This is a genomic window from Vibrio sp. WZ-1 (assembly GCF_052037695.1).
Taxonomy (GTDB): Bacteria; Pseudomonadota; Gammaproteobacteria; order Enterobacterales; family Vibrionaceae; genus Vibrio.
The window spans coordinates 288,358-346,028 of record NZ_JBQEQR010000085.1 but is presented as its reverse complement, the minus strand read 5'-3'; the positions used below and the strand labels follow the sequence as shown (position 1 = coordinate 346,028).

Here is a 57,671-nt window from a genome sequence, read left to right as displayed (position 1 = left end):
GCCAGTAAACGCTATCACGACGCAGATGGAAAACGAGGCATACAACCCCACTTTAGGGTCGAGTCCCGCAATAATAGAGAATGCGATAGCTTCTGGAATGAGTGCCAGTGCTACAACAACTCCTGATAAACAATCTCCTTTAACATTGTTGAACCAAGTATCTTTTGTAAATTTAAACATAAATCTCTCATAAACGTATTGCCTTAATTGGTGCATTGCGCACGGTGAAGGGAGTGATGCAAACGCATCTGAGAGATCGTTCTAGGGCGGACTAATGAGCAAAAAGCACCTTCCTTAATCGTCAATTAAAAAGTCATGGTTTCCTCGAAATGAGTTTCCTCGATATGAGACAGTCAAAAAACAAGACCGGCCTCATCAGAGGTGTGCTTTATATCACTTCAAAAATGTAATTTGTAATAAATTCTTACAAAAGTAGGTAAATCCACCTACAAACAACAATAAAAAAGCGCCTCCCAAAGGAAGCGCTTATGCATCATTAACACTTTGTTATATCGAAGTTTATTTTCATTTAAGCATCAGAATGACTGCTGAGAATAAGACTCCCCGTCAAAACCACTCAATTGCTCATACGCTTTAGACAGAATTGCAATCCCGATGATGGTGACTACAAAGCTCAGTAGACTCATTAAGAAAGGCAGTTGCAAAAACGCCAATGGCGACATCGCCAATCCAAACAGAAGCGGCACCAAAATAACCACGCTCATCATGTACCAAGTATGGCCTTTGGTCAGATTCCATGCATAAGGGAAAGAGACACCTTTACCAATAGCAATCGCTGGAAACACAAGTACCAGCCGACAGCAAATAACACCTAACACCAGCAACGCGATAGCGGCAAGTGCTACATTAATCATGGCGAAAAGCGCCGCAACCGCGACAACTGCGATTGTCATTGCCAAGTAGTGGCCAATAAACCACATTTCGATCTTTCCAAAGGTGAAACGTCCCCACTGAGGTACCGATTGAGGGCCTTTCAAAATGATGCTGTGTACGTTGATAGCCACAATGGCAGACAGTAATGCCATCAAAATTTGCACTAAGACAGTAGCACCGTCACCCTCTGATGCGCTCAAGAGGAGATCAAGAATGACTGAGAGAATAATAGGAAGCACGGTTGCTTTAGCAATCGCTTGTTTATGAGTACTCAGGGAAGAAAAAGCACTTTTAACGGTATCGACAAACATAGTTAGGTTCTAGCCAAGATAAGGTTTATTCTGCTTGCTGATGTTATCTTCCAGATGTCAATTGAGCAAACCTTTCCCAAAATATCATTGGGTTACAATGATTATTTAGACCCAAACAGCTTCGTTTGTCGATGCCAAAATCGATGAGTTTAGATCAGGTGTCCAACCTTACGAATCAGCACCGCAAGACTTTCTGCCTCAAGTTTTTTCATCACATTAGATCGGTGTACTTCAATCGTTCTCAAAGACACGCACAATAAGTCCGCCATCTCTTGGTTTTTCATCCCTTTTACCACCAAGCCTAGCACTTCTTTTTCACGCTTAGTGAGGTTTTGTAAGATCAACTTTGCGCCCAACTTTTCACCATTTTTGAGTGACTGGGCCATCGCATCATCCACCGCCATCACAAGGGCGTTACCATCGACTGGTTTTTGGAAGAAATCGAGTGCGCCATCTTTTAGCGCATCCACCGCCATTGGAATGTCACCATGTCCAGTCAGGTAAATCACGCTAATTGGACTGAGTTTCTCGTTCATCATTTGGTGAACATCTTGCCCGCGCATGTCTGGCATGCGGCTATCAAGCAAAACACAACCAGGTGCAGACAAATTGACCTCATTGAGAAAATCTATCCCGCTAGAGAAAGTCTCAACCTCATAGCCATAACTCTCTAACATAAACGCCATGGACTCTAATACTGACTCTTCATCATCAACGATATAAAGCGAACAAAGGTTACGACTCATGACAAGCCTCCTGATACGGTAAAACGATGGTCACCTGACACCCTGTTGGATCAATTGACCTAAATTGAATACTACCTTGGTGGGCATCAAGCACATCACGACAAATGGCCAAACCTAAGCCCAGTCCATTTTCTTTGGTGGTGTAGAAGGCTTGATCTAATGGTGTCTCTTGCTCTTCGATACCAATGCCATTGTCCATCACATCGATAATCACCATCTCATCGCAAAAGCTAACGTGGAGATCCACATACAAGTCTTTGCGCTTCGGCACATGGCTCAAACAGGCGTCTTTTGCGTTGTTCAGAACATTGAGAATGACTTGCTGCAAACCAGTGGCGTCAGCAAAGACTTTTTGTGGCTCGCCAGAGTAAAGCACGCCCAATTGAATTCGGTGACGTTGAAACTCGTAATCGACCAGCTTCATCGCTTCTTCAATTAACGAAGCTAAATCCACCCAGCTCTTTTCAATTGGCGTTTTGTTTATCAAGCTACGAAGGCGCTGAATAATGTCACTTGCAGAAGTGACCTGCTGTTGAATTTTATCAAGGATCGGTGCCATCTCTTCGGCCGTAGTACCACGCTCCATGCGCATTTTTGCCCCTTGGCTGTAGTTCTTAATCGCCGCCAGCGGCTGATTGATTTCATGCGCAATGCTACTGCCAAGTTCGCCAACAATGGTGATACGCTGTGCATGCTCGAGCATGGAGCTCTTGCGGCGTAAGTCGTTCATTGTTGTTTTTAATTTTTCGCGACTACGTTGGAATTTCCACTCCAGCCAGAAGTGATACCCTGTCAATAGCAATAACGTCAGTAAAGACGCCATTGCAATCGCTTGATTCTTATGCAGCCATTCTTGCGCCTTTAGTCCCCAAGATTTTTGCAGCGGATGCATGTCTAAGTGCTTGTAAACTTTATCTACATTGATGCTCGGTGCAGGCAGCATCCAACCGACATTGTTTGCAGCAACCGCTGCCGGGTGGTCTTCTGGCATTGCGAATAGGGTTTGTGCCACCATCTGACCAACATCGACTGGTGCGCGTTCCGTCATCGCCATCGTCCAGTTCGGGTACAGTGGCGTACTCACCGCACAAACTGAATCTGCAGGACGCTTCTCATTCAATACACGTAGGTTATGCAGTTGAATACGCCCCTCTTTCGCCATGTTCTCCAAAGTACAAGCAGGAACGATCGCCACATCGAGATCGTTCTCGATCACATCCAAAATCAGCTGATCCGTCGGTGGGCCAGTAAAGTGGATCTTTTCAAAGAATGATGATTTGAAGTAGCCCAGTTTATCGAGCTCGTAACGCAGCGCGAGAAACCCACCAAACGCTTTTTCCGATACCGCCGCAACATTGGCTTTATTGATGTCTTTCAGTGTTTTAAAAGGCGATTCTTCACGTACAACCACCACCGAGGCAATCGACTTATTTGGTAAATCACTGTAAGCAGTTTTCTGCGTTGCCAACCAGTTGATTGGGTACTCGCGAGCAAGTTTGGTCGCCTGCCCTGGACTGGTCAGAATGAAGTCGAGCCAACCGTGTAAAAATGCATCTTCAAGCTGGTCGAAATCGTAAGTATGTAGGTTGAATTGATAGCCAGGATTCTGAGTCTCCAGCCAATCCAAAGTCGGTTGCCATGCTTCTCGCGCATGTGCGTGTCCACGCAGCGCTAAAACACCCACATCGTAGTCTGTTCTCTGTACTTTTTGGTCATTAGCAAAAGCAAAAGAGGTGAAGAAAAAAGAGAGAGCAAAAATGAAAAGAATAAACTTTTGAGAATAATTATCAATCACTTACAAAATACTACCAAAATACGGCTGTGGCGCATTTTACCACCATTCCCCCCTGCTACTTTGTTGCTTTAGATCAATCCCACATCATTATTGTGGGAAACCACAATATCGCCATTTAAACGATTTCCTCAGAATGCCTTACCCATAAAGGGGTAGAGCGCATTTTCACCTGTTTTAAATCATGAACACCCAAAATGAATAAAAAACGTTCATGCCTGTACTCCCCCTTCAAAAGCATTCTATCTGTCGAACCATCGAAGGTTCGGCAGCAAAACTTTAAATTAATATATGGAAGCAACTCATGAAAAAATCGACGATTGCGTTGGGTGTGTTCGCCGCTGTTACAGCGGTTGGCTACTCAGCTTACAATACGATGTTTTCGGCTGAGGCTGTGACTGTGGATGCAGCTGCTCAAGAGCAGAAGTTCACACAGTACGCTCACCCAGAACACTTCATTTCTGCACAACAACTGAAGTCGCTGATGGACGGTGACAAAGACGTGGTTGTGATCGGTGCGCTAAATCCTATCAAACCAGATAGCCCTATTTCTGGCTCTTACACTATGTGGCGTAACGATTACTCAGCAGCTGAAGACGCCTACGACTTCGGTGGTATGAGCAACAGCACAGAAGAGATGGAAACGATTCTAGGCAGCTTCGGCGCGACAGCAGACAGCACAATCGTGGTTTATGCAGCGGGCTCTCACCACGATGCAGCTCGCCTTTACTGGCAAATCCATAATCTTGGCCACCAAGACGTTCGTTACCTTGACGGTGGCTTGAACGCTTGGATGGGCGCTGGTTACCCGACTGGCTCTGCAAACCAAAGTGTGGCAGCAGTTGAATACAACGCACCTAACGCACAACAAGATAACAATGCCCTAGCCACGCTAGACATGGTTATTGCTGCGCAAAACAACCCTGATTGGGTGATCCTAGATACTCGCGGCAACGACGAGTTCAACGGTGAGGTTGCGGTTTCTGGCGCGTACGGCCCTGGCACAATCCCAAGCAGTGTTCACATTAACTGGACTAAAGCGCTGAACGAAGACACAACGCTGAAATCAGCAGAAGAACTGCAAGCCCTTTACGGCGACATCATCAAAGGCAAAAAAGTCATCGCTTACTGCCAATCTGGTGTTCGCTCTGCCCACACCACCATGATTCTTACTGAAGTCCTCGGTGCAGAAGGCGTCTACAACTACGACGGCTCATGGATCGAGTACAGCCAGGCTCACTACGAGCAAAAGAATCCTGAAGTGAACGTTATCAACGGCAAGAGCTAATCAACACGGAACCGCAGTGAATGAACAATGTAATTTTTAGCCAAAAGCTATTCGACACCGCTCAAACGATTGTCGATGGTTGTATGGGTGATACCGATCCGGCATGTCAAACCGCATGTCCAATGCACACGGACGTAAAACAGTACGTTCGCATGGCAGGCGAAGGGAATTTCCAAGGCGCTTTGGATCTGATCCGCAGCAAATTATTCCTTCCTCAAACTCTTGGTCGTATTTGTGCCCACCCTTGTGAAGCGTCTTGTCGTCGCAACACAGAGTTCGGCCAACCAATCAGCGTAGCGGGCATCAAACGTTTCGTCGCAGAGAAAATGGATAACCAAGATCACTGGGATCTCAACATTGCCCCTCTAACGCACAAACACATTGCGATCGTAGGTGCTGGCCCTGCTGGTGCTCAAGCAGCGATCGAACTTCGTCGTCAAGGCCACGAAGTAACGATTTACGAAAAGCTAGACGTATACGGCGGCATGATGCGTGTGGGTATCCCTGAATACCGTCTACCACGCGATGTTATCGATTTCGAATACAGCTACCTAGCGATGCTGGGGATCAAAACTCAGTTTGGCGTTGAAATCGGCAAAGACATCAGCTTCGAAGCACTACGTAATGAACACGATGCAGTGGTGCTTGCACATGGTGCGCACGTAGGTTCAATCATTCCGCTACCGGGTCACGACAATGATGGCGTGTTCTCTGCGGTTGAATACTTAAAAGAGATTTCTGAAACTCGCCAATTCCCACGTGCAGGTAAACGCGTGATGGTTATCGGTGGTGGTGACGTTGCAATGGACTGTGCACGCTCTTCATGGCGTATTGGTGCAAGCGACGTTTACCAATGCTCACTTGAGAGCCTTGAAAACCTGCCTGCAAGCCAAGTCGAAATCGACGAGTCACTAGAAGAAGGCGTCGAGTTCAACGCAGGTTGGGGCCCAGTCGCTATTGAACATGAGAACGGCAAAGTTACAGGCATTACGCTCAAGAAAGTACTGTCTATCTTCGACGAGCAAGGTAATTTTGCTCCTCAATACAGCGAAGAAAGCAAAACCATCTCTGTGGATACGGTTGTTTTCGCTACGGGCCAAATCGTGGCAGACATTACTGACGGTGCACTAGAACAAACTCGCGGCGGTCGTTACGTTGTCGACAAACAGACACTAGCATCAAGTCTAGAAGACGTATTCGTAGCCGGCGACGCATGTGGCGGTAACATCGTGATTGAAGCGATGGCATTGGGTCGTAAAGCAGCAATGAGTGTTGAGCGCTTCCTAACGGCTCGTCCACTGACTGAAGATCGCGATTTCGAGCAAGAATACAACTACGCATCTCGTCTAGACGTACCACTACCAAAAGGTACGGTAGATACCCCTCGCCTACACGGTGAATTACGTGACGCTGAAGAGCGTAAGCAAGATTTTGCCCAAGTGGATTTAGGCTTTACTGAAGCTCAAATCAAACTAGAAGCCTCTCGCTGTCTGCAATGTAGCTGCAAGCTATGTATGACCGAGTGCATCATGATGAATGACTTCAGCGATTGTCCGAAGACCATCTTCTCTGAGTTTGTGAATAACAAGTCGATGGACCCACTGATGGCTTACTCATGCAACGCGTGTGACCAATGTACCATCGTGTGTCCGAAAGACTTCCCGATGAAGGAAATGTTCCTAGGCGCACGTGCTGACTTTGTTAAGGCAAACAACGGTGAATCTCCAATGCCGGGTCATAAAGCGATCAACATGCACCAGAAGCTGGGCTTCTCAAAAATCTTCACTATGGCAAAACGAGCGGTATCGACAAAATGAGTAATAAAGTATTTATGCCAGGATGCAGCTTGCCATCCTACTCACCAGAAGGCGTAGCGGCAATCGCAAGCTACCTAAAAGAAGTATTCCCTGAGATGGGCGCAGTGCAGAAGTGCTGTGGCAAACCGACCGCGGCTATCGGTCAAACAGAGAAGTTCAAAGAGCGCTACGGCCAGCTTCAAGCTGACTTTGACAAGCTGGACGCACAAGAAGTCATCGTGGCATGTCAAAGCTGCTACGGCATGATCAAGAAATCTGGTGGCACACAAAAGCCAGTTTCATTATGGAAACTGCTTCCTGAAATTGGTCTGCCAGAAGCATTACGCGGCAAAGCAAAAAACAGTGATGTGGTATTCACCATTCACGACTCTTGTTCAACTCGCTACGAGAAAGAACTGCAAGACGGCATCCGTTGGATCTTAAATGAACTTGGTTACAAAACCTCTGAGCCAGAACACACACGCGAAAACACGCGCTGCTGTGGCTTCGGCGGCATGGTTGTGCCAGCAAACCCAGACGTGGCCACGCGCGTAATCAAGCGCCGTGTTGAAGAGTTCGAGACAGACTGCGTCGTAGTTTATTGCTCAGCTTGCCGTGCATCCATGATGGGTGTTGGCACGAAATCTTGGCACATTCTGGATCTGATGTTCGGCCCAGTGATCATGCAAGGTGATCAGCCACCAGTCAACGTACTCGCTAGCCCTGTGAAAGCTTGGTTCAACCGCTACAAATCAAAAGCGGGTCTGATCAAGTGTATGTCTGTGTAGCTATCTCTGTTTAATTATTAGGTTTAAGTGAAGTTGAACTTATGAAATTCGTAAAAATTGCTCTTATCGTCGCTGTTGTAGCTATTGCTCTGTTCGCGGCAAAACAAACTGGCATTCTTGAAATCATCACTGACATCAAGAGTCTACAAGATTGGATCGCAAGCTTTGGTGTGTGGGGTTACGCCGTATTCGTAGCAGCATTCGTGTTTGCGTGTGTTTTCCTACTTCCGGGCAGTGCGTTCACCATTGTGGCAGGTATCGTATTTGGTCCTATCAAAGGTGGCGTATTGGCGCTGTTTTCCGCAACGCTTGGCGCAGTGGCAGCATTCATCGTGGCACGCTTCCTATTGCGTAACACCATCATGAAGAAGTTTGGCGACAACCCAATCTTCAAAAAAATCGATGACGGTGTAGCAGCAAATGGTACAAGCTTCTTGATCCTGACTCGTCTTGTGCCTGTGTTCCCATTCAGCCTACAAAACTACGCTTACGGCCTAACCAGCCTAAACCTAGGTACTTACGCTCTGGTTTCGCTACTAACAATGGCACCAGGTGCATTCATCTTCGCTTACATGGCGGGTGATATTGCGACAAACGGCGTGTCTGCGATGCTGCTAGTGAAATTTGCAGTGGCAGGCCTTGTGTTGTTTGGCATGTCTCTGATTCCAAAATACATCGCGAAGAAAAAAGGCATCAACATGGAAGAATTAGCGAAGTAATCCGGTCTATCCATTATTGACGCCAAAAGAGTGCGACTTATCGAGAGTTGCGCTCTTTTCATTGCTACTAATTTGCTCACACTTTGCCCTTCAATTGGTGACTTTTAAGGCCAAAAACTGACGTGGATTGGTATGACCTCACAAGGCGAGTAATTCTCTGAATCTATTATCAAATTCGCGTTGATAATAAAGCGAGATAGATTACTATCCACCTGAGGGAACGGAGCTTCCAGCGTGGTTTATACCCTTATATTTAGTGCTGAAAACAAATGATTTTCATCGCACGGGTATACAGAGCTCCAAAATGAAAACAAAGATAAGAAACACGGATTACGTATGAAAAAGCTACTTAGCACCATTGGCATTTTAGCCACCACTTTTGCCACCTCCTCTTTCGCCGCTGCTCATTCAGAAGAATGGCAAAAAATAGAACAGCAAGCCGACGGTCAAACCGTTTATTTTCATGCTTGGGGTGGCAGCCAAGAAATTAACCGCTACATCCAATGGGCAGGCAAAGAGCTTAAATCTCGCTATAACGTGACGCTTAACCACGTCAAAGTCACTGATATTTCTGAAACCACCACTCGTCTTATTGCAGAGAAAGCTGCAGGCAAAAACAGCGGTGGCAGTGTTGATATGGTTTGGATTAACGGTGAAAACTTTAAATCAATGAAAGACAACCAACTGCTGTTTGGCCCTTTTGTTGACGGTCTACCAAGTTGGCAATATGTCGACAAAACACTACCGGTAGATATCGATTTCTCTGAACCAACAGATGGTCTAGAAGCACCTTGGGGTGTCGGCCAACTGGTCTTTATCTACGATGAAAAAACGCTAAACAACCCGCCAAGCTCGTACGCAGAAATGCTGAACTACGCAAAAGCGTTTCCAAATCGTCTGACTTACCCTCGCCCACCAGAGTTTCATGGCACCAGCTTCATCAAATCTCTGCTAATCGAGCTGAGTCATAACGACGCTGCACTGCAAAAGCCAGTGACAGGCGATTCATTTAAAACCGTCACACAACCACTATGGGCTTACTTAGATGAATTTCACAAAGTCGCATGGCGCGGTGGTAAGCAGTTCCCGGGTGGTACCGCGGAAACCGTGCAACTGCTGGATGACGGTCAAATTGACTTAGCCATCACCTTCAACCCGAACGCGGTTTACTCAGCACAATCAAGCGGCAACCTTGCAGAGAGCACCAAAGCGTATGCGATGGATGCTGGCGCGCTGTCTAACATTCACTTCCTAGCAGTTCCTTGGAACGCAAATGCCCGTGCAGGCGCACAAGTTGCTATAAACTTTTTATTAAGCCCTGAAGCGCAATCTCGCAAAGGTGATATCAATATCTGGGGAGATCCTTCTGTGCTAAGCAGCCAATACCTAACGGGCACGGCTAAAAATACTCAACAATTCAAATCTATCGCAGAGCCACATCCAAGCTGGCAAGCTGCACTAGAAAGAGAATGGTTGAAACGCTACGGGAATTAATAAGCATCCATGTTAAGAGCGCTGTATCTAGTTATTATCGCAGTTTGTATATTGCCAACCATTCCGGGGTTGCTCGGAGTGGTGGTTTCTGCGCTCGGCTATGTTCCTCCTATCGGTTTACATCACTTCTCACTGGATGGCTTTAGTGCCGTCTTCAATTGGGAAGGCGTGTGGACTTCCATTGGCCTGACTTTCTATTCCGCCATTTTCAGCAGTTACCTTGCTTGCTTAATGACGTTTGCGATTCTGCAAGCTTCTTGGGGCAGTAAATTCTGGCGTAAGATTGAAGTCAGCCTTTCCCCACTTCTCGCTATGCCACACGTGGCGTTTGCTATTGGTTTTGCTTTCCTATTTGCGCCAACGGGCATGGGTGTTCGCGTACTCAACCAAATGTTTGGTTACGATCCAAATGCCCAAACAGTGAATGACTTAGCACTACTGATCAAAGACCCATACGCACTAGGTTTGATCATCATGCTTGCCATTAAAGAAGTGCCGTTTTTATTGTTGATGAGCATTCCTATTCTTCAGCAATTAAAAGTCGAAAAGATTGAAAAAGTCAGCCATTCGATGGGTTACAGCTCAGCACAAGCTTGGTGGAAATGCGTTTTCCCACAATGGTTAGCAAAGCTGCGCTTCCCAATGTTGGCTGTTCTGGCTTACAGCTTGTCGGTTGTTGATGTGGCGCTAATTATTGGCCCAACCAACCCTCCTACATTTGCTGTGTTGGTATGGCAGTGGTTTAACGATCCTGACTTATCCCTGCTACCAAGAGCGGCGGCAGGTGCAGTGATGTTGTTTGCCATTGCGAGCCTTTTGATTGGTTTTGCACGACTCGTCGAATGGAGCATTACCAAAGGCTTCAAACGCTGGCAATACTCCGGCCGTAGCGGCTTCCGCTTACCGGGTAAAACCTTGTTCTCTATGATTGCCTTGCTAGCACTGTTAATGGTGCCACTTATGGTGGTCTGGAGCTTCGCTCAACGTTGGCGATTCCCAGATTTATTACCAAGCCGTTACAGCTTACGTTTTTGGGAATACGAGTGGCAAAGCATTCTCGGCACGCTCGAGCAAAGCATGTTGATTGCGGTGATCAGTGCGTCTATTGCCCTTGTACTGGCGCTGATTGCTCATGAATACCGATTACGTTACCGCTGGCAGGTGCCGGGATACATCATTGCCGTACCAATGTTGATCCCCCAGCTATCTGTGTTGTTTGGTATGCAAGTCGTCACGCTGTACCTCGACAGCAACGCGTACTTCTTCTGGGTATGTTGGGCTCACGTGTTCTTTGCGTTCCCGTTTGTTTATCTGTCCTTGGATGGCCCTTGGCGCAGCTTCGACAATGGGTTAACTCGTGTTGCCCTAAGCCTTGGTAAATCACCGATGCAGGCTTGGCTAAAAGTCAAACTGCCGATTCTTCTGCCTGCAATTGCCTTTGCTTGGGCAGTGGGAATTAGTGTGAGCTTGGCTCAATACCTACCAACACTAGTGCTGGGGGCCGGTCGCATCAGCACAATAACAACAGAAGCGGTAGCCCTCTCAAGTGGCTTCGACCGTCGTGTCACCGCGATTTACGCAATTTGGCAAGCGCTCTTGCCGTTAATGTTCTTCTCTTTTGCGATTCTACTTAGTCGTTTACACGTCAAGTATCGCCGGTTGTCTATTAAAGGTTTACTACCGAATGAGTCTTTGTCTCGAAAACCTCGCCATCCGTAAAACCAATGGCGACACACTTTTCTCTGCGTTCAACATGACCGTAAAGAAAGGTGAAATTGTTACCCTGATGGGTCCAAGCGGCTGTGGCAAATCCACCTTGTTGGATGCCATTGCTGGTCACCTGTCTTCCGAGTTCGACTATTCAGGCTCAATCACGCTCGATAACGAAAAGCTGGATGCTTTGCCTGCGCATAAGCGCCAGGTGGGTATTCTGTTCCAAGACGATTTGCTCTTTCCACATCTCACCGTGTGGGAAAACCTTGCTTTTGCACTACCCAATTCAATCAAAGGGACTGAACGCAAAGAGCGCGCCATGCAGGCTTTGAAGCACATCTCGTTAACCAAACTCGCGGAATCTTTCCCAGACCAAATATCAGGCGGTCAGCGCGCACGTATTGCCCTCACTCGCATGTTGTTAGCGAAACCGAAAGTTGCCCTACTTGATGAGCCCTACAGCAAGCTGGACAAAGATCTACGTGTACAGTTTCGTAACTGGGTCGTGGAGCAGCTTCAACAAGCCAATATTCCTGCTTTAATGGTGACTCACGATGAGGATGATATTCCTGAGGGCAGTCGCTGCCTGAACTGGCCTTGGGAGACTAGCCATGCTTGATAGCCTAAGTATCAAAATCATAAAGTGGCCACTAACACAAAGCGCAAAACTGATTGATAAATGTGGCGTGACAGCTAACCAAACCACCTTGTTTGGCTTCGCCCTTGGCTGCTTTGCGCTTCCTGCCTTGGTAGCAGAGCAATACACGCTTGCATTAGCGTTTATTCTGCTAAACCGAATTTGTGATGGATTGGATGGTGCTTTAGCGAGGATTCAAGGCATCACCGATGCCGGAGGCTTCCTTGATATTAGCCTAGACTTCTTGTTCTATTCTCTGATTCCCTTTGGCTTTGTACTAGCAAACCCAGGACAAAACGCTGTCGCGGGCGCATTCTTGATCTTCTCGTTTATTGGAACAGGAAGCAGCTTCTTAGCTTTCGCGATCATGGCAGGTAAACGCGGTATCGATAACCCTGTCTACAAGCACAAATCTCTATACTACATGAGCGGCCTGACAGAAGGCACAGAGACCATTGGTTGTTTCGTATTGTTCTGTTTGTTCCCACAACATTTTGCCGTGATTGCATACATCTTTGGGGCGGCGTGTTGGTTTACTACCTTTACGCGTATTTACTCTGGGTTTCATACACTCAAAGATAGCTAACACCGCACAAAATATTCATTTTTTGAGGAAGAACGCCACTAAATCATTGTTTCCTAAAGCATCAAAGCACATGCAAAATAGAGGTATATACTCTTTGGGTGGAGAAACCATTCGGAGGCTATATGAAAAAATACTTCAAGCTAGGCATGTTACTCACTATTTCTTGTGCGATCTTGCTTGGCGGCTGTACCTCACCTAACCCGTACGGAGATGCATACGGCTCGTCCGATACTCGTAAAGTTCAGCAGGTTTACTACGGAACGGTAGAAAAAGTTGAGCCAGTAACCATTGATGCCTCTACCCAAGCCAACGCCATCGGCACAATTGCAGGTGCTGCCGTGGGTGGTATTCTGGGGTCGAAAGTTGGGGGAGGCTCTGGATCAGATATCGCAGCCATTGGTGGTGGTTTGTTAGGTGGTTATGCCGGTAGTAAAGCCGCCGAAGCAACCGCGAAAAGAAATGGTGTGAACCTGACCATTCGCCTAGAGGATGGAAAGATCATATCTGTCGTTCAAGAAGCAAATCCAAACATGATTTTCCAGCCAGGACAAGCCGTCCAAATCAACATGTCTGGTAATGACGCAAGGGTTGTTCCTCGCTGATTTGAACACTATTCGTCCGTTCCATTGGTTTGCATTTATTAATTCAAGATTGCTAATCCACGCGAGCACTCATTACTTACTCATAGGCTTACGCATTTTTTGAATCAAGTTTGATCGTAGTCAATGGAACATCAATCTCTCGCACCTTTCGATGTTCAAATGACATCAAATTGCTAGCATGAGCCCATTCAAGATAACTCTGGACTTGCTATGACTCCTACCGTCGACCATGTACTCCTCAATATCGCACTCAATCTGAGTTCAAATCGCTCTCATGAACAGCAATACCAGAGCCTTATTGATGGGGTCTCACAAGTATTCCCTTGTGATGCAAGTTGTTTGTTTATCTTTGATGAAGATGGCTTCCTAACGCCAGTTGCAGTAAAGGGCCTATCGAGCTCAGTACTCGGTCGCCGTTACTTTCCTAAAGCTCATCCACGCTTGGACGCTATTATCCACAGTCGTGAACCAGTTCGCTTTGATGCTGACTGCGCCCTGCCCGATCCATTTGATGGAACACTTTTAACGGAAGATCAGTGCATTGATGTCCATGACTGCATGGGCTTTAGCTTGTACGTCGAAGGACAACTTGTTGGCGCGTTAACCATGGATGCGCTTGCTGTTGGCGCGTTTGATCATATCGACCCAGTAGCTATCGAAACCTTCGCGGCACTAACGGCGGCGACACTGCGTAACATTGCACAATTAAAAGCTCTTAAAGCGCAGAACCAGAAGCAAAAGAGCGTCACACAAACCCTGATCCAACAAGCGCGCTCACAACACAGTGACATGGTTGGCTTAAGCCCACAAATCAATCAATTACGAAACAACATTGCGACCGTTGCTCAGTCGGATTACGCAGTATTAGTAACGGGAGAAACGGGGACAGGTAAAGAGCTTGTTGCTCATTCAGTTCATGCTCAATCTCATCGCAGCGATAAACCGATGATTTACGTAAACTGCGCTGCCCTACCCGAAGGTCTAGCGGAGAGCGAACTGTTTGGTCACGTTAAAGGCGCGTTTACCGGAGCCAATAGTCATCGTGCAGGTAAGTTTGAACTGGCTGATGGCGGTACAATCTTCCTAGATGAAGTGGGTGAATTGCCATTGATTTTGCAGGCAAAACTGCTGCGAGTTATCCAACAAGGTGAGTTGCAACGTGTGGGCAGCGATCAGCATTTGATGGTGAACGTACGCATCATCGCAGCCACTAACCGACAGCTAGAGAAAGAAGTGGAAGATGGCACATTCCGTGCGGATTTGTTCCATCGCTTAAACGTATTCCCAATCAAAGTGCCACCATTGCGTGCACGTGATGGTGACATTCCAGTTCTTGCAGGGTATTTGTTGGAAAAAGTACGTCAGCAATTTAACGCACCAAACCTTCACGTTCACCCTAAGGTACTGACTCAACTAGAATCTCTGCCTTGGTACGGTAATGTTCGAGAGCTTGAGCATACCTTAACGCGTGCGGCATTACATGCTATTCAGCAAGGCGCGAGCACTATTATGCTCAGCCACTTTGATACTTCATTGGCACTGGACGATGTAAAAAACACATCACATCACTTGCCGAAAGAAAGTCAGCCAATGCGAGAGTTAATAGAAAGTTATCAGCGTGACTTGATTGAACACGCTTTAAGTCAAACTGGCGGTGTTTGGGCAAAAGCGGCAGAGTTTTTACAGATGGATCGAGGCAACTTGTATCGTATGGGTAAAAAGCTCGGCATTAGCAAATAGAAGCCTCTACTTCGCTCCCTTCTCTTGAGAGAGAAGAAACTTACGTCTTAAAAAGATAGATTCCGGATGGCTCGCTTAGGCTCGTCCGGAATGACTCCTAACCTGAAGCAGAGCGAGCCGACGAAGGAGCGCAATCGGGAATCTCTTACCCCCACAAAACCGCATTAACTTTTCTCCTGTTTAACAAGCACTTCCATTAATATCGACTTCAAACACTTATCTGTGCGCTGCTTTTCTCACCACATCTAAAATTACGTTGTTATTTTAACATCAAACGCGTTGTCATAATTACAACCCCAGCTCATCCAAAAGCCAACAAAGTCCATTAAAATCAATAATATAAATATTGGCACACATTCTGCTCTAAGGAAAAACAAAACGACTATTACTACAATCACTGGAGAACCCAATATGTTCTGTATTCAATGTGAACAGACAATCCAAACCCCAGCTGTAAAAGGCTGTTCTTTCGCACAAGGTATGTGTGGCAAAACTTCAGAGGTATCCGATCTACAAGACGTGTTGGTTTACACTTTGCAAGGGGTTTCTTTTTGGGCAGCACGCGCGCTTGAATTCAACATCATTAATGATGAAATCAACCAATGGGCTCCAAGAGCATTCTTCTCTACGTTGACTAACGTAAACTTCGATCCAGAACGTATCCTTGAGCTAACCTCTCAAGCAGCTACTTACAAAGCACTGCTAAAAGACCAAGTGATGTCTGCAGCTACACTGGCAGACAAAGTGGTAGAGAACATTCCTAATGTCGCGGACTTTGAACTGCCAAACAGCGCAGAGGAAATCCTAGCGTTTGCTCCTCAAGTTGCGGTAAACCGCGGTAAAGACCAAGTACACGAAGACGTTATCGGCCTTCGCCTGCTTTGTCTATATGGCCTAAAAGGTGCCGCTGCATACATGGAGCACGCGCGAGTACTAGAACAAACCAACAATGACATCTTCGCAGAATACCACGAAATCATGGCTTGGTTGGGTACTGACCCTGAAGACCTAGGCGAGCTACTAGATTGCTCTATGCGTATCGGTCTTATGAACTACAAAGTGATGGAAATGCTGGATCACGGTGAAACAGCTACGTTCGGTCACCCAGAGCCAACCACTGTTAACGTTAAACCTGTAAAAGGCAAATGTATTCTTGTTTCTGGTCATGACCTTCACGACCTAGAGAAAATCCTGCAACAGACCGAAGGCAAAGGCATCAACGTTTACACCAATGGTGAAATGCTGCCTGCACACGGCTACCCAGAGCTGAAAAAATACCCTCATCTAGTGGGTAACTACGGCAGTGCGTGGCAGAACCAACAGAAAGAGTTCGCTAACTTCCCTGGCGCGATTGTGATGACATCAAACTGTCTATTGAACCCGGACGTTGGCCAATACGCAGACCGTTTATTCACACGCAGCATTGTAGGTTGGCCAGGTGTGGCTCACCTTGAAGGTGACGATTTTAGCCAAGTCGTTGAATGTGCATTAGCGCACGAAGGCTTCCAACATGACGAAATCGAACACAACATCACGGTTGGCTTCGGTCGCAACGCACTAATGAACGCAGCACCTGCGGTTATTGACCAAGTGAAGCAAGGCAACATCAAACACTTCTTCCTTGTAGGTGGTTGTGACGGCGACAAAGCAGAGCGTAGCTACTACACCGACTTTACTGCAGAAGCACCAGAAGACACACTAATCCTAACGCTGGCTTGTGGTAAATACCGCTTTAACAAGAACACGTTTGGTGATATCAACGGTATCCCTCGCCTATTGGATGTGGGTCAATGTAACGATGCGTACTCAGCGATCCAGCTTGCACTTGCCCTTGCGAAAGAGTTCGACTGCGACATCAACGAGCTTCCTCTAACGCTTGTTCTGTCTTGGTTCGAGCAAAAAGCAATTGTAATTCTGCTTACGCTATTCGCTCTTGGTGTGAAAGGCATCTACACAGGTCCAACTGCGCCTGCATTCCTAACGCCAAACTTGATTGAGATTATCCAAGACAAATTCGACATGCGTAGCATTGGCAACGTTCAGGATGATCTTAAAACTATCCTAGCAGCGTAATCGCCTCGCTTATCACGCGCCTCCTTAATTGGGGGCGCTTTTATCTATTGAGTATTCGACAACCAAAGAGATTGATATGTTTTTTGAATGGCAAGGCAGTCAACCTGTCACGCTGCGCTGCGTAGATAAATACCACGAGACTGCCGATGCAGTGAGCCTCAAGCTGGCAGACCTATCAGAGTCGCTTTTGTTTGAATTTAAAGCGGGTCAGTTCATCAACCTTGGCGTTGAAATCGATGGCAAGATGGAGTTCCGCGCCTACTCACTCAGTTCCCTTTCCGGTGACGATTGCTTGCAACTGACCATCAAACGCGTCGATGGTGGTAAAGTATCAAACTACATCATCGATAAACTTTTGATTGGCGATACGGTTCAAGCCCTTCCTCCAACGGGTGATTTCAACTGTGTTGACCATCCGCCAATCGCACTCGATGGTAAAAAGAAAGCTCTGCTGATCAGTGCTGGGTGTGGCATCACTCCTGTATTCGCGATGGCAAAACAGTGGCTGAGCAATGATCAAGAAGTAGATATCGAGTTTCTGCATATCGCTCGCTCTCAACCTGAAACAATTTACTTTGATTTGCTAGAAACTTACCACTCAGTTTATCCAGACTTTCACTTGAAGCTGTTACTGAAAAATCGTGGTGAGACGCAGCACCCAGAAGGTCGCTTGAATGCCGAGTGGTTAAAAGAACTGGTGCCAGACTTTAAGCAGCGAACAGTTTACCTATGCGGACCAAACCAGTTTATGCTTGATGTCCAAAGTTACTTGAGTGAGCTTGGCTTTGATATGGCAAACTTTTACCAAGAAAGCTTTACACCAGCAGCAAGTGAAGAAGCTGAAATGTCGGATGAAACGGCAAGTGTGTCAGTACCTGACTTTGCTCAAACGATTGACGCACAAAAAGGCCAAGTCCTTGCTGATGCTTTAGAAAGCGTAGGATTACCGCTAATCGTGGCTTGTCGAAGCGGCATTTGTGGTTCTTGTAAGTGTAAGGTCCGCAAAGGCAGCGTATCTTCAACCAGCCTTGAAACACTAACACCGGAAGAAATTGAGCAAGGCTATGTACTTGCCTGTTCTTCGACGATTGAATCAGACCTCGAGGTTCAAATTGGTTAAAGCCGTTGAAACGAACATAAAAAAAGCGCCGTACTCGGCGCTTTTTGTTTATGGAAAAGTGTTATCAAACTAGGAAGTTTCTTTGCCTAAACTCAACTAAACAACAGAACTTTCAGTGCAGCTTCGCTATCTACATCCATAAACTCTGGCGGGTTATCCAAACGCTCGCGGAATGTCAGCTCTGGCGCTTCTTCCTTCATGCTTTCAATCAAGAAATCGCTGGTCACCGATGGCGAGTTAACACACGCTAACACCTGACCACCTTCTGCCAATAAATCTGGCAAACGGCGTAGAATCTTTTTGTAGTCTTTGGTTAGTGCAAAGCTGCCTTTCTGGAATGACGGCGGATCAATGATGATCATATCGTACTGACCTGACTTCTTGATCTTCCCCCACGACTTAAAGATATCGTGACCCATAAAGCTCACTTGGTTGATGTTATGACCATTCAGCTTATGGTTCTCACGACCTTTAGACAGCGACGCTTTCGCCATATCCACGTTAACCACTTTATCTGCGCCACCAGCAATAGCCGCCACAGAGAAGCCACAAGTATAAGCAAACAAGTTAAGTACGTTTTTGTGCTTGGCATTTTCACGAACCCAATCACGACCGTAGCGCATATCAAGGAACAGACCGAAGTTCTGGTTACGACCGATGTCTAGCTGGTACTTCAATCCACTTTCTTCAACCACAGGTCGAGCATCTAGCTCACCCAATAGGATTTCAGAAGGTGCACCGTCAGCGTAACGGTGCTGAATCACGATAGTGCGACCTTGTTTCTCTGCCCACAGTGCAGAATCAGAAAGCGTGTTCAGTCCTGCTTTTAATTCGCTCAGAAACGCCTCATCCACTTGTTTAAATAGATTGACGATCAACTGACCTTGTAACCAATCACACGTAATTTGCTCTAAACCTTCGAAGCGGCGGCCACGACCGTGAAACAGCCGACGAATTTCATTGGGAGCTTGTGTTAGCTCCGCTTCTAAATGCTGAAAAAACAGCGGAAGTTGTGATGCTTGCATCGAATTCTCTTATTCGTTTTCTTTGTGATGGTTATTTGATCGTAGGCCAGTTTAGTTCCCACGGAGAGAGCCAAGTGTCGATACCTTGGGATACCGTTTCATTGTGCCATTTACTGCCAAGTGCTTTGTGTTCACGCGGATCGCAAACAAAGCAATGTGTTTCATCTTGATATGGGAAACACAGCGAAAATGCATGCAAGTAGCCACGGTCGGCTTCATTGCCTGCATTATAAATAGGATCGCCAACAATACCCGAGCCAACTGATTTTAATGCCACGCGAATTTGGTGTGTTTTGCCAGTGTGTGGCTTACATAAAAACAGACGTTCTCCTGGCTCTGCCGCTAGTGAGAAGAATTGGGTAATCGCTGGATTCGTTTTGCTGTTAACCAGTTTCCATGAAGAACGACGAGAGCGTTCCATGTCACCCACTACCAGCCCTTGCTTCTTCTTAGGCTTTTTCGAACCAATCGCAAGATAGAACTTCTCGACTTCACGATCTGCAAATGCTTGCGACAACACACTTGCTGCTTTTGCGTTGCGACCCAAAAGCAAAATTCCAGACGTCATTTTGTCGAGGCGGTGGATAAGGTACAAATGCTCATCACCACTTTGTTTTGCTACTTCTTGCAGCAACATGGTATCACCATCGTCTTTGTGTACTGAGACGTTGGGATGTTTATTGATGATCAGAAAATCTGGATGGGTATGTAGAATGTCGAACATAAAAAACTGGCTCCACGTTTGGAGCCAGAAGTATACCGATTCTAAGCAATTAGGCGAGCTTAAACTTACCCACCAGCGCTTCCAATTCTTGAACTTTACGGTTCAGACCTTCTACGCTTTGCGAGCTGTCATTCGCCAATTGTAATGAGCGATTCGAGATATCGCTGATCGAGGTAATATCGGCAGCAATTTCTTTCGTCACTGCGGTTTGCTCTTCCGCCGCCGTCGCGATTGAATTCACCATGCTTTGAACGTGTGCAGCACCAGAAACGATTTCTTCCAGCGAGTTCACTGCACCCGAGCTTTGACTCACGCCAATTTCAACCAAACGACAGCCATCTTCGGTGTAAGTCACTGCCTCTTGAGTGCCAACTTGAATCGCTTGAATGATCTCACCAACTTCTTGTGTTGCCTTTGTTGTACGTTCAGCCAGAGCACGAACTTCATCTGCAACCACAGCAAAGCCACGACCAAACTCACCTGCACGTGCCGCTTCAATTGCTGCGTTCAATGCCAGCAGGTTCGTCTGCTCTGCGATATCTTCAATTACTTTGATAACCGCACCGATCTTCTCACCGTGAGAGCCAAGGCTGTTCATCTGTACCGACATATCAGACATTTGCTGTGATACTTGCTGAATGCTTTCAACCATATCCACGATCACGGTGCGGCCTTGCTCTGCGGTTGATTCCGACTTACGTGCTTCTTCAAACGTTGCTGCACCCTGCTCAGCAACTTGAGAAATGGTCAAGCTCAACTCTTCTGCCGCAGTCGCAATCAAGTTTGCTTTGTCAGATTGGCTACTCGCACCAGACACAATATCTTGGCTCACAATTGACAGTTCACCGGTAACAGATTTCACTTCTTCTGACACGAGCGAAATCGAACCAATAAGACTGGTCAAAGACGCTTGCATCTTATTTAGTGACGTCGCTAGGTTAGCTAGTTCATCGCCCGACTTATCTTCTATCGGTTCTACCGTTAGATCACCTTCTGAAACACGCTGCGCCAACTCATCGAGTTTGCTCAGACGGTTGGTAATTGAATTCGACAACAAGTAAGCGATTACCGCAGTGGCAACTAACGCGATAGAACCTAGAACATAGATTGTGTTTTCAATACTGGTAAACGAATCAGAAAGATTTAACAACGCTTCACTGGTACTTTCTCTCCCATCCATTGATGCCGCATCCAAGATTGCCTCAATCGGTGCTAAGTTTGCATCATAGAGTGAACGGAGTTTCGCGACATTTTGCTCAACATTTTCAAGGCCCAAATTAGTGAGAATCTGAGTTTCAAAATCTTGTGTGAAGGTTTTCATATACCGCTCAGCCTTTTCAACATTGCGGTAGTCCTCTCCGCCGACGGTTTCTAAAAGCTTAACGTCTGCAATGGCTGCGGCGAATTCTCCTTTGTTTTGTTGGTAATCCGCTTTGGCACCCGGCACGTCAACAATTGCGCCTAATGCATCTCGATACACATCTCCAGCTTCATCAATTAAAATTAAGTACTGAACAGTTTCAGGAACATCGTCCGTCCTCACCTCGTCAGCCACTTCGTGCGAGCTCAATACTTCTAATGTGATAATTCCAATCATCACCAGCATAATGGCTAATATAGAACCAAAACTCGCATACAGCTTTTTACGAACAGACATTTTCATCTAATTACTTTCCTATAAACATTCTTACGCTTATTCAATAAACATAATAAATCACGCAAATTCTGTAAGGCTTATCGGAATGCAACTCGAGAACTTTAATCGCATTTTTTGTGATTCAAATCACTATGCGATCAGATTCACAATAAAGCTATGAATTTAGTATTAAAAACATCAAATATATAAATTTCGAAAATAAAAAAGCGGAAGCCCCTAAGGGACTTCCGCTGTTAGTTTTAAAAGATCTGGGTAAGTTATAACTTCTTAGAGAAGATACCCGCTAGTGCAATAATACCGATACCTAGTAGCATGATTTCACCTTTACCGCTGTCGAAACCAGACTTGATACCCATGAATGCTACGATAGCGATAGCTACTGGGATTACGTATTTAACTAGGTTGTACCATAGACCAAATAGTGGGAAAGATACTTGACCGTCGTTCGTGATTTCTTTCTCAAGCTCAGCACGGTTCAGGCGCCAGCCAGCAAAGATACATACCAACATACCGCCCACCGCTAGGAAGATCTTATCCGTTAGCAGGTCAAAAATGTCGAATGCGCCAGTGCCAAATAGTGTAGGACCAACACCGCCAAGTGATAGTGATGCAAACACGCATAGTGACGCCATTACTACACTTGCTGAAAGTACTGCTGTTGAACGCTTCAGGCCTTTCTCATCGATTAGGTAAGAAACCACAACCTCTAGTAGAGATACTGAAGACGTCAGTGCTGCAACTGTTAGACCGATGAAGAACATCAGAGCGAATAGAAGACCGATTACGCCGCCCATTTCAGCAAACAGCTGAGGTACAACAACGAATACAAGACCCGGACCTGCTGCTGGCTCCATACCAAATGCGAACATTGCTGGGAACATTGCAACACCCGCAAGGATTGCCACACCTGTGTCCATTGCCGTAACCATACCGGTAGTTTGAACTAGGTTCTCTTTCTTCTTCAGGTAAGAACCGTACGTCATCATACACCCCATACCGAGAGATAGTGAGAAGAATGCCTGACCTAGCGCCGCTAGAACCACATTGCTGTCTACTTTAGAGAAGTCTGGCATGAACAGGAACTCAAGACCTGCCATAGCACCTGGTAGCATCAAACCTTTCACTGATACAACGATCAGGATAAGGAATAGAAGAGGCATTAGAATTTTGCCTGCTTTTTCAATACCGCCAGAAATACCTTTCATTACGATAGCAATGTTAAGGAATAGGTAAATACCCATCCACATTAGCGGTTGAACTGGATCAGAAATAAAACCGCCGAAGCTATCACCAATTGCTTCAGGAGTGCTTAGTAGACCACCACCTACTTTAAAGATGTACGCTAACGCCCAGCCACCTACTACAGGGTAGAAACCCATGATCAGTAGACCACTTAGTACGCCGATAACACCAGTAAATGTCCAACGACGGTCAGTAGATTTGAAAGCACCTACTGCTGAAAGACCTGTCTTACGACCAATAGCGAACTCAGTAAGCATTACGCTAAAGCCGATAAAAATAACAAATAGAAGGTAGATTGCAACGAACGCACCGCCGCCACTCTCACCTGCTGTGTAAGGGAATTTCCATATATTGCCTAAACCGACAGCGGAACCCGCTGCTGCCATTACGAAGCCTAGTTTAGACCCCCACGTATCACGTGGTGCTGCTGTATTAGTTGTAGCCACGCTTCTTCTCCAAAATAGTTATGTTGTGTATGCATAGAGATAGGCGTCGAAAATGTTGTGTAAAAAAAAGTATACACTTTATAAGATGTTTGTGTGACGCTCTATGTATGGCAAGTAAAGCAGTTTCAAATTAGAATTGGAACCCCAAAAGTTACATTTATCGAACAATTGTAACTTTACGCACGTTAAATGCTGCTTTTTTAGTCAAAAGTTAAGAAAAAGCCTTATCTTTTACACAAAAATAACAGATAGCCCTGTTATAAATTTCACTCCTTGATACAAAATCCTGTGCGCTTTCCGAGTCAAAAATAGTTCCCCGAATGTGCTTTTGCGCTTAGTATCCATATTGGGCTTATTACTTTTGGCATTTATGGACAAGTTCTATCATTTTCTCACCCTTGCCAGCATCGGGCTTTATTGGTTCCTAGTCGCTGCTGTTACTATCCGCGTCGTATTAAAGCGTCGCGCTGTTAGTGTTTCTCTCGCATGGCTGATGGTTATCTACATCCTGCCTGTGCTTGGCGTTGCCTGTTATTTCCTATTCGGTGAACTCAACCTTGGTCGAAAACGTGCTGAACGTGCCAAAGTGATGTTCACACCGTTCCAACAATGGTTTACTCAGTTAAATGATTGTAACGCACATGTTCCTGAAGCAATGGGGCGTCATATCTACCGCATTGACGAACTGTGTAACAACCGTTTAGGCCTTCCTGCACTGAGTGGCAACACTCTCTCACTTCAACAGTCGCCAGATGAGATTCTTCACTCCATCATCGAAGATATTGAAAACGCACAGCATAGCATTCGAATGGTTTTCTACATTTGGCACCCTGGCGGATTGGCCGACTCGGTAGCTTCAGCCCTAATCCAGGCCGCAAAACGTGGCGTAGACGTAAAGCTGTTGCTCGACTCTGCCGGTAGCCCGCGCTTTTTTCGGAGTCATTGGTACAAGATGATGAAAGATGCGGGCATTGATGTGGTGCAAGCATTAGAAGTAAAAATGTGGCGTATTTTCTTACGTCGTTTGGATTTACGTCAGCATCGTAAGATCATCGTGATTGATGATGAGATCGCCTACACCGGTTCTATGAACCTGGTAGACCCTGCTTTCTTTAAGCAAAGTAGCGGCGTTGGTCAGTGGATCGATATCATGGTACGTATTACCGGCCCTACTGTTAACGTGTTAAGTGCTATTCATTGTTGGGATTGGGAAGTGGAAACAGGTGAGCGTCAGCTACCTAAGCATCCTGAATGTCGTATAGACAATAGCGATGAATTCCAACACCCGATTCAAGTGGTTCCATCCGGACCAGGGATGCCGGAATACTTGATCTATCAGGTATTAACCCTTGCAATTAACCAAGCAAATCATTCTGTACGAATCACGACTCCTTATTTTGTACCAAGTGCGGATTTGCTTGAAACACTAAAAATGACCGCGCAACGTGGCGTCACTGTCGAACTCATCATTCCACATAAAAATGATTCCATGATGGTTCAATGGGCATCAAGAGCTTTCTACAGTGAATTGATGGCGGCTGGAGTAAAGATTTACGAATTCTATGGCGGCCTGCTGCACACCAAATCGGTAGTGATTGACGACCAGTTCTGTTTGGTCGGCACAGTAAATATGGATATGCGCAGCTTATGGCTGAACTTCGAAGTTACGCTTGCGGTAGACGATGAAGAGTTCACAAAACAGATGTCATGGCTGCAAGATACTTACATCAAACAGTCACACACTGTCTGCAAAGACGAATGGAAAAAGCGCAGCATCTTTTCTCGTTTCTTGGAGCGTGTTTTCTATCTATTTAACCCGCTACTTTAATAAATAAGCTAAATATCTACAAAACCGACAGTTTCTAGCTGTCGGTTTTCTTTTATGTACCCTGCCCAGCTGTTTTTCAAGTGATGATCGGACAAGTCATTTCATTTCTATTTTTCCCTTGCAAACCACCCTTGGTCCATGTTTTAAATATTGAAAATCATAATTTAGACAGGGAATATTTATGTCAGAAGGCAAAAAGACCAAACTCGTCACCGCCGGTCGTAACAAGAAGTGGACCAACGGAGTGGTAAACCCACCTGTACAGCGTGCTTCTACCATCGTATTTGATACCGTTGCAGAAAAAAACCAAGCGATGATCAATCGTGCCAACAAAACCCTGTTCTATGGACGCCGCGGCACAAACACGCACTTTGCCTTTCAAGATGCCATGGTGGAAGTGGAAGGCGGCGCAGGTTGTGCTCTTTACCCATGCGGTACAGCAGCGATTTCTAATGCCATCCTGTCTTTTGTCGAAACGGGCGACCACATTTTAATGGTTGATACCTGTTATGAACCAACCCGCGACTTCTGTGACACCATCATGAAGAAGATGGGCGTCGAGACGACTTACTTTGATCCTATGATTGGTGAAGGTATTCATGAGCTTATTCAACCGAATACCAAAATCCTTTTCCTTGAGTCTCCTGGCTCAATCACGATGGAAGTGATGGACGTTCCAACGATGGCACGCATTGCCCATGAGCAAGAAATCATCGTGATGCTGGATAATACTTGGGGCGCGGGCGTGAACTTTTCCCCATTTGAACACGGCGTCGATATCTCTATTCAGGCCGCGACCAAGTACATTGTTGGTCACTCTGATGTGATGTTGGGAACAGCGGTTGCTTCTGAGAAATACTGGGACCAATTGCGTGAGCAAAGCTACTTGATGGGTCAATGCGTTTCTCCTGATGATGCATACCTTGGTCTGCGTGGTATTCGAACTTTAGATGTCCGTTTGCGCCAGCATGCAGAAAACAGCCTGAAAGTTGCACAATGGTTGGCAAGCCGCCCTGAAGTCGATCACGTTCGTCATCCTGCCCTAGAAAGCTGCCCAGGTCATGAATTCTTTAAACGCGACTTTTCCGGTGGTAACGGCCTGTTCTCATTCGTATTGAAAAGCTCGTACCCGAAAGCAACCACTGCGCTGTTGGATGGCATGAAACACTTCAGCATGGGTTATTCATGGGGTGGTTTTGAGAGTTTGATTTTAGCCAACGAGCCAAAGAGCTTTAACAGCTTGCGCACAGTGGCGAATCCAAACTTCGAAGGCACACTTGTCCGTCTGCACATCGGTCTTGAAGATGTTGAAGATCTCATTGCCGATCTTGAAGCTGGCTTCGAGCGATACAACGCTCTCGTACTAGAAAGAGAAGCGTCTTACTAAGTTCCTTCAGATTAGATATAAACGCCCTAATTTTAGGGCGTTTTGCTACTTATCTGCTTTTTAGGACAACCAACAATGTGGTCATCGACCATGCCGACTGCTTGCATAAAGGCGTAGCAGATCGTCTCGCCCACAAACTTAAAGCCTTTCTTTTTGAGGAATTTGCTCATCGCTTTGGACTGCTCTGTAGAGGCTGGCACTTGGCTCATGTCTGTCCAATGATTCACAATAGGTTTGCCATCAACAAACTGCCATAGAGCATTAGATAGGCTCCCGTATTCTTCGATTAATTGCTTTGCCGCTTTGGCGTTAGTAAATACCGAATTGATTTTGCCACGGTGCTTAACCACGTCGAAGTTTTCAACGATGAACTCCGTACGCACTTCGTCACGTTGAATGAGCTTATCTAAGTCATAGTTTTCAAACGCCTCTCGATAACCTTCGCGCTTTTTCAAAATCGTAATCCAACTTAAGCCGGCTTGAGCACCTTCTAACGTGATGAATTCAAACAATACCGTATCGTCGTGTACAGGCACACCCCATTCAGCATCGTGATATTCGCGTTCAAGTGGATGGTTCATCGCCCATGCACACGTATTCTGTTCCATATTTAATCCTTATAAAAACGCCTCTGACGTTAGCCAGAGGCGTTTTAGAACGTTACTTAAACTAAGCCGTTACTTAGGCACTGCCACCTTGTGGAATAGACGATACAACACTGGCACAACAACTAATGTCAGTATGGTCGCAAAACCTAAACCAAACATGATCGTTACCGCCATTGGTTTGAAGAAGATATCCGGTAGCAGCGGAATCAACCCCAAAATAGTAGTAATCGCTGCCATACATACTGGACGGACACGGCTTACTGCCGCATCAACAACCGCGTCGTACGCTTCTTTACCCGATTTCATCTCAATCTCAATCTGATCAAGCAGTACGATACCGTTTTTCAGTACCATCCCTGACAAGCTCAAAAATCCAAGGAGCGCCATAAACCCAAACGGTGTATTCAAGGCGAGTAGACCAGTTGTAACACCGATTAATGCCAGAGGTACCGTCAGCCAAACAATCAGCGGCTCTTTGATTGAGTTAAACAAGAAGATAGTGATCAAGAACATGAACAAGTAGCCCATTGGCATCGTTGTGAATAACGACGCCTTCGCATCGCCTGATGACTCGTACTCACCACCCCACTCTAGTGAGTAACCTGGTGGCATTTCGATTGCTTCAATCTGAGTCTGTAAACGTTTTTGCAAAGTCGCCGCAGTCTCTTGACCCAAAATATCTGGATCTGCCATAACCGTCAGCATACGTTTGCGGTTCTTACGCACAATGATTGGATCCTCCCAACGCATGTCGTAGCCCATGGTTACTTGTTGTAATGGAATAAACTCACTCTGAGCTGGGCTCCAAATTTTCATCCCTTCGATGTTACGGATGTCAATGCGTTCATCTTCAGGAAGACGAGCGACGATTGGCATCAGCGTTGTACCATCACGATATAGACCAACGTTCATACCAGAGAATGACATCGACAAGAAATCGTCTACATCTGATTTGGTGATACCGTAACGACGAGCTTGGCTCTCATTGAATTTAGGCTCTAGTACTTGCGTACGTTCACGCCAGTCATGACGAATGTTCGTTGCACCCGGATCCGCGTACATTATGTCCATAACTTGAGCGGCAAGAGTGCGAAGTACGGTAGGATCTGAACCGATGATACGAGCTTCAATTTTCGCGCCGCCACCAGGACCCAATTCAATTTGCTTCAGCTTATAATTGATCTCTGGATAGTTCGCTTTTATATGCGCTCTGAATCGCTCCATCAATGGCGCTAACGCTTCGTAGTTATCCATTCGTGTGGTAATTTCACCGTACGCGGCATAGCTCTTTTCTGGAGCATACGTCAGCATAAAACGTTGCAGGCCCTTACCGGCTGTCGTCGTAATATGATCGACATGGTCCTGTTTTGCTAACCAGCCCTCTAACTCTTTTAGTTTTGCATTAGTAGCACGAATATCCGTCCCTTCCGGTAACCAAACATCTACCTGGAAGATAGGTGTGGTTGATGATGGGAAGAATGCTTGTTTCACAAAGGTAAAGCCATAAATACTTGCAGCAAGGCCCGTAACCAAAACAATGACTGTTAGCCAAGCTCGGCGCATACAAAACTCAAGGAAGTTCTTGTACATAACAAAGATAATGCCGTTGTAAGGGTCATTATCTTCGCCCTCCCCACTCTTTATTTTCTGACCTTTAAAAAAGATATCAGCAAAAAATGGGGTTAATGATATCGCCGTAAACCAACTCAGCATTAAAGAAACGAGCAGTACCGTAAATAAGGTCCCACAGTACTCACCCGTTGAGTCTTCAGACAAACCAATCGGAGCAAAGGCGGTTACTGCGATAACCGTAGCACCCAACAATGGCCATTTGGTCTGGGTTACGATATCAGTGGCAGCCTGTAGCCTTGTTCGCCCTTTCTGGGTACCAATCAGTATCCCTTCCACCACCACGATGGCGTTATCCACCAGCATACCCAGTGCGATAACCAAAGCACCGAGAGAAATACGCTGCAAGTCGATGGCTAGGTACTTCATAAAAATAAAGGTACCCAGAACCGTCAATAGCAAGATCAAACCAATTAGCAGACCAGATCTAAGCCCCATAAAGAACAGTAATACGATGATTACGATACCAACCGCTTGCGCTAAGCTGACAACGAATCCGCTCACTGATTTGTCTACTTCTTTCGGCTGACTGTATATCTCAGAGATTTCAACACCAACAGGTTGTTGATATTTCAACTCAGCAAGGCGACGGTCAAATGATTTTCCGACTTCAACCACGTTAACGCCTTGCGCGAACGACACACCAACGTTCAGAGCTAAGTTACCGTTAAAGTTGATGATATTCGTTGGCACGTCGACATATCCACGCTTGATATCCGCAACGTCTTTCAAGAAGATTAGACCCTGCGCGCCCGACTCGGTTAACAGCAAGTCACCTAGCTCATCGACACTTTGAAACTCACCCGTTGGCTGAATACGAATATATTCATTACCAATTCGAATTGCACCCGCATCCGAAACCACATTTTGCGTAGACAACAGATTGAAAACCGTATTTGGTGACAAGCCGAGGCTACTCAGTTTCTTCATCGAAATCTCAATGAAGACTTGCTCTTGCTGCTGCCCAGATACTGAGACTTTACTAACACCATCAACTAATTCGAGTTCACGCCTTAAATAGTCAACGTAATCGAGTAGTTCTTTGTAGCTGTAGCCATCACCAGTTACCGCAAGCAAGATCCCGTAAACATCACCAAAGTCATCGATGACCGAAGGGTCGTTCACACCCGGCGGTAAGGAGCCTTTTAAATCATTTACCTTACGACGTAACTCATCCCAGATCTGTGGCAAGTCATCCGGGCCGTAGTTGTTCTTCATAGTTACTGTGATTTGCGACAGACCACGGCTGGAAATCGAGTTAACCTCATCCACATAGGTTAATTGCTGAATCGCTTTTTCAAGTGGGTAGGTAACTTCTTCTTCCACTTGTTGAGGTGTTGCCCCTGGGTAAGATGTAACGACCATCGCATCTTTGATTGTAAAAGCAGGGTCTTCAAGACGGCCTAAACCAAAGAATGCTGCGGTACCACCAATCAAAAAGATCAATGAAACCATCCAACTGATTACGCGGTTACGGATAAAATACGCTGCAATACCAGTTACATTATCATCATCTTGAGGCGCACTATTATTTTGCTCACTCATTGCGTTGCCTCCTGCTTGATTACTTCCACTTTAATGCCATCTCTCAATCGAGATAAACCGGCAACAACCACTTTGTCATCAAGCTCTAAACCGTCAAGGATCTGGACCGACGTTTGTGAGGCTTTGCCCGCTCGTACCTTTTGGCGACTGACGGTATTATCGTCGTTCAATACCCATACAAATTTGTTTTCTCGGCTTAACTCATCACCATCAGCATTGAAAATTGCTTCAATCGGCACGTTGATACCAACATTGAGTTCCAAACCAACTTTTTTGTCTTTAGACGTTACATCCACTGCCATACCATCAAGGATGTACTCATTTTCAGGCATAGGTAGAGAAAGGGTAACAGTGAACGTGCCTGTATTAGGATCGGGCTCTGTTGTGAACTCTTTGATTCTTGCATCATACTCATTACCACTCGGCACTCGAACAACCGCATTGATTGTGGTCAATCGGTCTTCTGTTGGTGGTTGATTCACGTACAAGCGGTCTGGAAGCTGAATTAAGACTTCAACACGCTCCACTGAGTGAATGTTTACGATGTATTGACCTACTTTGATGTTTTCAAATTGGTCGACATTGACTCTCGATATAATGCCATCAACTGGAGCTTTAAGTGTGGTGAAAGACAAACGTAACTTTGCCAATTCAAGCTCAGCAAGCGCGATTTGGCGTTGAGCTGCAATTTCATCAAATTGAGATTTCGCTAGTAAACCCTTTTTAACTAAGGGCGCCGAACGTCGGTACTGACTGTCTACAACTGAGAACCGTGCCGATGCGTTATCGACATCCAGTTGGTAATCAGTTGGGTCAAGTCGAGCTATGACATCACCCTTAATGACCCTATCGCCTTCTTTTACCAATACACGGCTTACCTCGCCTGCTACGCGAAAACTCAAGTGGGAGCGATCGGCAGCGTTTGCGATAGCAGGAAAGTACAAATTATCATCCACTTTCATACCTTCTAACGAAGCAACACGAACACGTGGCGTTTCCAATTCTCTCTCTGGCCCTTTATCACCACATCCTGCGATCAACACTACAGAACATAGAGCCGTCAAAGCTAAGATTCTTTTCATATTACAATCCTCGCTCCTTCACCCACTCTCGAACCTTAATTCCTGGCTCGATGACATTCACACCTGAGATAATGATCTGATCACCATCGTCTAAGCCTTTTTCAATCTGCTGTTTATCGTTCAAGGTGACCGAGACTTTCTCGACAATACCTTGCTCGTTCACGCGCCAAACACATGTTTTGCCATCTTCGGTAAACAAAGCCGAATCTGGAATTTTCGTGACACCCGCGTTTTCAGAGATTAAGTGAACGTTACCAGACATGCCCGGTAAGATACCTACTCCTTCCGGGCGCTCCATGACCATCGTCACTTTGTAACTGCCGGTTTTAGGATCTGCTTCGGTATCAATCTCTTGGAAAGTGAGTTCAAAAGAACGCTCAGGAAAAGCATCAAAAGTCATCGATGCATAAGCATTAGCGCCTTGAGTAAATTTGCTCAACAGGTGGTCGGGCAATAAGAACAATACCTTCATCACTTGGTTAGTTTGAATATTCATGACACCTTCTTTTGCTGCCACGTATTCATGGTTTTCAGCTGGAAGGTAAGAGATAGTGCCATCGTAAGGTGCAACAAGCTTGGTGTATCTCAAATTTGCTTTAGCTTGGTTCCACTGTGCTTTTGCGGAATTGTGATTGGCTTTCGCTGCGTCGAAGTCTTGTTCAGATACTACCTGCTCTTTACGAAGCTTTTTCGAGCGTTCGTATTGAACATCAGCAAGAGTGTAATTAGCACGAGCTTGTTTTTCGAGTAACGAATACTCATCAGGGTTGAGTACTGCAAGCACATCGCCTTTTTTAACCATTTGCCCCGCATTCACTTCAATCGATTGAAGTAAACCAGGTACTCGAAATGCGAGTACTGCTCGATCACCGGCTTCTGTGGTGGCAGGAAAATGTCTCTCAAACTGGGCATTGCCTACAGATACCGTGAATAGTTTAGCGGGCCGTGATTCTGGTTCTGGGACTGGTGGTAGTTCTTTCCCACACCCAGATAGAACCGTCATAACCGCGAAGGGAATGAGCGCTTTTCTCATGTGAATTCATCCATTTAACATCCATTCTATTTAAGGTAGATGAATTTATGGTGTTCTTCTAGAGCATTGAGGCAAAAATTTTCTTAAAAAATAGTAATTTGAGATAAAAATAAAGCAGACCTGCGCCTGCTTTATCAATAAATTGGAAACTAATGACTAGAGCTTATTAAACTCTCTGTTTACGCGATAAGTATCAGAAGTGACATACGCTTCCATACTGCGAATTTTGCTATCAAGACGATTAAAGTCACTTTCTAGCACACTCAACAATTGATCTGGGCTCTGTCCCTTCTGCCACGGCTTACTCTTTAGTGTATGCTCTTCACGTGACTTAATGTTCTCAGTATAAGTCACTGGCTGTTTTTCTAGCATGAAGGTCATTGCGATGTATGCCAACAGGACTAAAAATGTGCCACCTAACAAAGCTGCGGAAATTACAACGATACGAATCAACCAAACTTCCGCACCAAAGTAGTTTGCAACTCCGGCACAAACGCCGGAGATTTTTCCATTTACAGGGTCACGGTACAGTTCTCGTTTATTCATATTTGCGTCTCCACGTTGGGGATTCTGCATCTAGGATACGCTCCAAGGTTTCAACTCGAGACTGCATCGCTTCCGCTTTTTCAGATAGTACCTGAAGGCGCTCTAGATCTTGGCTCGACAGTGCACTATCTGCTTTGCGCTTGCTGCGATAGTGTAAGAAGAGCCATAGTGGAGCGACAAAGATTAAAAAGACAATCAGTGGTCCAGTAATAATAAATGTCGACATAAATGGCTCCTTTCTTATTTATTGTTCGATGACATCTGTTCTTTCAGTTTTGCCAACTCTTTTTCAATTTCATCTTGTGCTTGAAGCTCTGCAAACTCTTGGTCTAGCGATTTTGCATTGCCAGTTTTTGCGTATAGATCCGCTTCAGCTTCCATCTCGTCAATTTTACGAGAGTACTGTTCGAACTTTGCCATCGCTTCGTTTGTACGACCTGCGTGCAGTTGCTTTTGTACGTCGCGACGGTTAGAAGCAGTTTGGTTACGAATAGCTAGTGCTTGTTGCTTAGCGCGAGTTTCTGTAATTTTTGCTTCTAGCTTACCAATTTCACCAGTTAGCTTTTCAATAGTTTCTTCAACCAGCGTTTGCTCAGTATGAAGACCTTTAATTACTTGCTCCAGCTTTTGCTTTTCAATCAGAGCTGCACGCGCTAGATCTTCGCGTTCTTTCACTAAAGCTAGACTTGCCTTTTGGCTCCATTCATTGATTTGGTCTTCTAAAGCTTCAACTTTGCGAGCTAACTCTTTTTTATCTGCAATCGCTTTAGCCGAGTTAGTGCGCACTTCTACCAGTGTGTCTTCCATTTCTTGAATGATAAGACGGATCATTTTTTCAGGATCTTCCGCCTTGTCTAGCAATGCACTGATGTTTGAATTAACGATATCTGCAAAACGAGAAAAAATACCCATAACGGAACTCCTCTTTTCCTATTTAAACTCGACAAGGTGGTAATTTACCTTGCGTCTCCCTTTAGATATAACAAGTTGCATGCCAACTTTTATTTTCATTACAAATCAACACCTTAAGCATTTTGTTGTCGTAGCATACCGATATGCTATGATGTTTTTCACCAACAGTTGGTAAATTTCACCAACTTCAATACTGTAACTTATGGCCAGATAGAAAATAAGAAGGATTTTATGAAGCAAAACCTTATTGGTGAATCGCCCGCTTTTCTTGCCGTACTAGATAAAGTATCACAACTTGCACCCATCGAGCGTCCGGTCCTCATCATTGGAGAACGAGGCACGGGTAAAGAGCTCATCGCACAACGTTTACACTATTTATCAAAGCGTTGGGATAAGCCACTGCTTTCTTTAAACTGTGCGACATTAAGCGAGGGCTTAATTGACTCCGAGCTATTTGGCCATGAATCTGGTTCATTTACTGGCTCAAAAGGCAAACACAAAGGACGTTTTGAACGAGCCGAAGGTGGTACGCTGTTTCTGGACGAACTAGCAACAGCCCCCTTGTTAGTCCAAGAGAAGTTGCTGCGTGTAATCGAATACGGTGAATATGAACGTGTGGGCGGACATACTGCACTGACTGCTGATGTGCGCTTGGTATGTGCAACTAATGCCGATTTACCTAAATTAGCAGAGCAAGGTGATTTTCGAGCGGACTTGTTAGACCGTTTGGCGTTTGATGTCATTATGCTACCTCCATTAAGAGAGCGAAAAGAAGACATCCTTTCGCTTGCCCAGCATTACGCGATTAAAATGTGTCGCGAATTACAGTTGGAATACTTTGTCGGCTTTACGGAAGACGCTCAACAATCACTACTGGATTACGCATGGCCTGGTAACGTTCGTGAGTTGAAAAACGTTATCGAGCGAGCCATCTATCGTCACGGCTTGAATTCAGACCCTATTGAACATCTAATCTTTGATCCATTCGCGACTGGCTGGGACAACTCGCTAGGTCACTCCTCAAATCAAGACCAAGTGAATGTGACAGAATCGCCCGAAAAAAGTGAGATTCACTTTCCTTTGGATTACAAGCAATGGCAAGAGGATCAAGATATTGAGCTACTCAACCGAGCGCTAGAAGAAGCGAAGTTTAACCAACGTCAAGCAGCAGAGCTGTTAGGGTTGAGCTACCACCAACTGCGTGGCATGGTCAGAAAGTACGGCTTAGTTGGACAAGGATAAGCATCATCAGCCCTGCGTTTTAGCGACAGCTCAATACCAAGCTTTTGAAGGGAGATTTGTCTTGGCTCGCATACTTTGTTGTCGATTTTTGATTTAGAACTGCTAGCTCTTCAAATCGTCTCCTGGTCGGCAGACCAAGTCAATCTCGCGGAACTAAGCATCTCGAGGTGAGTTAGGTATATACTAAGAAAATTAGGCATGTTCCTAACCTGTCGTGTTTTATACATATAGTGAGCAATTTGAGAGGCCAATAAGGTCAACAATCAGAAATGACACGGTAATTTGATCTAACACCCCGCGACTCAACGATTTTATGTTTGGAGCGAGTTGGCAAAGATGATAAATTAGCGGGATCATTTTCGCTTGTTATACCTGATGCTAAAAGCAAAAGGAGCAAGCAAAGTCCAATGACCATTTCATATTATGAAAGCTTTTATAAGACTATCGCTGAGCCTTCTTGGTATTAGCCTACTCACCGCATGTGGTGACGAAATTGACCACAATGAAATTCGCGAGAATGGATTTGTGTTTTGTGGGCAAGGTAAGCCAACCACATTTAACCCCCAGCTCATTGACAGTGGAATCACTGCTGAAGCACTAAGCCCTCAGCTTTACGATACACTGCTTACGCTCGATCCAAAATCTCATCAACCCGTTGCCAACATTGCAGAAAGTTGGTCTGTAAACGAGACTGGTACAGAGTACACGTTTAATCTAAAACAGGGCGTACAGTTTCAAAAAACACCTTGGTTTTCCCCTTCTCGTCCGTTTAATGCGCAAGATGTGGTATTTAGCTTCAAGCGAATCATTGATGTAAACCATCCGTTTCACGACGTCGGTGGTGGTTTTTATCCATGGTTTGCGGGTTTGGATTTCCAAAATCTTGTGAAAGATGTGATTGCTCTCGATGACCACACCGTTAAGTTTGTGCTGGCTCAACCGAATTTTGCTTTCTTGGCGAATATTGCCACTAGTCACGCGGTCCTACTCTCTGCGGAATACGGTCAACAACTTGCCGCAAAAGATGAGAAAGCACAAATCGACACCTTACCTATTGGTACGGGGCCTTACCAACTTAAAGAGTACCAAGTTAACGATCTGATTCGGTTAGAGCGTCACCCTGGTTACTGGAAGTCACCAGCCAAAATGGAACAAGTGGTATTTGATATCTCACATCGTGGGACAGGTACTCTCGCCAAACTATTAAGAAATGAATGTGATGTTTTGGCATCGCCAATTTCTAGCCAGATTCCGATCATTCAAGAAACAGAACATCTTGAGTTAACCGCAACGCCAGCAAACAACGTTTCTTTTATCGCGATCAACACCAGTCATTCTGCACTTAGTGATCCTAGAGTTCGTCAAGCATTGAACCTTGCGATCAATCGACAAAATATTCTGGATTCTGTTTACTACGGTACTGGAACTCAAGCCTATACCCTGCTTCCACCAAACTCCTGGGCTTACCAAAAAGACAGCGTAAAGATACGATATGATCGAAACTATGCATTAGCGTTACTACGCGAAGCTGGTTTTGACAAGGGACTTAAACTGACTATGTGGGTTCCACTAGAGCCTCGGGCCTTCAACCCAAGCCCGAGAAAGACAGCTGAATTGATTCAAGCAAACTTTGCCGATATTGGTGTCGACTTAAGGTTATTAACCGATGACCGCTTTGAGCGCACACAACTCGAAACCATCAACAACGTCGACTTATTGCTAACAGGTTGGATCGGCGATACTGGTGATCCTGATAACTTCTTCCGACCTCTGCTCTCGTGCGATTCAGAGCGCGTTGGTTTGAACGTTTCGATGTGGTGTAACGATGATTTTGACTTCTTGTTAGACTTGGCGCTCGAAACTCAACAGCCCCGTTACCGCCTGAACTTGTACCGCCAAGCCCAGAATATTTTGAACGAGGAGTTTCCGGTTATTCCTCTGGCTCATGGTGTCCAGTTCCGTGTCCACGATAAATCGCTGAAGGGCTTCAAATCTAGCCCTTTTAATGCACAACCTTTTGATAAAGTTGAGAGAATTCATTAATGTTTTGGTACGCCGTAAGACGCCTTAATCTCTTTGTTATCACCTTGATGATCCTCACTTTAGTGGGTTTTTCTCTGCTACGTCTTGATCCCATTTCACACTGGGCAAACGTTGAATTTTGGTCTGGGTGGCAAAGCTATTTAGTCGAGCTGTCTCAACTCAATTTTGGCATCAGTAAAAATGGCAACGCCATATACGAAGAACTGGCTGTCGTGTTCCCTGCAACACTAGAATTATGCTTCTTTGCCTTTATCGTTTCACTGTTAATAGGCATCCCCTTGGGTACGATTGCTGGGATGAAGCAAGGAAAATGGCTTGATACCAGTATCTCGTTCGTCGCCATGTCAGGTTACTCTGCTCCTATCTTCTGGGTCGCGCTGATGTTAATCATGATGTTTTCGCTGCAGTATCACGTCTTTCCTGTCGCAGGCCGTTATGATTTACTCTATGAAATTGACCACGTCACAGGCTTTGCAATCATTGATGCCTTTATGGCAAAAGGCGAGTACAGAGCGCACGCCCTCCAAAGCGTAATCGAACACATGATCTTGCCATGTTTGGTTTTAGCCCTTGCGCCTACGACTCAGGTTATCGGCTTAATGCGTGCCTCAGTAGCTGAAGTAATGAGCCAAAACTATATCCGTGCCGCTCGAATCAAAGGTTTGTCTAACCGTGAGATCGTTACTCAACATGTGCTTCGCAACGCGATTCCTCCAATCATCCCTAAAGTTGGCGTACAGTTATCCAGCATGATCACGTTGGCGATCATTACTGAATCTATCTTCAACTGGCCGGGCATCGGTCGCTGGCTATTGGACGCACTTTCGAATCAAGATTATGCATCAATTCAAGCGGGCGTTATGGTTCTGGCAACGCTTGTTTTGACCGCAAATATACTCTCGGACTTGATTGGTGCCATGATCAACCCTCTAGTGAGAAAGGAATGGTATGCTAACAAATAACGTTTATCAGGAAGAGCGCATTCCAACTCAGTTTGAACGCTTCTGGCGCAGCTATCGGGCAAATAGCCTCGCAATGTTTGGCTTGTGGTGTTTAGGCTTTATCGTATTGGTAACTATTTTTGCTCCCTTACTGGCTCCATTCGATCCACAAGCACAGTCAGGTGAGTTACTAGTCCCGCCATCCTGGGCACCTGCTGGAACGGTAGATTACTTCTTGGGCACAGATGACTTGGGCCGTGACATTCTTTCACGCCTAATTATTGGTTCACAATTAACATTTGGCGCTGCTGTCGCTGTGACAGCTATTGCCGCTCTCATCGGTTGCTTCATCGGTGTTTTGGCTGGCATGACCAAAGGCCTATTATCGAGTACCTTGAACCACCTACTCGACACAGTTATGTCGATTCCATCGCTGCTGCTTGCAATCATCTTCGTCGCTTTCTTGGGCTTTGGTGAGTTCAATATTCTTCTAGCGATCTGCTTGGCCTTGATTCCGCGCTTTATTCGCTCGGTCTACATTGCCGTGCATACCGAAGTTGAAAAAGATTACATCATGGCTGCACGCCTAGATGGTGCCAATGACTTCTACCTACTGTGGAACTCTATTCTGCCAAACGTGCTAACTGTTATCGCTGCAGAAATCACTCTGGCGCTATCTGTTGCGATTTTAGACATCACGGCACTTGGTTTCCTTGGTTTAGGCGCACAAGCGCCAAGCACAGAATGGGGTGCAATTCTTGGCGACTCTGTTGAGCTGATTTATATTGCGCCGTGGACGGTGACGTTACCAGGCCTCACCATTATGTTTACTGTAGTTGTTCTAAACTTAGTGGGTGAAGGTGTACGCCAAGCGCTCAATGCAGGGATCGAATAATGCCGTTATTAGATATTCGACATTTAACCATTGAAATTGAAACGCCATCAGGCTTAGTGAAAGCCGTTGACCGCATGAGTATTACCTTAAATGAAGGTGAAATTCGTGGTTTGGTAGGTGAATCAGGCTCGGGGAAAAGCTTAGTCGCAAAAGCGATTGTAGGCGTTTGTAAAGACAACTGGAAAGTAACAGCTGACCGGATGCGCCTTGGCAATATCGACCTACTTCAATTAACTCCAAAAGAGCGTCGACGAGTCATTGCTCGTGATATCGCGATGATATTCCAAGAACCTTCAACCTGTTTGGACCCCTCGGAAGAAGTTGGACACCAGCTAATTGAATCGATCCCTTCTCGCTCTTTCGAAGGAAAATGGTGGGAGCGCTTTAAATGGCGCAAAAAGCAGGCGATAGCCCTACTCCATAAAGTTGGTATCAAAGACCATAAACGTTTGATGGGCAGTTACCCCTATGAACTTACAGATGGTGAGTGTCAAAAAATCATGATTGCGATGGCTATCGCTACCAAGCCAAAAATCTTGATTGCCGACGAACCAACTAACGACTTGGACCCTATCACTCAGTCACAGATATTGCGTCTGTTGAGCCGAATGAATCAATTGAACAACACCACGATTGTGTTGATCGGGCACGATTTAACCACCATTACTCAATGGGCAAACCGAATTACAGTAATGTATTGCGGTCAGTCGGTTGAGTCTGCGGATACTGAGAAGCTTATCGAGGCGCCTAAGCACCCTTACACAGCTGCTTTGCTGAAAGCGATGCCTGACTTTAATGACTGGATTCCACATAAACAGAAATTACAATCTCTGCCAGGCTCGATCCCTCCTCTGCAGCATTTGCCGATTGGCTGTCGCTTAGGACCACGTTGCCCTTATGCACAGAGACAGTGCGTGGAAATTCCGCATACTAAACGTATCAAAAACCATAAGTTTAGCTGTCACTTCCCACTAAATACGGAGAAAAGTTCATGAGTGCGTTGCTTGAAGTCGATAACCTATCGAAACAGTTCGTCACGCGCTCAGGTCTGTTTAAGCGAAAAGTGAAAGAGGCCGTTAAGCCTGTGAGCTTCAGTTTAGAACCCGGACAAACCATTGGTTTTATTGGGCAAAACGGCTCAGGAAAATCGACCTTAGCACGCATGTTAGCCGGCGTGATTGAACCAAGTTCTGGTGAGATTCGTGTAAACGGAGAACGTCTGGAACACAAAGATTACTCGACACGCTGCAAGCTGATCCGCATGATTTTCCAAGATCCAAACACCTCTTTGAACCCACGAATCCAGATTGGTCGTATTTTGGAAGGTCCACTAAAACGTAACACTAACATGCCACCAGATGCGCGTATGAAGCGTGTGAAGGACACGTTGTTACGTGTAGGCTTGCTGCCTGAGCACGCTTATTTCTACCCTCAAATGCTCGCAGCGGGTCAGAAACAGCGCGTTTGCCTTGCTCGCGCGTTAATCCTACAGCCGTCAATAATCGTCGCCGATGAAGCGTTAAACGGTCTAGACATGGCAATGCGCTCTCAGATCATCAACCTATTTTTAGAGCTTCAAGAAGAGATGGGCTTGTCGTTCGTTTACGTATCTCAGCACATCGGTATCGTCAAACATATTACTGATAAAGTGATGGTGATGCATGAAGGTGAAGTGGTCGAGTTTGGCGATACAAACCAAGTCCTGACCAACCCAGAACATGCAATTACCCAGCGACTGGTTGAGAGCCACTTTTACAAAGCCCCAAGCCACTAACAACGGGCTGTCAGTAAAAGCCTCAACAAGAAATAACAAAGCCTGCATCAATGCAGGCTTTGTTAATTCTGGGGGGCGGGCAATGCTCTATTCGTGACGATTAGCGACGGCTTGCTTGCTTACGCAATTCAAAATCGAACTCGTCAGGGAATAGCACCACACCTTCTTCATTTTGATTTGGGAAAACCACAACAGACAACTCATCGTCTTCCAAACCAGAAGTCCAACGGCTGTGCCATTTATTTAGAGAGATAGCTTCCGGCTCACACTCTTCCCAATCGCCTGTCGCCCATTGCTGTGCAAACTCTTCATTTGGCCACACAGGTACACAATCGTCGTCTTCTGTGTTTAACATCACGCAGCCGTGTTCATCTTTCAGGATCCACACTTTGCGGTTCGCTACGATTTCCTTCACACAGTATTTCAAACGCTGCTCTTCATTGTAGCGATTGATGGTATCCATTTGCTCTTGGGTTAATGCTTCAGACATGTTCGTCTCCTATTCCCATAGAAAAATGCCCACCTATTGGCGGGCATTTAAAGTATATGCTGGTAACAATGAAATTACGCAAGCTCAGTTTGAAGCCAAGGCCAGCCTTGCTTCTTACGGCTTAGTGTATTTTCCATCATTAGCATGCCATCTTGCTCATGCTTAACTAGCTTCTCAGCCCACTCACCTTTGTAAAGTAGACGAGTTTGAGCCGTAGTGATGTCTGTTAGCATCACAGCAGCAAATGCTAGGTTGTCGTTTGCACAACGAGCTTCTAGATCCGCTTCTAGCGCGTCGATCATACCGTCAACTTGATCAAGCGTTGCAAGCTCAACTTGACCAACTACAACGTCACGACCATTGAATGGGTAACCTTTCAGGTCTTTTTCAACAAGCTCAGCCGCAGATAGACCTTCGATGTTTGTCTTAGCGATTAGAAGATCTTTAGTAAATGCGTCAACATCTTGTACATCTGCGATTGCAGCAAGCTCAGCTACAGCGTCTTTGTCTTTTTGAGTACAAGTTGGAGAAGCAAAACCTACTGTGTCAGATAGGATAGCTGACATCATTAGCTTAGCGATTTGAGGAGTAATCGTGTGACCTTCAATCTTGAACATGTTGAATAGTACTGTGTTAGTACAACCAACAGGCCAGATCCATGCTTCCATTGGGTTTACTGTCATCACGTCACCTAGACGGTGGTGGTCAACAATGCCTGCAACTTCTGCTTCAGCAATATCGTCTGGTGCTTGCGCTAGGTCTGAGTAATCTACTAGCCAAACAGTTTCACCCGCTACTGATGTACGAAGTTCAGGAACTTCTGCACCAGCCACCTCAAGGATGTGCTGAGTTTCACGGTTAATTTCGCCTTGGCGGATTGGCATTGCTTCAGTGCCACGCGCCTTTAGAAGTTCAGTTGCAACTAGTGCACTACAGATGCTGTCACTGTCTGGGTTTTTATGACCTACAACTAGAATCATGTTTCTTCCTATTCAAGTCAGTTTGATGCGCTTCCTAAAGGGGTGAATTGCATAACGAATTACACCTTGGAAGCGGGTTTGCTCACAAAGGCGCTTACTTTACCTGATTTGAGGGAAATTGACACGAAGAAAAGTTGTTACTGGCTGTTGCGAATAATTCGCATTTGCATATAATGAGAATTATTACCATTTGCATTTAGGCAGTTATGAACGCAACTAAGATCTTCAACTCAGCCCACTCACTGTTGCAGCCCAGCCAGTTTCACCTCGCTTATAAAAGGCTGTTATTGCCTGTTGTACTCCTAGTCTTACTAGTGAATGAAACAACGAGAGACGTGACCGTCGCAACTTTGTCTGATTCCTTCTGGGCAGTATCTTGCTACGTTGCCGCAACATTAGCAATTTACCACTACTTGTCATCCTTTATGTCGAAGAGTAACCACTTTACGGCTCTTTATCACAGCTCACGTAGTCATCAGGTGTTCTTTGCTGCACTGCTAGGTGCTCTTCCCGGTTGTGGGGGGGCAATTGTTGTAACGACTCAATTTGTTAGTGGCCGTGCAGGCTTTGGGGCGATTGTGGCCGTGCTTACCTCGACCATGGGCGATGCGGCTTTCTTGTTGCTAGCAGCGCAGCCAGCAACGGGTTTTGGTGTTATCGCCTTGAGTATTGTCGTTGGTACTCTGTCTGGTTGGGTAGTGAATGCTTTTCATGCGGATGATTTCTTACGTCCAAAACAGAAAGAACAGTCAGCTCAAACAAAGTGCTGTAACAGCCACAGCGACATACATACTCCCATGGAGCAACGTGCGATTAACTTGCAAGGTACATTTTGGAAATGGTTGCTTGTGCCTGTTAGCATCGTTGCTGTACTTGGTTCTTTTCAAGTTGACATCAACCAAATGCTTGGTTTGAAAGACAATACCATCGAATGGTTAGGGGCGACGCTTGCGGTGATCAGTATGTTCCTTTGGGCAATGACTAAGGAACTTGGCGACTACCAATCGACCGTATCGGAAGATGACAAAATCATAGACTCTCACCCAATTCAAAAGGCCGCGCAAGATACGAACTTTGTCAGCGCATGGGTCATTTTGGCTTTCCTTGCTTTTGAGCTCACCACATACTTCTCAGGTCTGGAATTAGGCACAACTTTCTCTGGCTGGGGTATTTGGATGCCACTAATTGGCCTTGCGATTGGCATGCTACCGGGCTGTGGCCCGCAAATATTAGTCACTAGCCTTTATATTTCTGGCGCAGCGCCACTATCTGCACAGTTATCGAATGCGATTTCAAATGACGGTGATGCGCTGTTCCCAGCTATTGCGATGGCGCCGAAAGCAGCCTTAGTTGCGACTATCTACTCGGCAATCCCTGCATTAATCGTCGGTTATGGGTACTTCTTCTTATTCGAATATTAATATAAAAAAGAGCCTCACTTTAGGCTCTTCTACTTTTTCAATTTGATCAGATTATGCGGTCACAATGGCTTTCGCATTCAGACCTTTATCCAAGCTAACGAGTAACAACTGACAAGGCTCTTGGTTGAGCTTATCTCCTGTCCAGTAATCATACCAATCAGTAGGCTGATCGGCAGTGAGAGTAAATTCCGCAGCTTCATCGTTGGCGTAATTAAACAAACAATGCAAATCGTTTTTAGACGTTAATGGCAAGAATGCATGGTTTAGCCCTAATGCAGTGAACTTGGCAGACTCTTGATTGCGATGCTGACGTAGCATCAACTTCGTGAACGTCTTGCTCGCAAATGGTGTCATTTCAGGTAAAGGGTCACCTGAAAGTAATAGACCACCACACGCCAACAACGCATTACGGTGGAACTGATAATCTTCACGAGAAGCCGCCTGGTTTGGCAAAGACGTAAACGTCGCGCAATCTGGGTCGATTTGCCATAACTTGCGGTGCTGCCAACTGCGAAAGAACGTTTCTTTAGCGATTTGCTCAAAACGATGGCTATGACGCTCTACATCATCCGATACGCGCATAGCATCTACCAAGCCTAGCGAAGGCCACATTGGTGCATTACAGCCTAGCAACCATGCATCCCCTGCTCCTTTAGCGATGGCTTCCATACCCATGCGGTATGCTTCAACGCCGGTTACGCCAGATTGACTGCGCAGACCCTTGAGCGTACCCCAGTAGTTTGCATCTAACTTAAAGAGCTCGACACCCCATTCTTGACGCATCACGGAAACTACACGGGTTAAATGATCTTGGACTTCAGGGTTCGAGGTATCGAGAATATACCAAGGCGTGCAACGCCAACCCCCATAAGTCACATCTTCGGCTTTCAGTAAGCTGCCGTCAGTGTGGCGAACAAACCATTCGGGGTGCATTTTAAAGATTTCAGACTCAGGCTGCGCGATAAATGGAGCCATCCAAATGGCTGGTTTTTTGCCTTTCGCACGAATGTTGTGAATTAGCTCTTTCACCCCACCGGAGAATTTATCCGATGGCGTTAACCAATCACCCATAAATGCTTGGTAGCCATCATCGAGCAATACCCATTCAAGCTCAGACAAGCTCTCTTGCATGCACTCTACGTTTTCTAAAATATTATTTTCAGTGACATCTGCATAGTAAGCGTACCAAGAACACCAACCAATTGGCGCGTCTTGTAAAACGCCATTACGAACTGGGTGATGCTCAGCAATCATTTCGCTGTACTCTTGGTAAAGTTCAGACAACGAACTTCCTCGGAGAACAGCAACGGATTCAAGATGGTTATGTTCCCAATCTGCCACTTGCGTGTGCTCGCCATCAATTGCTGCTGATAGAATCCAGCGCTCACCAAGCTGTTGCACCTCAAAATAGCCCGCAAAGCGACGACAAGAGGTGAAGCCAAACAAGCTATAACCTGTTGAGTCTTCGACAACTAAATAGTTGTAGTAACGTTTAGGTGCGTTTTCAGGGTAAATTCGGTATGAGGCATTGTTGTCGGGACAACGCCCTACTTCAACAGGCTGAGAGATCGTGCCAGACGTTTGCGCCAGCATTTGAAAGCCATCACCGATAACAGTTGCACCTTGTTCATGGAGAAAAGGCATTTCGAATAATACTTCACGCTCTGTGAAAGTTTTATTGTGAAGTCCAGCAAACGAAAAATGGGCCTGATTACCAACAATCTCGAATTGAAGATCATTGTCTCTTAACGTGATTTCGGTGTGATTGGCCAATTGAATGGTCTGTGCCATAGATAATTTACTCACTTACTTATTATTGTGTCGTTTCCTCCATTATCCTTCGCTTCTATCACCCAATTCGTTATCAAGCTCACGAAACAGAATCCCGTTCGTCTACACGTAACAAGTATTGAGAGAATGCTCACTGAAATTTGGTTAAAAAAATACCAGCCCGAAGGCTGGTATTTCATTTAAAGCTTAGTGTGCCGAATTAAGCAACTTCGATTGGACCACCAAACGAAGTAACTGGTGGAACCTTACCAGTGAACTTCTCGAAGTCTACGATACATGTGTTCGCAGAAGTCGCCTGTGCTAGCTCAGAAGAACCGATGTCTTGAGTTAGTGTGTTAGGATCACCGTAAGTACAGATTGCACCGACTTTCTCGTTTAGAGGACCGTACCACGCACCTTCTTCGATACGGATAACACCACGTGGGTAGCTGTCAGTAAGTACAGCACCAGCAAGAAGCTGACCGCGGTCGTTAAATACGCGTACCAAGTCACCGTCTTTGATGCCTTTCGCTTTTGCATCAATTGGGTTGATGTATACAGGCTCACGACCTTGAACAGCGTAAGTTGCGCGGAAGTCTTCAGATTCACACATCTGAGAATGCAGACGCTTGTCTGGGTGGCAAGACTGTAGCCAGTAAGGGTGTTTGTCTGAACCAGGACCACCATGTGAACGTTCTGATTTCTCGAACCACATTGGGTGTTCTTGACAGTGCTCGTAACCGTAACGACCGATCTTACGAGATGTGATCTCGATGAAACCAGAAGGTGTACCCAGTGGGTTGATTTCTGGATCTTGACGGAAGTCAGCGTGACGAACCCAAGGCTTACCTTGACCGAAGTCTAATACGCTCTTTTCCCAGAACTCATTAAATTCTGGCATTTCGAACTTACCGTCGTTCGCTTTCTTACAATCGTTGTACAGGCTTTGGATCCACTCCATTTCGCTCATGCCACGAGTGTACTCGTCGCGACGACCAAAGCGTTGAGTCAGTTCACTCATGATTTGGAAGTCTGGCTTAGATTGGAACAATGGGTCCACTAGACGATGCATAGCGATCAGACCTTTGTTCGAGTAAGAACCGTAAACGTCGATGTCATTACGTTCCCACTGAGTACATGCAGGAAGCACGATATCAGAGAAACGACACGTTGCAGTCCAAGCGAACTCAATCGTCACAACCGTTTGAAGCTTCTGGAACGCTTGCTTCATGCGGTTACGATCTTGGTGGTGGTGCCATGGGTTACAACCCGAGATCACCATCATCTTGAAGTCTGGAAGCTTAACTTTACCGCCGTTGTAGTTGATCTCTTTGCCTGGTTCTAGCAGACAGTCGATCCAACGAGCAACAGGGATAGTACGGCTGAAACCGTTAAAGTCGTTGTTGTCCCACTTCGGTTTCATACCTTGATCTAGGTTACGAGGGAAACCACCAGGGCCCGCAAAACCAGTTGAAGGAACACCGATACTTGAGTAGTGGTGACCGTAAGAAATACCACCACCTGGTAGACCGATTTGACCAACCATTGCAGCAACTACTGCAGCTGCCCAGTATGGTTGCTCACCGTGCTCTTGACGCTGGATACACCAACCCATAAGGATCTGTGTACGGCCGTTCACTAGCATGCGTGCAAACTCACGAATCTTGTCTGCTTTCACACCACAAATAGGTGCAGCCCATTCAGGAGTTTTAACAACTTTATCTTTTGTTTCGCCCTGTACGTACTGGATGAACTCATTGAAGCCTAGACAGTAAGTTTCGATGAACTTCTTGTCGTATAGGTCTTCGTTGTACAGTACATGCGCGACAGCTAGCATAAATGCAACGTCTGTCATCGGGTTGATGTACAGGTGATCGTTCTCTAAGTAACGTTGAGTCTTGTTCTTAACTGGGTCTACAGAAAGAACATTGATCTCGCCTTTCGCTACTTTTTCTTTCAGCTGTGCTAGGTAGTTGAATGACTCGTGCGTTTCACAGTTCCAACCTACTTGTAGGTTTTTCACTGGATCGTTAGCCCAAAGAACGATGTTGTCTGAGTTCTCTAGAATTTCAGACCAAGACGTACCTTGTGCGTAAACTTCTGTCGAGCCAAGTACGTAAGGCATGATGGTTTGACCTGCACCAGTCGAGTAGTCACCTACTTTAGTGATGAAGTTACCGTGCATACCTACTGCACGTTGCATATGTGCTGTACAGTTGTTGAACGAACCCGTTTGGTTCCAACCGGTTTGACCTGCGTGTAGAGCCCATGGGCCGTATTCTTTCTGAACACGTTCTAGCTCGCGGTAGAAGAGGTCTAATGCCTCATCCCAAGTTACACGGATAAAACGGTTGTTACCGCGCGTCTCAGCGCTGTATTTGTGTTTTTTCAGCCAATCTAGACGAACCATTGGGTAACGAACACGTGATGGGCTGTAAATGATGCCCTTGATGCCGTTCAACATTTCTGTTGGGTTCTGGTCTAATTCTAGCGGCTTGATTTCTTGAACCTTACCCGCGTAGATGTGGGCGCGGAACGCGCCCCAGTGTGAACCTGTTACTTTCCAAGTACCAGTGCTCTCAGCTGCATTTGCAGATGCTGAAGCCAATAAGCTTGGACCGATAACTGACGCTGCACTTGTGGTTGCTACACCTTTAAGAAAACTTCTTCGTGTAATAGCCATTTAATTTACTCCAATCCGACGCTTATTAGTGGTGGCCTTCAGCATAATCTGAAGAGTGCTTCTGTAGGTACTTCAAGATCAGTGCTTCACTGTCTGTATCTAGGTTTACGAACGCTAGCATGCCGTCAAACATACCTGGCCATGTGTTCGCATCGAAGTGCGCTTCAGCAGGTTGTGTATGACATACAGAACAGTTAGTTTTGTAAGCTTCTTGCGATTTTTCCCAGATAGGGTTGATGTCGTTTAGCATAGATTCTTTCTTGATCCATACTTTCGCTGCAACTTTCTCCCAAGGAAGACCAGTTAGTTCATCAACTTTCTTCTCACCAGCAGTAACAACATTAGCGTCTGTTGATGCTTCTTTCAGTAGAGATGCAACAGCAATGTTCTTACCGAAGTCTTCTTGAATTACACGACCGAAGCCTTTTGCTTTACGCCAGCCATCGATTTCGATTTCAACGTAGTCGCCTTTGTCTTCAATTACTTTCACTGTAGACGCTGGGTTTAGTAGACCCGCTTCTTTTGCACCCTTGTCGTCGAAGTAGATTGGTAAGTGACGAACACTCACTAGTTCCTGACCAACACCGTAATTAGTGTTTGAAGTCATACCTTCAAGGTCACCAACGATACCACCGATGCTGTCCATACCAGCTGGTAGGTTGTGCGCGATACCTTTGTGACAGTCAACACAGCTTTGATCTTTTTCAGCAGCCTGTTTCATTTGGATACGAGCGGTTGGAGACATTTGCTCGAAGTCCATAGACTCATAGTTATGACAGTTTTTACACTCTAGAGATTTGTTTGCAGAGAAACGATCCCATTCGTGTTTAGCAAGTTCGATACGACGCTCTTCGAAAACGCCTGGTTCGTCGTAGTTGCCAAATACCTGTGCAAATACTTCTTTAGACGCTTGCATTTTACGAGCGATCTTATCTGTCCAGTTGTGTGGAACGTGACAGTCAGGACAAGTAGCACGAACACCAGAGTGGTTTTTCCAGTGCACTGTGTCTTGTAGTTCTACGTATACGTTGTCACGCATTGTGTGACAACTAATACAGAATTCTTCTGTGTTGGTTGCTTCTAGGGCTGTATTAAAGCCACCCCAGAAAATAACACCAGCGATGAAACCGCCCATAGTCAGCACACCAAGGCTGATATGAACTGCCGGGCGCGTCATTGTACGCCACAGTTTAATGATTAATGATTTCATTATTTGCTCTCTTAAAATCTTTTCTAAAGTGTGGTTATGAGCTCACTGGCTTACATGCCATGTGCGCCAGGAGGACCAAAGAAGAACACTTGCAGCGCCCAAACAATAAATCCGTAGCCACCTACGAAAGCCACACTCAGAATTGGGAAGAGAACAACTGCAATGAAGAGGAAAGACTTCCACTCCAGTGAGCGTTTTTCACCACTCTCAATTTTGTTAACATCACTCATACATTTGCCTGTTTTGTATCTAGTGTTATGGAAAACTTGTCTTACCAAGCTTAAGTTTTTTTACAATCTCTATTGGAAAATGTTAGACCATACTAATAGTAAGGTTCAATTAAATCCGACACTTCAACCCTTGTTATTCAATACTTTTTTGAGCTCATCCGGATATGTGTTTGATTGATATTCTTTATTAAAAAATATTAATAGATGTGTAAAAATAAGTCTTTTGCAAATTTGTTAATGATATAACAGCATGAGAACAAAGTTTACAAATTTGCGGTTTTTTGCGTGCTACTAAATCACTCATTTTCCATCCAAAGGCAAAAGGTTGTAATGAACATGTTAATCAGAGATCAAGTATTAGAATTGACTTTTAAGGATTAGATTCAAAAAAAATGGGGCTTGAAGATTCATAAACCAACGCTGCTTCGTTAAAATCAAAGCGTCATTTAGTGGGGAATTTTTATGAATCAAGTTGTTGATATTAATTGGTTTGAACTTGCACTCTTTAGTTTGATTCTCATTGTTCCGCTAGCTATCAATTTTCGATATCAATTAGGTATTGCGAAAGACACCGCTACTAGCGTCATCCGCATGATCATTCAGTTAGTTCTAGTTGGTGTTTATCTTGAGTATCTATTTAAACTAAACAGCTTAGTCATTAACTTACTTTGGTTGGTAGCCATGGTTATCGTTGGTGCTAGTTCTATCGTGGGCAAAGCGAATCTTCCCAAAAAACCATTAATGATCCCTCTTATCACTGGCCTGACTTGCAGCCTCTTTCCTCTACTCGCCGCGATTATCTTAGGGCTAGTAAAACCTGAACCATTTTACAGCGCTCAATACATGATCCCTTTAGCTGGAATGCTGCTAGGCAATAGCTTAAGTAGCAATATTGTCGCCCTACAAAACCTCTTCACTGCATTTGAGCAACGACAATCCGAATACGAAGCCGCTATATCTTTAGGTGCATCACCTAAGTACGCTTCTTTCCCTTTCCTACAAGAAGCGTTGCGTAAATCTCTAGCTCCTATCCTTGCTTCCATGGCAACAACTGGTCTAGTAACGCTTCCAGGGATGATGACAGGCCAAATCCTCGGCGGTGCGAGTCCGATGGTGGCAATTAAATATCAACTGGTGATCATGTTAGCGATTTTCGTTATGTTAAGCGTGTCCGTCGCTATTACGTTAGAAATGACATTGAGCTGTGTACAAACAAAGGAAGGTCGGGTGAAAGTGAAGTTTATCAACAAAAATTAAGCCAAAATATGACCAACCGCTGGCTACTTAAGCATCTCTTTTTATGCATTTTTCTCGTCCTCAAAAGATACTCACGATCTTTAAGACAGGTTATCCACAGAAAATGTGGATAACCTACAAAACCCATAGGCAACTAGAAACATACATCTGTATTTCAGCCGATATTCCAACTCCCCCAAATATTCACCGTTTAGTCATCGATCTTTAATCCACTACTTCTAAAGTGCAAAAATAACCAAACAAGGAGTACTCATAATGGATTGGCGAATCAAAAAAGAGGTGGGGTGTGATTCCCTGTTAGAAGCACAGGTTGACTGGTTGATCCAAGATCCTGAAGAAGTCACTTCTCTCTGGACACCAAGCGAGTTAGGCACAAATGAAGAGCTGATTTAAAGCAACTCTGAGTAAACCGTAGATAAAAGAAAGGCAAGCTTCTCAGCTTGCCTTCGAAATCATAACCTACTTAAGGTGCTTATCTTCATCACGCAGGTAGATCATCCAGTACCACATACCAACAAAGACACCACCACCGATGATATTACCAATCGTTACGGGGATCAGGTTGTTCATCAAGAAACCCATCATGTTCAGGTCTGCGTAGTCAGCAATATTCGCACCTGTCATTTGCCAGAACGATTCTGGCGCAAAGTACTTAATACCAATTGCCATTGGTACTTGGAACATGTTCGCAATACAGTGCTCAAAGCCTGCCGATACAAACATTGCCACTGGTAGAATCATCACCGCGATTTTGTCTGTCAGTGTTCGACCGCTAAACGTCATCCATACTGCGATGCAGACTAATACGTTACACATGATACCCAACGCAACCGCTTGGAAGAAGCCGTGATGCAGTTTGTGTTGCGAAATTGCCATCGCATTCAAACCAACTTGACCACCATCAAACATGTACTGCTTAGTGATCAACATACATACTACCAGCAGCAACGCACCAACCATGTTACCGAAGTAAACAACCAACCAGTTTTTCATCAAGGCTTTCCATGAAATCTTGCCGCTAGCACGCGCAACCAGCGTAAGTACGGAACTGGTAAATAGCTCACCACCCGTAACCACAACTAGAATAAGACCAAGACTAAAAGCCAAACCACCGATTAAGCGAGTAATACCCCAAGGCATATCGCCCGCACCAGTGGTAACGGTTGTATAGAAAATGAAAGCGATCCCGATATGAAGACCCGCTGAAATAGCCAGCAGGAAAGACTTCATTGGGGCTTTAGTCGCTTTGCCAACACCTACTTCGGCGGCACGTTCAGCAGCCTGAGGTGGTAAGAGTGAGTCAAACTGATTGAAGTTCATGGAAGTGTAACATTTAGAAACAATTAACGAGGCGCGGATAATCGCTCCATTTCCAGACTTTTTCAAGGGCTATTTTATATGTTTACTAAATTTGTTGTTGCTGAGACAGTAATCGATAAAATTCAACTATGAGTTGTTACCTTAACCATTAAGTATTTTTTGATCGTATGTTTACCATCGAATAAAAATCCCGCGTTATATCAGCCCTATAGCGCTACACTTAACACTTCTAGTGGATTTCTATTGCCCAACATTAATTTTCAGACTAGCTTGGATAAAAAAGTACGAAGGAATTACCTATGAAATATTCTGCTGACCACATCGCTGAACTGAACCTGCTTCTTCAATTCGATCTAAGTAGCGCAGCAACTGGCATTAAAGTTCACAAAGAAGCATCTGAAGAGATGCACGCAGCAGTATCACGTCTGTATGCAAAACAGCTCTGTACTCAACCTGATGGTGGTTATCTAACCGATGAAGGCATCGTAATCGCAGAGTATGCTGACAAAATCCTGCGTGTACTTTGTGCCGAATAGCAGTAACGAAGCCTCGCGTTTCTAGCAAAAAAGCCACCGTTTGGGTGGCTTTTTTATCGCTTAATGAATCATCTCTAAGCCATTAGTTTTCTCACTTTACCAAATGGTTGGATTTTGTCGTAAGCCCAGTTAAAGCCTGTTGCGTAAAATAAGAAGAAGATTAAGAAGCCAGCTTCTAGTGCTAATGCCTGCAATAACGAAATTTTTAAAAACCACGCGATGACCGGAATAGTAATAAAGATCAACCCTCCTTCAAAACCAATCGTATGCCCTACGCGCATCGCCAAGCTTCGTTCTTCTCGGTTTGCACCAAACCATTTGTCAAAGTAAAGGTTGTAGATATAGTTCCACACAACCGTGTAAAGGCTCAAACCGATTCCTACGACCGCTAAGTCGCTTGAACCCTGCCCTGTGATCAAAGATGTCACTGGCACAATGATCGCTAATGCAATCATTTCAAATAATACTGCGTGAAAAATACGTTCGTTACGAGTCATGATGATTTGCCCAAATAGTTCTACTCAATGGCTGACATTTTATCTATTATTAAGATGACTAAAAGTTAGATACCATCGGTAAAAACGATATGTTTACTATTGAACAACTACAGGCTTTTGTTGCTACCTCCGAAGCTGGATCTTTTTCTGCTGCCGGGAGAAAGCTAGGTCGAGCTCAATCTGTCGTGAGCCAACATATAATGAATATGGAACTCGACTGCGGCGTCGACTTATTCGATCGCTCCGGGCGTTATCCCAAATTAACCCCAAAAGGCCACGAGCTTTTACCTTATGCACTAGCGACCATCAGCCAGCTAGACCGACTGAATAACAAGGCTTGTCAATTGTTTTCACCGCAAGCAACGCAGTTCATCCTTGCGGTTGATGAAGGAATTCCACTTACCAACCTTCCCAAAGCACTCAAAAACCTCGAGCAACAATTCCCCTATATACAAGTTGAATGTTTAACAGGTTCAAGTCCTGACATCATCGAACTCGTTCAATCAGGAAGAGCAACGACAGGCATCATTCTTAGCGATCTGCAAATGCCACAAAATATCGATTTCTCGAATCTCGGTAATATTGGGTTTGATGTTTTTATCTCTTCAGAACATCCTTTAGCGACAAAGAAAATTCGCCATATCGACGAATTAAAGCAGCATAGACAATTGGTTATTCGTTCAAAGAGTTCTGATACGAGTGGAATCAATCAGGCGCTGAGTCCTGATATCTGGTACGCTGATAACTATTACATCTTATTGGAACTGGCGAATAAGGGGTTTGGCTGGTGCTTTCTTCCTAATCATTTGGTGTCACACTCTCCTAATACGCTGATTAAGATTGGTGAAGAATTCACAAAACTGGCATGGCAAGTCAACATTGACTTGATTCAACATCAGAAATGGCACTCCGATCCTCTACATCAACAAGCTAGGCTTGAATTACAAACCCTATTCGAGTCGTAATTAGGATCTGAAGTAGGAACTCATAGATGGCAAATACATTGATCGTAGGCGCAGGCTGGCTAGGTACTCCACTTGCCAAAACCCTTGCAGAACAGGGACATCACGTTACGGTCACTCGCCGTAGCCAAACAAAATTGGATGAATTTACAAACTCCCCTATTGACACTGCTCAACTCGACCTCAATGACTCTTACTCTGAGCAACACCTCATTGAGATCATCAAACAACACCAAGTTGAGCGAATTGTCGGCGCGTTCCCTCCTGGTTTTCGCAAGGGCAACGGAGAAGAATATGCGCAGCAGTGGCAACGTTTAGTCTCCGCAGCCAAACAAAGTGGCGTAACTAAACTGCTCATGGTTAGCTCAACAACAGTATACCCAAACCTAGCGGGCGATATGAAAGAAGAAGATGCGACATTATCCTTAGCACAAGATAATGCGCATTTTTCTGAAAACGCTCGTATCATGCTGCAAGCCGAACAGTACTTGATTGATTCGGGTATCAACTATGCCATCGTTCGTTGTAGTGGCCTGATTGGCTCTGATCGCCACCCTTCCCGTTTTGCGTTGCGCTTAAAACAAGTGAGCAGTAAAGCGCCAGCCAACATGGTGCATCAAAGTGACGCTGTCGCCGCGACGGCTTTCGCGCTCAATCAAATAGACAACGAAGTAGTGAACGCCACGACGCCTAATACCGTCAGCAAAGCTGAGTTTTACCAAGCAGCTATTACAAAAAGTAATTTAGATATTGCCCTTCCGCCAGTCACCGAAACCGCCGATAAACGAATCCTTGCAGACAAACTTATCGCACTTGGCTACCAGTTCCAATTCAACTCAACGCTAGATGCACTATGAAGCTTTATCAACACATTGAAACCTTGTGGGAGTACATGCAACTCAAGCATGAACTAAAGCCTGCCAACTGCCTATTTGTAATGTGCAGTAATGACCTACGCGTTGCCGAATACGCCGCTAAGCTTTACCACCAAAAGCTTGCACCTTTGATTGTGTTTTCTGGTGGTGAAGGACGTTTTACTGATGGTTTGTTTGAGAAGAGCGAAGCCGAAACCTTTGCAGAAATTGCAAGGTTAGCGAGCGTCCCAAGTGAAGCAATTTTAGTCGAGACACGATCAAGTAACAGTGGCGAAAACGTTCGTTTCACCGAGCAGCTATTGAAAGAGAAAGGGATTGAGTGTGATTCTCTTATCCTAGTTCAAAAACCATTTATGGAAAGACGAGCCATCGCAACGTTTGAAAAGCAATGGCAATCCCCCTACTCACAACTTCAGGTCACTTCCACCGCTCATCCTTTCTTTGAGTACATCAATGAAGAGATGCCATTAATGATGGTGCTTGAAGCGCTAATGGAAGATTTTTCTCGCGTGAAAACCTACCCGGAAAAAGGATTTCAAACCGAGCAAGAAATTCCTGCTCACGTTGAATCTTCATATCAAGCACTGAGAGAAAAGTTTCAACTTGGTCTAGCGTAGTTATTTGTTCAGCCACTCAAATTAAAACACAATAAAAAAGCCACCGAATGCGGTGGCTTTCTCTTATATAGATTGGCTTACTTACCAAGTGCTTCTTTGTAGTGCTGACGACAAACCGACACATAACGATCGTTACCGCCGATTGCAACTTGGTCACCTTCTTTGATCGCAATACCATGCTCATCAGTACGGATAACCATGTTTGCCTTGCGACCACAGTGGCAGATGGTTTTTAGTTCTACCAACTTATCCGCCCAAGATAGCAAGTACTTACTGCCTTCAAAAAGTTCGCCAAGAAAATCGGTACGAAGGCCATAGCAAAGTACAGGAATATGCAATTTATCAACCACTTCGGTTAGTTGATAAACCTGCTCTTTCGATAAGAACTGACACTCATCGATAAGAATACAGTGACGCTTTTCTACTTCATGCAGCGCTGCGATTTCTTGGTAAAGATTGCTATCTGGACGGAACAAATGCGCGTCTGATTGCAAACCAATACGAGAGCTTACTTTTCCTACACCGTAACGGTCATCTAACGCCGCTGTGAAAATCACTGGCGTCATACCACGTTCCTGGTAGTTGAATGAAGATTGAAGAAGAGTTGTCGATTTACCCGCGTTCATTGCCGAGTAATAGAAATACATCTGAGCCACAGAGCACTACCTTCGTTAAAGTTTAGAATTTATAAAAGCTTGTAAAGAAAAGGGCTGAATCATCAGCCCCTTTTTAAGATTCAATCGTTATTTACGACGCCACGTAGTACCTTCCGGCCCGTCTTCTAGAACGATACCCATTTCAGTCAGCTTATCGCGCGCCATGTCAGCGTTTGCCCAGTCTTTTGATGCACGAGAGTCATTACGCAGCTTGATAAGTGCTTCAATTTCCGCCACTTCATCATCATTACCAGCATCACCTTTAAGGAAAGCTTCTGGATCTTGATGAAGAATACCAATCACTTCTGCTAGCTCACGCATTAGCGCACCTAGCTCACTCGCTTTTTCTAGGTTTTCTGTTTTCAGACGGTTTACTTCACGCGCCATATCAAACAGCACTGAGTAAGCTTCTGGAGTATTGAAATCGTCATTCATCGCTGCAGTAAAGCGAGATACATACTCTTCACCACCAGCAGGTGCTGTATTTAAATCTAGACCACGCAGAGATGTGTAAAGGCGCTCAAGAGAAGCGCGAGCTTGGTTTAGATTATCTTCGCTGTAGTTCAGTTGGCTACGGTAGTGACCAGACATAAGGAAGTAACGAACCGTCTCAGCATCGTAATGGCCAAGAACGTCACGGATAGTGAAGAAGTTGCCTAGAGACTTAGACATTTTCTCACGGTCTACCATCACCATGCCGCTGTGCATCCATGTGTTCACGTATTGTGTGTCGTGTGCACAGCATGATTGGGCAATTTCGTTCTCGTGGTGTGGGAACTGAAGGTCAGAACCGCCACCGTGAATGTCAAAATGGTTGCCAAGGATTGAAGAGTTCATTGCAGAACACTCGATGTGCCAACCTGGGCGACCAGGACCCCATGGTGATTCCCATGTAGGTTCGCCTGGCTTAGACATTTTCCAAAGTACAAAATCTAGCGGGCTTCGTTTTGCAGTTTCGATATCAACACGCGCACCAGCTTGAAGCTGATCAAGATCTTGCTTAGAAAGCTTACCGTATTCGTTGAACTTACCTACTTCAAACATTACGTCACCGTTATCCGCAACGTAAGCAAAACCGCGCTCGATTAGCTTTTCAACCAATTCAACGATTTCAGCGATGAACTGAGTCGCACGAGGCTCAACGTCAGGGCGTTTCATGTTCAGTGCATCAAAGTCAGCGTGCATTTCACCAATCAGACGCTCAGTGAGTGAATCACAAGACTCACCGTTTTCTGCTGCACGTTTGATGATTTTGTCATCGATATCAGTGATGTTACGTACAAACGTTAGGTCGTAACCAAGGTAACGT

52 protein-coding genes (2 of these 52 only partly in view) are annotated in these 57,671 nt (G+C 45.3%); 27 read left to right on the top strand and 25 right to left on the bottom strand.

What is annotated here, in order from left to right; genetic code table 11:
* The 4 genes from ACTS60_RS22310 to ACTS60_RS22295 form a co-directional block, all read right to left on the bottom strand.
* Window positions 1–180, bottom strand: partial view of a SulP family inorganic anion transporter gene (locus tag ACTS60_RS22310; protein ID WP_440890027.1) — the start only. 1,311 nt of this gene lie to the left of the window's left edge; the window shows 180 of its 1,491 coding nt (coding positions 1–180); it begins with the start codon at window positions 178–180; the stop codon falls past the left edge of the window.
* A 356-nt stretch (window positions 181–536) separates the two neighbouring features.
* Window positions 537–1,205, bottom strand: a complete 669-nt coding sequence (locus tag ACTS60_RS22305; protein ID WP_440890026.1) for a hypothetical protein — start codon at window positions 1,203–1,205, stop codon at window positions 537–539.
* A 149-nt stretch (window positions 1,206–1,354) separates the two neighbouring features.
* The gene (locus tag ACTS60_RS22300) at window positions 1,355–1,951 is read right to left on the bottom strand and encodes a response regulator transcription factor (RefSeq protein ID WP_440890025.1); all 597 of its coding nucleotides are present in this window, start codon (window positions 1,949–1,951) and stop codon (window positions 1,355–1,357) included.
* Window positions 1,941–3,746: a sensor histidine kinase gene (locus ACTS60_RS22295; RefSeq protein WP_440890024.1), complete on the bottom strand. Its 1,806-nt coding sequence runs from the start codon at window positions 3,744–3,746 to the stop codon at window positions 1,941–1,943. Before ACTS60_RS22295 ends, ACTS60_RS22300 begins: the two co-directional genes overlap by 11 nt.
* Before the next feature lie 301 nt (window positions 3,747–4,047).
* Here ACTS60_RS22295 and ACTS60_RS22290 point away from each other — a divergent pair, with 301 nt between their 5' ends.
* The 12 genes from ACTS60_RS22290 to ACTS60_RS22235 all read left to right on the top strand — a co-directional run bounded on the left by ACTS60_RS22290 (window position 4,048) and on the right by ACTS60_RS22235 (window position 18,299).
* Entirely contained in the window at window positions 4,048–5,031 is a 984-nt protein-coding gene (locus tag ACTS60_RS22290) for a sulfurtransferase (protein ID WP_440890023.1), read from the top strand.
* A 20-nt stretch (window positions 5,032–5,051) separates the two neighbouring features.
* Window positions 5,052–6,848, top strand: coding sequence for an FAD-dependent oxidoreductase (locus tag ACTS60_RS22285; protein ID WP_440890022.1), 1,797 nt, complete (start codon window positions 5,052–5,054; stop codon window positions 6,846–6,848).
* Window positions 6,845–7,615, top strand: coding sequence for a heterodisulfide reductase-related iron-sulfur binding cluster (locus tag ACTS60_RS22280; RefSeq protein WP_440890021.1), 771 nt, complete (start codon window positions 6,845–6,847; stop codon window positions 7,613–7,615). The genes ACTS60_RS22285 and ACTS60_RS22280 overlap by 4 nt, the downstream gene beginning before the upstream one ends.
* A 41-nt stretch (window positions 7,616–7,656) precedes the next feature.
* On the top strand, window positions 7,657–8,334 hold the full coding sequence (locus tag ACTS60_RS22275) for a TVP38/TMEM64 family protein (protein ID WP_010449063.1): 678 nt from the start codon (window positions 7,657–7,659) through the stop codon (window positions 8,332–8,334).
* Between the two features lie 336 nt (window positions 8,335–8,670).
* A complete protein-coding gene (locus ACTS60_RS22270) occupies window positions 8,671–9,828 on the top strand; it encodes an ABC transporter substrate-binding protein (RefSeq protein WP_440890020.1) in 1,158 nt (385 codons plus the stop codon).
* 9 nt (window positions 9,829–9,837) lie between these two features.
* Window positions 9,838–11,547 carry an ABC transporter permease gene (locus ACTS60_RS22265; RefSeq protein ID WP_440890019.1) on the top strand — a complete coding sequence of 570 codons (1,710 nt, stop codon included), beginning with the start codon at window positions 9,838–9,840 and terminating at the stop codon, window positions 11,545–11,547.
* A complete protein-coding gene (locus ACTS60_RS22260) occupies window positions 11,513–12,160 on the top strand; it encodes an ATP-binding cassette domain-containing protein (protein WP_010449070.1) in 648 nt (215 codons plus the stop codon). Before ACTS60_RS22265 ends, ACTS60_RS22260 begins: the two co-directional genes overlap by 35 nt.
* On the top strand, window positions 12,153–12,764 hold the full coding sequence (locus tag ACTS60_RS22255) for a CDP-alcohol phosphatidyltransferase family protein (protein ID WP_440890018.1): 612 nt from the start codon (window positions 12,153–12,155) through the stop codon (window positions 12,762–12,764). Before ACTS60_RS22260 ends, ACTS60_RS22255 begins: the two co-directional genes overlap by 8 nt.
* 122 nt (window positions 12,765–12,886) lie before the next feature.
* Window positions 12,887–13,366, top strand: a complete 480-nt coding sequence (locus ACTS60_RS22250; protein WP_440890017.1) for a glycine zipper 2TM domain-containing protein — start codon at window positions 12,887–12,889, stop codon at window positions 13,364–13,366.
* 210 nt (window positions 13,367–13,576) lie between these two features.
* Window positions 13,577–15,106: a nitric oxide reductase transcriptional regulator NorR gene (gene norR, locus ACTS60_RS22245; protein ID WP_440890016.1), complete on the top strand. Its 1,530-nt coding sequence runs from the start codon at window positions 13,577–13,579 to the stop codon at window positions 15,104–15,106.
* A 411-nt stretch (window positions 15,107–15,517) separates the two neighbouring features.
* Window positions 15,518–17,179 (top strand): hydroxylamine reductase, encoded by a 1,662-nt coding sequence (hcp, locus tag ACTS60_RS22240; protein WP_409385428.1) that lies wholly within the window; start codon window positions 15,518–15,520, stop codon window positions 17,177–17,179.
* Window positions 17,180–17,255: 76 nt separating this feature from the next.
* A complete protein-coding gene (locus ACTS60_RS22235) occupies window positions 17,256–18,299 on the top strand; it encodes a 2Fe-2S iron-sulfur cluster-binding protein (protein WP_440890015.1) in 1,044 nt (347 codons plus the stop codon).
* Between the two features lie 92 nt (window positions 18,300–18,391).
* On the opposite strand, the gene ACTS60_RS22230 is transcribed toward ACTS60_RS22235, so the two are convergent.
* The 4 genes from ACTS60_RS22230 to ACTS60_RS22215 all read right to left on the bottom strand — a co-directional run bounded on the left by ACTS60_RS22230 (window position 18,392) and on the right by ACTS60_RS22215 (window position 23,333).
* Complete coding sequence (locus ACTS60_RS22230; protein WP_440890014.1) at window positions 18,392–19,324, bottom strand: class I SAM-dependent methyltransferase; 933 nt, start codon at window positions 19,322–19,324, stop codon at window positions 18,392–18,394.
* Between the two features lie 31 nt (window positions 19,325–19,355).
* Window positions 19,356–20,048 carry a TIGR01621 family pseudouridine synthase gene (locus ACTS60_RS22225; protein ID WP_440890013.1) on the bottom strand — a complete coding sequence of 231 codons (693 nt, stop codon included), beginning with the start codon at window positions 20,046–20,048 and terminating at the stop codon, window positions 19,356–19,358.
* A gap of 49 nt (window positions 20,049–20,097) precedes the next feature.
* Entirely contained in the window at window positions 20,098–21,711 is a 1,614-nt protein-coding gene (locus ACTS60_RS22220) for a methyl-accepting chemotaxis protein (RefSeq protein ID WP_440890012.1), read from the bottom strand.
* A 251-nt stretch (window positions 21,712–21,962) separates the two neighbouring features.
* Window positions 21,963–23,333, bottom strand: coding sequence for a sodium-dependent transporter (locus ACTS60_RS22215; RefSeq protein ID WP_045388513.1), 1,371 nt, complete (start codon window positions 23,331–23,333; stop codon window positions 21,963–21,965).
* A gap of 430 nt (window positions 23,334–23,763) precedes the next feature.
* Between ACTS60_RS22215 and cls the strand changes: the two genes are divergently transcribed.
* Window positions 23,764–25,221 (top strand): cardiolipin synthase, encoded by a 1,458-nt coding sequence (gene cls, locus ACTS60_RS22210; RefSeq protein WP_440890156.1) that lies wholly within the window; start codon window positions 23,764–23,766, stop codon window positions 25,219–25,221.
* Between the two features lie 181 nt (window positions 25,222–25,402).
* On the top strand, window positions 25,403–26,608 hold the full coding sequence (locus ACTS60_RS22205) for a cystathionine beta-lyase (protein WP_440890011.1): 1,206 nt from the start codon (window positions 25,403–25,405) through the stop codon (window positions 26,606–26,608).
* Between the two features lie 32 nt (window positions 26,609–26,640).
* Here ACTS60_RS22205 and ACTS60_RS22200 read toward each other — a convergent pair whose 3' ends face one another.
* The 7 genes from ACTS60_RS22200 to pspA form a co-directional block, all read right to left on the bottom strand.
* The gene (locus ACTS60_RS22200) at window positions 26,641–27,216 is read right to left on the bottom strand and encodes a DNA-3-methyladenine glycosylase I (protein WP_440890010.1); all 576 of its coding nucleotides are present in this window, start codon (window positions 27,214–27,216) and stop codon (window positions 26,641–26,643) included.
* Between the two features lie 69 nt (window positions 27,217–27,285).
* On the bottom strand, window positions 27,286–30,390 hold the full coding sequence (vmeI, locus tag ACTS60_RS22195) for an efflux RND transporter permease subunit VmeI (protein WP_440890009.1): 3,105 nt from the start codon (window positions 30,388–30,390) through the stop codon (window positions 27,286–27,288).
* The gene (locus ACTS60_RS22190) at window positions 30,387–31,472 is read right to left on the bottom strand and encodes an efflux RND transporter periplasmic adaptor subunit (RefSeq protein WP_440890008.1); all 1,086 of its coding nucleotides are present in this window, start codon (window positions 31,470–31,472) and stop codon (window positions 30,387–30,389) included. Before ACTS60_RS22190 ends, vmeI begins: the two co-directional genes overlap by 4 nt.
* Before the next feature lies 1 nt (window position 31,473).
* Window positions 31,474–32,505 (bottom strand): efflux RND transporter periplasmic adaptor subunit, encoded by a 1,032-nt coding sequence (locus ACTS60_RS22185; protein ID WP_440890007.1) that lies wholly within the window; start codon window positions 32,503–32,505, stop codon window positions 31,474–31,476.
* A gap of 156 nt (window positions 32,506–32,661) precedes the next feature.
* On the bottom strand, window positions 32,662–33,051 hold the full coding sequence (pspC, locus tag ACTS60_RS22180; protein WP_440890006.1) for an envelope stress response membrane protein PspC: 390 nt from the start codon (window positions 33,049–33,051) through the stop codon (window positions 32,662–32,664).
* Window positions 33,044–33,277 (bottom strand): envelope stress response membrane protein PspB, encoded by a 234-nt coding sequence (gene pspB / locus ACTS60_RS22175; RefSeq protein WP_128810659.1) that lies wholly within the window; start codon window positions 33,275–33,277, stop codon window positions 33,044–33,046. Before pspB ends, pspC begins: the two co-directional genes overlap by 8 nt.
* A 14-nt stretch (window positions 33,278–33,291) precedes the next feature.
* Entirely contained in the window at window positions 33,292–33,963 is a 672-nt protein-coding gene (pspA, locus tag ACTS60_RS22170; protein WP_440890005.1) for a phage shock protein PspA, read from the bottom strand.
* A 231-nt stretch (window positions 33,964–34,194) separates the two neighbouring features.
* Here pspA and pspF point away from each other — a divergent pair, with 231 nt between their 5' ends.
* From pspF to ACTS60_RS22140, 6 genes are all read left to right on the top strand, one after another.
* Window positions 34,195–35,205, top strand: a complete 1,011-nt coding sequence (pspF, locus tag ACTS60_RS22165) for a phage shock protein operon transcriptional activator (RefSeq protein ID WP_440890004.1) — start codon at window positions 34,195–34,197, stop codon at window positions 35,203–35,205.
* A 423-nt stretch (window positions 35,206–35,628) separates the two neighbouring features.
* Window positions 35,629–37,248: an ABC transporter substrate-binding protein SapA gene (sapA, locus tag ACTS60_RS22160; protein WP_440890003.1), complete on the top strand. Its 1,620-nt coding sequence runs from the start codon at window positions 35,629–35,631 to the stop codon at window positions 37,246–37,248.
* On the top strand, window positions 37,248–38,210 hold the full coding sequence (locus ACTS60_RS22155) for an ABC transporter permease (RefSeq protein ID WP_440890002.1): 963 nt from the start codon (window positions 37,248–37,250) through the stop codon (window positions 38,208–38,210). Before sapA ends, ACTS60_RS22155 begins: the two co-directional genes overlap by 1 nt.
* The gene (locus tag ACTS60_RS22150; protein WP_440890001.1) at window positions 38,197–39,084 is read left to right on the top strand and encodes an ABC transporter permease subunit; all 888 of its coding nucleotides are present in this window, start codon (window positions 38,197–38,199) and stop codon (window positions 39,082–39,084) included. The genes ACTS60_RS22155 and ACTS60_RS22150 overlap by 14 nt, the downstream gene beginning before the upstream one ends.
* Window positions 39,084–40,079 carry a peptide ABC transporter ATP-binding protein gene (locus tag ACTS60_RS22145; protein ID WP_440890000.1) on the top strand — a complete coding sequence of 332 codons (996 nt, stop codon included), beginning with the start codon at window positions 39,084–39,086 and terminating at the stop codon, window positions 40,077–40,079. Before ACTS60_RS22150 ends, ACTS60_RS22145 begins: the two co-directional genes overlap by 1 nt.
* Window positions 40,076–40,858: a peptide ABC transporter ATP-binding protein gene (locus tag ACTS60_RS22140; RefSeq protein WP_440889999.1), complete on the top strand. Its 783-nt coding sequence runs from the start codon at window positions 40,076–40,078 to the stop codon at window positions 40,856–40,858. Before ACTS60_RS22145 ends, ACTS60_RS22140 begins: the two co-directional genes overlap by 4 nt.
* 100 nt (window positions 40,859–40,958) lie before the next feature.
* On the opposite strand, the gene ACTS60_RS22135 is transcribed toward ACTS60_RS22140, so the two are convergent.
* Window positions 40,959–41,348, bottom strand: coding sequence for a DUF2750 domain-containing protein (locus ACTS60_RS22135; protein ID WP_005425781.1), 390 nt, complete (start codon window positions 41,346–41,348; stop codon window positions 40,959–40,961).
* A gap of 74 nt (window positions 41,349–41,422) precedes the next feature.
* Window positions 41,423–42,328: a manganese-dependent inorganic pyrophosphatase gene (locus ACTS60_RS22130; RefSeq protein WP_440889998.1), complete on the bottom strand. Its 906-nt coding sequence runs from the start codon at window positions 42,326–42,328 to the stop codon at window positions 41,423–41,425.
* A 206-nt stretch (window positions 42,329–42,534) separates the two neighbouring features.
* Between ACTS60_RS22130 and ACTS60_RS22125 the strand changes: the two genes are divergently transcribed.
* Window positions 42,535–43,749, top strand: coding sequence for a putative manganese transporter (locus ACTS60_RS22125; RefSeq protein WP_440889997.1), 1,215 nt, complete (start codon window positions 42,535–42,537; stop codon window positions 43,747–43,749).
* 51 nt (window positions 43,750–43,800) lie between these two features.
* On the opposite strand, the gene ACTS60_RS22120 is transcribed toward ACTS60_RS22125, so the two are convergent.
* From ACTS60_RS22120 to torE, 4 genes are all read right to left on the bottom strand, one after another.
* Window positions 43,801–45,540: a glycoside hydrolase family 36 protein gene (locus tag ACTS60_RS22120; RefSeq protein ID WP_440889996.1), complete on the bottom strand. Its 1,740-nt coding sequence runs from the start codon at window positions 45,538–45,540 to the stop codon at window positions 43,801–43,803.
* Between the two features lie 199 nt (window positions 45,541–45,739).
* Window positions 45,740–48,202, bottom strand: coding sequence for a trimethylamine-N-oxide reductase TorA (gene torA, locus ACTS60_RS22115; protein WP_440889995.1), 2,463 nt, complete (start codon window positions 48,200–48,202; stop codon window positions 45,740–45,742).
* A 25-nt stretch (window positions 48,203–48,227) separates the two neighbouring features.
* Complete coding sequence (gene torC / locus ACTS60_RS22110) at window positions 48,228–49,412, bottom strand: pentaheme c-type cytochrome TorC (protein WP_440889994.1); 1,185 nt, start codon at window positions 49,410–49,412, stop codon at window positions 48,228–48,230.
* 50 nt (window positions 49,413–49,462) lie between these two features.
* Complete coding sequence (gene torE / locus ACTS60_RS22105) at window positions 49,463–49,642, bottom strand: trimethylamine N-oxide reductase system protein TorE (RefSeq protein WP_005450728.1); 180 nt, start codon at window positions 49,640–49,642, stop codon at window positions 49,463–49,465.
* A gap of 462 nt (window positions 49,643–50,104) precedes the next feature.
* Here torE and ACTS60_RS22100 point away from each other — a divergent pair, with 462 nt between their 5' ends.
* The gene (locus ACTS60_RS22100) at window positions 50,105–50,899 is read left to right on the top strand and encodes an ABC transporter permease (RefSeq protein ID WP_440889993.1); all 795 of its coding nucleotides are present in this window, start codon (window positions 50,105–50,107) and stop codon (window positions 50,897–50,899) included.
* A 255-nt stretch (window positions 50,900–51,154) separates the two neighbouring features.
* Window positions 51,155–51,292 (top strand): hypothetical protein, encoded by a 138-nt coding sequence (locus ACTS60_RS22095; protein WP_440889992.1) that lies wholly within the window; start codon window positions 51,155–51,157, stop codon window positions 51,290–51,292.
* 66 nt (window positions 51,293–51,358) lie between these two features.
* Here the strand turns inward: ACTS60_RS22095 and focA are convergent, their stop codons facing one another.
* The gene (gene focA, locus ACTS60_RS22090; RefSeq protein ID WP_440889991.1) at window positions 51,359–52,219 is read right to left on the bottom strand and encodes a formate transporter FocA; all 861 of its coding nucleotides are present in this window, start codon (window positions 52,217–52,219) and stop codon (window positions 51,359–51,361) included.
* A 299-nt stretch (window positions 52,220–52,518) separates the two neighbouring features.
* Here focA and ACTS60_RS22085 point away from each other — a divergent pair, with 299 nt between their 5' ends.
* Entirely contained in the window at window positions 52,519–52,755 is a 237-nt protein-coding gene (locus ACTS60_RS22085; protein ID WP_440889990.1) for a TIGR02647 family protein, read from the top strand.
* 74 nt (window positions 52,756–52,829) lie between these two features.
* Here ACTS60_RS22085 and ACTS60_RS22080 read toward each other — a convergent pair whose 3' ends face one another.
* On the bottom strand, window positions 52,830–53,252 hold the full coding sequence (locus tag ACTS60_RS22080; protein ID WP_440889989.1) for a PACE efflux transporter: 423 nt from the start codon (window positions 53,250–53,252) through the stop codon (window positions 52,830–52,832).
* An 89-nt stretch (window positions 53,253–53,341) separates the two neighbouring features.
* Here ACTS60_RS22080 and ACTS60_RS22075 point away from each other — a divergent pair, with 89 nt between their 5' ends.
* The 3 genes from ACTS60_RS22075 to ACTS60_RS22065 are packed head-to-tail and all read left to right on the top strand — an operon-like array spanning window position 53,342 to window position 55,706.
* Entirely contained in the window at window positions 53,342–54,217 is an 876-nt protein-coding gene (locus ACTS60_RS22075) for a LysR family transcriptional regulator (RefSeq protein ID WP_440889988.1), read from the top strand.
* Window positions 54,218–54,243: 26 nt separating this feature from the next.
* Entirely contained in the window at window positions 54,244–55,071 is an 828-nt protein-coding gene (locus ACTS60_RS22070) for an NAD(P)H-binding protein (protein WP_440889987.1), read from the top strand.
* Window positions 55,068–55,706, top strand: coding sequence for a YdcF family protein (locus ACTS60_RS22065; protein ID WP_440889986.1), 639 nt, complete (start codon window positions 55,068–55,070; stop codon window positions 55,704–55,706). The genes ACTS60_RS22070 and ACTS60_RS22065 overlap by 4 nt, the downstream gene beginning before the upstream one ends.
* Before the next feature lie 77 nt (window positions 55,707–55,783).
* Here the strand turns inward: ACTS60_RS22065 and ACTS60_RS22060 are convergent, their stop codons facing one another.
* Together ACTS60_RS22060 and cysS are read right to left on the bottom strand one after the other, a co-directional pair.
* Window positions 55,784–56,362: a thymidine kinase gene (locus ACTS60_RS22060; protein WP_440889985.1), complete on the bottom strand. Its 579-nt coding sequence runs from the start codon at window positions 56,360–56,362 to the stop codon at window positions 55,784–55,786.
* An 87-nt stretch (window positions 56,363–56,449) separates the two neighbouring features.
* Window positions 56,450–57,671: the 3' portion of a cysteine--tRNA ligase gene (gene cysS, locus ACTS60_RS22055; RefSeq protein ID WP_440889984.1), read on the bottom strand. 161 nt of this gene lie beyond the right edge of the window; only the last 1,222 of its 1,383 coding nucleotides appear in the window; its start codon lies beyond the right edge, outside the window; its stop codon occupies window positions 56,450–56,452.

Excerpts from the sequence above, each read along its gene's own strand:
- ACTS60_RS22095 (WP_440889992.1), top strand. The coding sequence starts at position 51,155 with ATGGATTGGCGAATCAAAAAAGAGGTGGGGTGTGATTCCCTGTTAGAA.
- ACTS60_RS22235 (WP_440890015.1), top strand. The coding sequence starts at position 17,256 with ATGTTTTTTGAATGGCAAGGCAGTCAACCTGTCACGCTGCGCTGCGTA.
- ACTS60_RS22205 (WP_440890011.1), top strand. The coding sequence starts at position 25,403 with ATGTCAGAAGGCAAAAAGACCAAACTCGTCACCGCCGGTCGTAACAAG.
- ACTS60_RS22255 (WP_440890018.1), top strand. The coding sequence starts at position 12,153 with ATGCTTGATAGCCTAAGTATCAAAATCATAAAGTGGCCACTAACACAA.
- ACTS60_RS22270 (WP_440890020.1), top strand. The coding sequence starts at position 8,671 with ATGAAAAAGCTACTTAGCACCATTGGCATTTTAGCCACCACTTTTGCC.
- ACTS60_RS22265 (WP_440890019.1), top strand. The coding sequence starts at position 9,838 with ATGTTAAGAGCGCTGTATCTAGTTATTATCGCAGTTTGTATATTGCCA.
- ACTS60_RS22190 (WP_440890008.1), bottom strand. The coding sequence starts at position 31,472 with ATGAAAAGAATCTTAGCTTTGACGGCTCTATGTTCTGTAGTGTTGATC.
- vmeI (WP_440890009.1), bottom strand. The coding sequence starts at position 30,390 with ATGAGTGAGCAAAATAATAGTGCGCCTCAAGATGATGATAATGTAACT.
- pspA (WP_440890005.1), bottom strand. The coding sequence starts at position 33,963 with ATGGGTATTTTTTCTCGTTTTGCAGATATCGTTAATTCAAACATCAGT.
- ACTS60_RS22075 (WP_440889988.1), top strand. The coding sequence starts at position 53,342 with ATGTTTACTATTGAACAACTACAGGCTTTTGTTGCTACCTCCGAAGCT.
- torA (WP_440889995.1), bottom strand. The coding sequence starts at position 48,202 with ATGGCTATTACACGAAGAAGTTTTCTTAAAGGTGTAGCAACCACAAGT.
- ACTS60_RS22140 (WP_440889999.1), top strand. The coding sequence starts at position 40,076 with ATGAGTGCGTTGCTTGAAGTCGATAACCTATCGAAACAGTTCGTCACG.
- ACTS60_RS22230 (WP_440890014.1), bottom strand. The coding sequence starts at position 19,324 with ATGCAAGCATCACAACTTCCGCTGTTTTTTCAGCATTTAGAAGCGGAG.
- norR (WP_440890016.1), top strand. The coding sequence starts at position 13,577 with ATGACTCCTACCGTCGACCATGTACTCCTCAATATCGCACTCAATCTG.
- ACTS60_RS22305 (WP_440890026.1), bottom strand. The coding sequence starts at position 1,205 with ATGTTTGTCGATACCGTTAAAAGTGCTTTTTCTTCCCTGAGTACTCAT.
- ACTS60_RS22290 (WP_440890023.1), top strand. The coding sequence starts at position 4,048 with ATGAAAAAATCGACGATTGCGTTGGGTGTGTTCGCCGCTGTTACAGCG.
- ACTS60_RS22065 (WP_440889986.1), top strand. The coding sequence starts at position 55,068 with ATGAAGCTTTATCAACACATTGAAACCTTGTGGGAGTACATGCAACTC.
- pspF (WP_440890004.1), top strand. The coding sequence starts at position 34,195 with ATGAAGCAAAACCTTATTGGTGAATCGCCCGCTTTTCTTGCCGTACTA.
- ACTS60_RS22100 (WP_440889993.1), top strand. The coding sequence starts at position 50,105 with ATGAATCAAGTTGTTGATATTAATTGGTTTGAACTTGCACTCTTTAGT.
- hcp (WP_409385428.1), top strand. The coding sequence starts at position 15,518 with ATGTTCTGTATTCAATGTGAACAGACAATCCAAACCCCAGCTGTAAAA.
- torC (WP_440889994.1), bottom strand. The coding sequence starts at position 49,412 with ATGAAATCATTAATCATTAAACTGTGGCGTACAATGACGCGCCCGGCA.
- sapA (WP_440890003.1), top strand. The coding sequence starts at position 35,629 with ATGAAAGCTTTTATAAGACTATCGCTGAGCCTTCTTGGTATTAGCCTA.
- torE (WP_005450728.1), bottom strand. The coding sequence starts at position 49,642 with ATGAGTGATGTTAACAAAATTGAGAGTGGTGAAAAACGCTCACTGGAG.
- ACTS60_RS22070 (WP_440889987.1), top strand. The coding sequence starts at position 54,244 with ATGGCAAATACATTGATCGTAGGCGCAGGCTGGCTAGGTACTCCACTT.
- focA (WP_440889991.1), bottom strand. The coding sequence starts at position 52,219 with ATGAACTTCAATCAGTTTGACTCACTCTTACCACCTCAGGCTGCTGAA.
- cls (WP_440890156.1), top strand. The coding sequence starts at position 23,764 with ATGGACAAGTTCTATCATTTTCTCACCCTTGCCAGCATCGGGCTTTAT.
- ACTS60_RS22130 (WP_440889998.1), bottom strand. The coding sequence starts at position 42,328 with ATGATTCTAGTTGTAGGTCATAAAAACCCAGACAGTGACAGCATCTGT.
- ACTS60_RS22200 (WP_440890010.1), bottom strand. The coding sequence starts at position 27,216 with ATGGAACAGAATACGTGTGCATGGGCGATGAACCATCCACTTGAACGC.
- pspC (WP_440890006.1), bottom strand. The coding sequence starts at position 33,051 with ATGAATAAACGAGAACTGTACCGTGACCCTGTAAATGGAAAAATCTCC.
- ACTS60_RS22280 (WP_440890021.1), top strand. The coding sequence starts at position 6,845 with ATGAGTAATAAAGTATTTATGCCAGGATGCAGCTTGCCATCCTACTCA.
- ACTS60_RS22225 (WP_440890013.1), bottom strand. The coding sequence starts at position 20,048 with ATGTTCGACATTCTACATACCCATCCAGATTTTCTGATCATCAATAAA.
- ACTS60_RS22300 (WP_440890025.1), bottom strand. The coding sequence starts at position 1,951 with ATGAGTCGTAACCTTTGTTCGCTTTATATCGTTGATGATGAAGAGTCA.
- ACTS60_RS22150 (WP_440890001.1), top strand. The coding sequence starts at position 38,197 with ATGCTAACAAATAACGTTTATCAGGAAGAGCGCATTCCAACTCAGTTT.
- pspB (WP_128810659.1), bottom strand. The coding sequence starts at position 33,277 with ATGTCGACATTTATTATTACTGGACCACTGATTGTCTTTTTAATCTTT.
- ACTS60_RS22085 (WP_440889990.1), top strand. The coding sequence starts at position 52,519 with ATGAAATATTCTGCTGACCACATCGCTGAACTGAACCTGCTTCTTCAA.
- ACTS60_RS22275 (WP_010449063.1), top strand. The coding sequence starts at position 7,657 with ATGAAATTCGTAAAAATTGCTCTTATCGTCGCTGTTGTAGCTATTGCT.
- ACTS60_RS22250 (WP_440890017.1), top strand. The coding sequence starts at position 12,887 with ATGAAAAAATACTTCAAGCTAGGCATGTTACTCACTATTTCTTGTGCG.
- ACTS60_RS22145 (WP_440890000.1), top strand. The coding sequence starts at position 39,084 with ATGCCGTTATTAGATATTCGACATTTAACCATTGAAATTGAAACGCCA.
- ACTS60_RS22285 (WP_440890022.1), top strand. The coding sequence starts at position 5,052 with ATGAACAATGTAATTTTTAGCCAAAAGCTATTCGACACCGCTCAAACG.
- ACTS60_RS22215 (WP_045388513.1), bottom strand. The coding sequence starts at position 23,333 with ATGGCAGCAGCGGGTTCCGCTGTCGGTTTAGGCAATATATGGAAATTC.
- ACTS60_RS22220 (WP_440890012.1), bottom strand. The coding sequence starts at position 21,711 with ATGAAAATGTCTGTTCGTAAAAAGCTGTATGCGAGTTTTGGTTCTATA.
- ACTS60_RS22120 (WP_440889996.1), bottom strand. The coding sequence starts at position 45,540 with ATGGCACAGACCATTCAATTGGCCAATCACACCGAAATCACGTTAAGA.
- ACTS60_RS22125 (WP_440889997.1), top strand. The coding sequence starts at position 42,535 with ATGAACGCAACTAAGATCTTCAACTCAGCCCACTCACTGTTGCAGCCC.
- ACTS60_RS22260 (WP_010449070.1), top strand. The coding sequence starts at position 11,513 with ATGAGTCTTTGTCTCGAAAACCTCGCCATCCGTAAAACCAATGGCGAC.
- ACTS60_RS22080 (WP_440889989.1), bottom strand. The coding sequence starts at position 53,252 with ATGACTCGTAACGAACGTATTTTTCACGCAGTATTATTTGAAATGATT.
- ACTS60_RS22135 (WP_005425781.1), bottom strand. The coding sequence starts at position 41,348 with ATGTCTGAAGCATTAACCCAAGAGCAAATGGATACCATCAATCGCTAC.
- ACTS60_RS22155 (WP_440890002.1), top strand. The coding sequence starts at position 37,248 with ATGTTTTGGTACGCCGTAAGACGCCTTAATCTCTTTGTTATCACCTTG.
- ACTS60_RS22185 (WP_440890007.1), bottom strand. The coding sequence starts at position 32,505 with ATGAGAAAAGCGCTCATTCCCTTCGCGGTTATGACGGTTCTATCTGGG.